This is a genomic window from Bacillus sp. ISL-77 (assembly GCF_018613105.1).
Window position 1 is genome coordinate 1 of sequence record NZ_JAGGQY010000058.1, and the last position, 57,671, is coordinate 57,671.

The 57,671-nt window shown below is 38.3% G+C and carries 54 protein-coding genes, 2 rRNA genes, 2 pseudogenes and 1 other annotated feature (1 of these 59 running past the window's edge); of the genes and pseudogenes, 37 read left to right on the plus strand and 21 right to left on the minus strand.

What is annotated here, in order from left to right; all coding sequences use genetic code 11:
* The 3 genes from J7E77_RS22790 to J7E77_RS22800 form a co-directional block, all read left to right on the plus strand.
* Window positions 1-98, plus strand: a 23S ribosomal RNA gene (locus J7E77_RS22790); the annotation flags it as partial.
* A gap of 75 nt (window positions 99-173) precedes the next feature.
* Window positions 174-290, plus strand: a 5S ribosomal RNA gene (rrf, locus tag J7E77_RS22795).
* A gap of 356 nt (window positions 291-646) precedes the next feature.
* Window positions 647-2,113 carry a spore germination protein gene (locus J7E77_RS22800; RefSeq protein WP_214717127.1) on the plus strand — a complete coding sequence of 489 codons (1,467 nt, stop codon included), beginning with the start codon at window positions 647-649 and terminating at the stop codon, window positions 2,111-2,113.
* A gap of 59 nt (window positions 2,114-2,172) precedes the next feature.
* Here J7E77_RS22800 and J7E77_RS22805 read toward each other — a convergent pair whose 3' ends face one another.
* The 3 genes from J7E77_RS22805 to J7E77_RS22815 all read right to left on the minus strand — a co-directional run bounded on the left by J7E77_RS22805 (window position 2,173) and on the right by J7E77_RS22815 (window position 4,667).
* Window positions 2,173-2,937, minus strand: coding sequence for a sulfite exporter TauE/SafE family protein (locus tag J7E77_RS22805; protein ID WP_214717128.1), 765 nt, complete (start codon window positions 2,935-2,937; stop codon window positions 2,173-2,175).
* A gap of 133 nt (window positions 2,938-3,070) precedes the next feature.
* A complete protein-coding gene (locus J7E77_RS22810) occupies window positions 3,071-3,361 on the minus strand; it encodes a hypothetical protein (RefSeq protein WP_374103002.1) in 291 nt (96 codons plus the stop codon).
* 61 nt (window positions 3,362-3,422) lie between these two features.
* Window positions 3,423-4,667 carry an MFS transporter gene (locus J7E77_RS22815; RefSeq protein ID WP_214717130.1) on the minus strand — a complete coding sequence of 415 codons (1,245 nt, stop codon included), beginning with the start codon at window positions 4,665-4,667 and terminating at the stop codon, window positions 3,423-3,425.
* Window positions 4,668-4,840: 173 nt separating this feature from the next.
* On the opposite strand from J7E77_RS22815, the gene J7E77_RS22820 reads away from it, so the two are divergent.
* The 5 genes from J7E77_RS22820 to cysC are packed head-to-tail and all read left to right on the plus strand — an operon-like array spanning window position 4,841 to window position 8,716.
* Window positions 4,841-5,602, plus strand: coding sequence for a phosphosulfolactate synthase (locus J7E77_RS22820; protein WP_214717131.1), 762 nt, complete (start codon window positions 4,841-4,843; stop codon window positions 5,600-5,602).
* A complete protein-coding gene (locus J7E77_RS22825; RefSeq protein WP_214717132.1) occupies window positions 5,593-6,138 on the plus strand; it encodes a histidine phosphatase family protein in 546 nt (181 codons plus the stop codon). The genes J7E77_RS22820 and J7E77_RS22825 overlap by 10 nt, the downstream gene beginning before the upstream one ends.
* Before the next feature lie 28 nt (window positions 6,139-6,166).
* Window positions 6,167-6,868, plus strand: coding sequence for a phosphoadenylyl-sulfate reductase (locus tag J7E77_RS22830; protein WP_285290683.1), 702 nt, complete (start codon window positions 6,167-6,169; stop codon window positions 6,866-6,868).
* A gap of 43 nt (window positions 6,869-6,911) precedes the next feature.
* Window positions 6,912-8,081, plus strand: coding sequence for a sulfate adenylyltransferase (gene sat, locus J7E77_RS22835; RefSeq protein WP_214717134.1), 1,170 nt, complete (start codon window positions 6,912-6,914; stop codon window positions 8,079-8,081).
* A 35-nt stretch (window positions 8,082-8,116) separates the two neighbouring features.
* On the plus strand, window positions 8,117-8,716 hold the full coding sequence (cysC, locus tag J7E77_RS22840; protein ID WP_214717135.1) for an adenylyl-sulfate kinase: 600 nt from the start codon (window positions 8,117-8,119) through the stop codon (window positions 8,714-8,716).
* Window positions 8,717-8,724: 8 nt separating this feature from the next.
* Here cysC and J7E77_RS22845 read toward each other — a convergent pair whose 3' ends face one another.
* Window positions 8,725-9,342, minus strand: a complete 618-nt coding sequence (locus J7E77_RS22845; protein WP_214717136.1) for a YitT family protein — start codon at window positions 9,340-9,342, stop codon at window positions 8,725-8,727.
* Window positions 9,343-9,606: 264 nt separating this feature from the next.
* Here J7E77_RS22845 and J7E77_RS22850 point away from each other — a divergent pair, with 264 nt between their 5' ends.
* A complete protein-coding gene (locus J7E77_RS22850; protein WP_214717137.1) occupies window positions 9,607-10,629 on the plus strand; it encodes a DUF3231 family protein in 1,023 nt (340 codons plus the stop codon).
* A 52-nt stretch (window positions 10,630-10,681) separates the two neighbouring features.
* Here J7E77_RS22850 and J7E77_RS22855 read toward each other — a convergent pair whose 3' ends face one another.
* On the minus strand, window positions 10,682-10,912 hold the full coding sequence (locus tag J7E77_RS22855) for a hypothetical protein (protein ID WP_214717138.1): 231 nt from the start codon (window positions 10,910-10,912) through the stop codon (window positions 10,682-10,684).
* A gap of 180 nt (window positions 10,913-11,092) precedes the next feature.
* Between J7E77_RS22855 and J7E77_RS22860 the strand changes: the two genes are divergently transcribed.
* On the plus strand, window positions 11,093-11,944 hold the full coding sequence (locus J7E77_RS22860) for a DUF2935 domain-containing protein (RefSeq protein WP_214717139.1): 852 nt from the start codon (window positions 11,093-11,095) through the stop codon (window positions 11,942-11,944).
* Window positions 11,945-12,082: 138 nt separating this feature from the next.
* Here the strand turns inward: J7E77_RS22860 and J7E77_RS22865 are convergent, their stop codons facing one another.
* The gene (locus J7E77_RS22865; protein WP_214717140.1) at window positions 12,083-13,288 is read right to left on the minus strand and encodes an MFS transporter; all 1,206 of its coding nucleotides are present in this window, start codon (window positions 13,286-13,288) and stop codon (window positions 12,083-12,085) included.
* Window positions 13,289-13,655: 367 nt separating this feature from the next.
* Here J7E77_RS22865 and nirB (J7E77_RS22870) point away from each other — a divergent pair, with 367 nt between their 5' ends.
* The 7 genes and pseudogenes from nirB (J7E77_RS22870) to J7E77_RS22900 all read left to right on the plus strand — a co-directional run.
* Window positions 13,656-16,031 (plus strand): nitrite reductase large subunit NirB, encoded by a 2,376-nt coding sequence (gene nirB, locus J7E77_RS22870; protein WP_214717141.1) that lies wholly within the window; start codon window positions 13,656-13,658, stop codon window positions 16,029-16,031.
* Between the two features lie 56 nt (window positions 16,032-16,087).
* Window positions 16,088-18,235: an assimilatory nitrate reductase catalytic subunit NasC gene (gene nasC / locus J7E77_RS22875; protein WP_214717142.1), complete on the plus strand. Its 2,148-nt coding sequence runs from the start codon at window positions 16,088-16,090 to the stop codon at window positions 18,233-18,235.
* Between the two features lie 93 nt (window positions 18,236-18,328).
* Window positions 18,329-20,743 carry a nitrite reductase large subunit NirB gene (gene nirB / locus J7E77_RS22880; protein ID WP_214717143.1) on the plus strand — a complete coding sequence of 805 codons (2,415 nt, stop codon included), beginning with the start codon at window positions 18,329-18,331 and terminating at the stop codon, window positions 20,741-20,743.
* A gap of 30 nt (window positions 20,744-20,773) precedes the next feature.
* The gene (gene nirD, locus J7E77_RS22885; RefSeq protein ID WP_214717144.1) at window positions 20,774-21,097 is read left to right on the plus strand and encodes a nitrite reductase small subunit NirD; all 324 of its coding nucleotides are present in this window, start codon (window positions 20,774-20,776) and stop codon (window positions 21,095-21,097) included.
* A 21-nt stretch (window positions 21,098-21,118) separates the two neighbouring features.
* A complete protein-coding gene (cobA, locus tag J7E77_RS22890) occupies window positions 21,119-21,895 on the plus strand; it encodes a uroporphyrinogen-III C-methyltransferase (RefSeq protein WP_214717145.1) in 777 nt (258 codons plus the stop codon).
* A 240-nt stretch (window positions 21,896-22,135) separates the two neighbouring features.
* The gene (locus tag J7E77_RS22895; RefSeq protein ID WP_214717146.1) at window positions 22,136-23,377 is read left to right on the plus strand and encodes an ATP-binding protein; all 1,242 of its coding nucleotides are present in this window, start codon (window positions 22,136-22,138) and stop codon (window positions 23,375-23,377) included.
* A gap of 132 nt (window positions 23,378-23,509) precedes the next feature.
* Window positions 23,510-24,895 (plus strand): annotated as a pseudogene (locus tag J7E77_RS22900) (MDR family MFS transporter); the annotation flags it as partial.
* A 68-nt stretch (window positions 24,896-24,963) separates the two neighbouring features.
* Here the strand turns inward: J7E77_RS22900 and J7E77_RS22905 are convergent.
* Window positions 24,964-25,476 carry a gamma carbonic anhydrase family protein gene (locus tag J7E77_RS22905; RefSeq protein WP_214717148.1) on the minus strand — a complete coding sequence of 171 codons (513 nt, stop codon included), beginning with the start codon at window positions 25,474-25,476 and terminating at the stop codon, window positions 24,964-24,966.
* A gap of 324 nt (window positions 25,477-25,800) precedes the next feature.
* On the opposite strand from J7E77_RS22905, the gene pruA reads away from it, so the two are divergent.
* The 10 genes and pseudogenes from pruA (at window position 25,801) to J7E77_RS22955 (ending at window position 39,770) form a co-directional block, all read left to right on the plus strand.
* On the plus strand, window positions 25,801-27,345 hold the full coding sequence (pruA, locus tag J7E77_RS22910) for an L-glutamate gamma-semialdehyde dehydrogenase (RefSeq protein ID WP_214717149.1): 1,545 nt from the start codon (window positions 25,801-25,803) through the stop codon (window positions 27,343-27,345).
* Between the two features lie 72 nt (window positions 27,346-27,417).
* A complete protein-coding gene (locus J7E77_RS22915; RefSeq protein WP_214717150.1) occupies window positions 27,418-28,623 on the plus strand; it encodes an ornithine--oxo-acid transaminase in 1,206 nt (401 codons plus the stop codon).
* A gap of 75 nt (window positions 28,624-28,698) precedes the next feature.
* Complete coding sequence (locus J7E77_RS22920; RefSeq protein WP_214717181.1) at window positions 28,699-29,964, plus strand: Glu/Leu/Phe/Val family dehydrogenase; 1,266 nt, start codon at window positions 28,699-28,701, stop codon at window positions 29,962-29,964.
* A gap of 106 nt (window positions 29,965-30,070) precedes the next feature.
* Entirely contained in the window at window positions 30,071-30,328 is a 258-nt protein-coding gene (locus tag J7E77_RS22925) for a biotin/lipoyl attachment domain-containing protein (RefSeq protein WP_214717151.1), read from the plus strand.
* 122 nt (window positions 30,329-30,450) lie between these two features.
* The gene (locus tag J7E77_RS22930) at window positions 30,451-31,821 is read left to right on the plus strand and encodes a sigma-54 interaction domain-containing protein (protein ID WP_214717152.1); all 1,371 of its coding nucleotides are present in this window, start codon (window positions 30,451-30,453) and stop codon (window positions 31,819-31,821) included.
* Between the two features lie 536 nt (window positions 31,822-32,357).
* Window positions 32,358-33,626 (plus strand): annotated as a pseudogene (brnQ, locus tag J7E77_RS22935) (branched-chain amino acid transport system II carrier protein); the annotation flags it as partial.
* Window positions 33,627-33,687: 61 nt separating this feature from the next.
* Window positions 33,688-35,310, plus strand: a complete 1,623-nt coding sequence (locus J7E77_RS22940) for an amidohydrolase (protein WP_214717153.1) — start codon at window positions 33,688-33,690, stop codon at window positions 35,308-35,310.
* A 150-nt stretch (window positions 35,311-35,460) separates the two neighbouring features.
* Entirely contained in the window at window positions 35,461-37,059 is a 1,599-nt protein-coding gene (locus J7E77_RS22945; RefSeq protein WP_214717154.1) for an amidohydrolase, read from the plus strand.
* Window positions 37,060-37,182: 123 nt separating this feature from the next.
* Window positions 37,183-37,429 (plus strand) — a binding site (T-box leader).
* Between the two features lie 90 nt (window positions 37,430-37,519).
* Complete coding sequence (gene ilvA, locus J7E77_RS22950; RefSeq protein WP_214717155.1) at window positions 37,520-38,785, plus strand: threonine ammonia-lyase IlvA; 1,266 nt, start codon at window positions 37,520-37,522, stop codon at window positions 38,783-38,785.
* A 265-nt stretch (window positions 38,786-39,050) separates the two neighbouring features.
* A complete protein-coding gene (locus tag J7E77_RS22955) occupies window positions 39,051-39,770 on the plus strand; it encodes a YebC/PmpR family DNA-binding transcriptional regulator (RefSeq protein WP_214717156.1) in 720 nt (239 codons plus the stop codon).
* 75 nt (window positions 39,771-39,845) lie between these two features.
* Here J7E77_RS22955 and J7E77_RS22960 read toward each other — a convergent pair whose 3' ends face one another.
* Window positions 39,846-40,757: a DMT family transporter gene (locus J7E77_RS22960; protein ID WP_214717157.1), complete on the minus strand. Its 912-nt coding sequence runs from the start codon at window positions 40,755-40,757 to the stop codon at window positions 39,846-39,848.
* A 183-nt stretch (window positions 40,758-40,940) separates the two neighbouring features.
* Here J7E77_RS22960 and J7E77_RS22965 point away from each other — a divergent pair, with 183 nt between their 5' ends.
* Together J7E77_RS22965 and J7E77_RS22970 are read left to right on the plus strand one after the other, a co-directional pair.
* Window positions 40,941-41,327 carry a DUF1992 domain-containing protein gene (locus J7E77_RS22965; protein ID WP_214717158.1) on the plus strand — a complete coding sequence of 129 codons (387 nt, stop codon included), beginning with the start codon at window positions 40,941-40,943 and terminating at the stop codon, window positions 41,325-41,327.
* A gap of 103 nt (window positions 41,328-41,430) precedes the next feature.
* Complete coding sequence (locus J7E77_RS22970) at window positions 41,431-41,946, plus strand: YbaK/EbsC family protein (RefSeq protein WP_214717159.1); 516 nt, start codon at window positions 41,431-41,433, stop codon at window positions 41,944-41,946.
* Window positions 41,947-42,042: 96 nt separating this feature from the next.
* Here J7E77_RS22970 and J7E77_RS22975 read toward each other — a convergent pair whose 3' ends face one another.
* Complete coding sequence (locus J7E77_RS22975; RefSeq protein WP_214717160.1) at window positions 42,043-42,471, minus strand: VOC family protein; 429 nt, start codon at window positions 42,469-42,471, stop codon at window positions 42,043-42,045.
* 177 nt (window positions 42,472-42,648) lie between these two features.
* On the opposite strand from J7E77_RS22975, the gene J7E77_RS22980 reads away from it, so the two are divergent.
* The gene (locus J7E77_RS22980; protein WP_214717183.1) at window positions 42,649-42,978 is read left to right on the plus strand and encodes a hypothetical protein; all 330 of its coding nucleotides are present in this window, start codon (window positions 42,649-42,651) and stop codon (window positions 42,976-42,978) included.
* A 7-nt stretch (window positions 42,979-42,985) separates the two neighbouring features.
* Here the strand turns inward: J7E77_RS22980 and J7E77_RS22985 are convergent, their stop codons facing one another.
* The 3 genes from J7E77_RS22985 to J7E77_RS22995 form a co-directional block, all read right to left on the minus strand.
* A complete protein-coding gene (locus J7E77_RS22985; RefSeq protein ID WP_214717161.1) occupies window positions 42,986-43,468 on the minus strand; it encodes an alpha/beta hydrolase fold domain-containing protein in 483 nt (160 codons plus the stop codon).
* A 58-nt stretch (window positions 43,469-43,526) separates the two neighbouring features.
* Complete coding sequence (locus J7E77_RS22990; RefSeq protein WP_214717162.1) at window positions 43,527-43,670, minus strand: hypothetical protein; 144 nt, start codon at window positions 43,668-43,670, stop codon at window positions 43,527-43,529.
* A gap of 186 nt (window positions 43,671-43,856) precedes the next feature.
* Window positions 43,857-44,249, minus strand: coding sequence for a hypothetical protein (locus tag J7E77_RS22995; protein WP_179195849.1), 393 nt, complete (start codon window positions 44,247-44,249; stop codon window positions 43,857-43,859).
* Between the two features lie 247 nt (window positions 44,250-44,496).
* Between J7E77_RS22995 and J7E77_RS23000 the strand changes: the two genes are divergently transcribed.
* Entirely contained in the window at window positions 44,497-44,889 is a 393-nt protein-coding gene (locus J7E77_RS23000; RefSeq protein WP_142292176.1) for an SET domain-containing protein, read from the plus strand.
* A 252-nt stretch (window positions 44,890-45,141) separates the two neighbouring features.
* Window positions 45,142-45,486, plus strand: coding sequence for a c-type cytochrome (locus J7E77_RS23005; protein WP_214717163.1), 345 nt, complete (start codon window positions 45,142-45,144; stop codon window positions 45,484-45,486).
* Window positions 45,487-45,614: 128 nt separating this feature from the next.
* Here the strand turns inward: J7E77_RS23005 and yyaC are convergent, their stop codons facing one another.
* Window positions 45,615-46,214 (minus strand): spore protease YyaC, encoded by a 600-nt coding sequence (gene yyaC / locus J7E77_RS23010; RefSeq protein WP_214717164.1) that lies wholly within the window; start codon window positions 46,212-46,214, stop codon window positions 45,615-45,617.
* A 175-nt stretch (window positions 46,215-46,389) separates the two neighbouring features.
* Here yyaC and J7E77_RS23015 point away from each other — a divergent pair, with 175 nt between their 5' ends.
* Entirely contained in the window at window positions 46,390-46,827 is a 438-nt protein-coding gene (locus J7E77_RS23015) for a GNAT family N-acetyltransferase (protein WP_214717165.1), read from the plus strand.
* Window positions 46,828-46,954: 127 nt separating this feature from the next.
* Window positions 46,955-47,179, plus strand: coding sequence for a BRCT domain-containing protein (locus J7E77_RS23020; RefSeq protein WP_214717166.1), 225 nt, complete (start codon window positions 46,955-46,957; stop codon window positions 47,177-47,179).
* Between the two features lie 48 nt (window positions 47,180-47,227).
* Here J7E77_RS23020 and J7E77_RS23025 read toward each other — a convergent pair whose 3' ends face one another.
* From J7E77_RS23025 to treP, 5 genes are all read right to left on the minus strand, one after another.
* Window positions 47,228-47,845, minus strand: coding sequence for an RraA family protein (locus J7E77_RS23025; protein WP_214717167.1), 618 nt, complete (start codon window positions 47,843-47,845; stop codon window positions 47,228-47,230).
* Window positions 47,846-48,075: 230 nt separating this feature from the next.
* Window positions 48,076-48,753 carry an SOS response-associated peptidase gene (locus tag J7E77_RS23030; protein ID WP_214717168.1) on the minus strand — a complete coding sequence of 226 codons (678 nt, stop codon included), beginning with the start codon at window positions 48,751-48,753 and terminating at the stop codon, window positions 48,076-48,078.
* 140 nt (window positions 48,754-48,893) lie between these two features.
* A complete protein-coding gene (treR, locus tag J7E77_RS23035; RefSeq protein ID WP_214717169.1) occupies window positions 48,894-49,607 on the minus strand; it encodes a trehalose operon repressor in 714 nt (237 codons plus the stop codon).
* 14 nt (window positions 49,608-49,621) lie between these two features.
* Entirely contained in the window at window positions 49,622-51,289 is a 1,668-nt protein-coding gene (gene treC / locus J7E77_RS23040) for an alpha,alpha-phosphotrehalase (protein WP_214717170.1), read from the minus strand.
* A gap of 85 nt (window positions 51,290-51,374) precedes the next feature.
* Window positions 51,375-52,799, minus strand: a complete 1,425-nt coding sequence (gene treP / locus J7E77_RS23045) for a PTS system trehalose-specific EIIBC component (protein ID WP_214717171.1) — start codon at window positions 52,797-52,799, stop codon at window positions 51,375-51,377.
* A gap of 418 nt (window positions 52,800-53,217) precedes the next feature.
* On the opposite strand from treP, the gene J7E77_RS23050 reads away from it, so the two are divergent.
* Together J7E77_RS23050 and J7E77_RS23055 are read left to right on the plus strand one after the other, a co-directional pair.
* Entirely contained in the window at window positions 53,218-53,790 is a 573-nt protein-coding gene (locus tag J7E77_RS23050; RefSeq protein ID WP_214717172.1) for a GNAT family N-acetyltransferase, read from the plus strand.
* A 75-nt stretch (window positions 53,791-53,865) separates the two neighbouring features.
* Window positions 53,866-54,276 (plus strand): VOC family protein, encoded by a 411-nt coding sequence (locus J7E77_RS23055; protein ID WP_214717173.1) that lies wholly within the window; start codon window positions 53,866-53,868, stop codon window positions 54,274-54,276.
* A 45-nt stretch (window positions 54,277-54,321) separates the two neighbouring features.
* On the opposite strand, the gene J7E77_RS23060 is transcribed toward J7E77_RS23055, so the two are convergent.
* Together J7E77_RS23060 and J7E77_RS23065 are read right to left on the minus strand one after the other, a co-directional pair.
* A complete protein-coding gene (locus tag J7E77_RS23060) occupies window positions 54,322-55,512 on the minus strand; it encodes a M14 family metallopeptidase (RefSeq protein ID WP_214717174.1) in 1,191 nt (396 codons plus the stop codon).
* Window positions 55,513-55,634: 122 nt separating this feature from the next.
* Window positions 55,635-56,030, minus strand: a complete 396-nt coding sequence (locus J7E77_RS23065; RefSeq protein ID WP_251027087.1) for a thiol-disulfide oxidoreductase DCC family protein — start codon at window positions 56,028-56,030, stop codon at window positions 55,635-55,637.
* Window positions 56,031-56,346: 316 nt separating this feature from the next.
* On the opposite strand from J7E77_RS23065, the gene J7E77_RS23070 reads away from it, so the two are divergent.
* The gene (locus tag J7E77_RS23070) at window positions 56,347-56,988 is read left to right on the plus strand and encodes a phosphatase PAP2 family protein (protein ID WP_214717175.1); all 642 of its coding nucleotides are present in this window, start codon (window positions 56,347-56,349) and stop codon (window positions 56,986-56,988) included.
* A gap of 83 nt (window positions 56,989-57,071) precedes the next feature.
* Here J7E77_RS23070 and J7E77_RS23075 read toward each other — a convergent pair whose 3' ends face one another.
* On the minus strand, window positions 57,072-57,671 hold the 3' portion of the coding sequence (locus J7E77_RS23075; RefSeq protein WP_214717176.1) for a DUF2642 domain-containing protein. It continues 78 nt past the right edge of the window; 600 of the gene's 678 nt are visible here — the last part of the coding sequence; the start codon falls outside the window, past its right edge; it ends in the stop codon at window positions 57,072-57,074.

Consider the following 57,671-nt stretch of genomic DNA (forward strand, 5'->3'; position numbering starts at 1 on the left):
AGTAAGAACCCTGAAAGATGATCAGGTTGATAGGTCAGAGGTGGAAGCGTGGTAACATGTGGAGCTGACTGATACTAATCGTTCGAGGACTTAACCAATTTTTAAGGCACACTCGTTTTACAAACTTCTTCTGCATTATCTAGTTTTGAGGGAATGATACCTCAACCAAATAGTCTGGCAGCAATGGCGAGAAGGTCACACCCGTTCCCATACCGAACACGGAAGTTAAGCTTCTCAGCGCCGATGGTAGTTGGGACACGCGTCCCTGTGAGAGTAGGACGTTGCCAGGCAAATCAAGGACAACCTGAAAAGGTTGTCTTTTTTTGTGTTCCAGATAATTGGAGGGTGGTTCACTTATTTGTATTTATAGTGCCCAGGGAAGAGGAAAAAGAGCTTGAGCAGTAACTAAAGAAGGTCTTTAGTGCCCGAGGAGGAGGAAAAAAACCACCAACGGTAACTTAAGAGGGCTTTAAGTGCCCGAAGATAAGGAAAAAAGCCATGGGCGGTAACAAAAGAAAGTCTTTAAAAATCATATAAGTACCCGAACTCTCTAGTAAGACAGAGTTATTTAATAATATTGAAAAGAGTATATTAACCTCAAACATGTTGCAAAATACCAATAATGAAAATTTAGGAGTTGGCACGTTTGGGAAAAAAGGGGACACAAATTCCGGTTAAGGAAAAGTTTGAAGATAATATTGAATACCTAATAAAAGAATTACGGATTGGAAAAAGCTTTGATGTGATTCACCGGCCGTTGGAATACGGAGGACTCCGGTTCGGGATGTTTTTGATAGATGGGTTTGCTTCAGCTAATCTCTTACTTTTAATAATGAAGGAGATGGAGAAACGGAAACCAGAGGACTTTGGAAATAATCCCATTGATAAGCTTTTTAAAACCTTTATTCCTCATGTAGAGGTGAATACATCAGATGATTTAGAGGAAGTTATAGCCCAAATTCTTGCAGGACAAACTGCAGTAGTCGTTGAAGGCGGTAAACAAGTAATCCTGATTGATTCACGTGAATATCCAATCCGTTCTCCTCAGGAACCGGATATTGAACGGGTTGTACGTGGACCCCGTGATGGCTTTGTTGAAACGATTGTATTTAACTTAGCTTTAATTCGCAGGCGTGTACGGGATCGATCCCTTGTAATGGAATACGTCCAAGTAGGAAAGCGATCTAAAACAGATATTGCATTAGTATACATAGATAGCATTGTTGACCCGGATAATGTAAAAATGTTAAGGAATGAACTTGAAAAAATATCCATAGATGGGATTCCTATGGCGGAAAAAACGATTGAAGAATTTGTATTTGGCCGAAATTATAATCCATATCCATTAGTTCGATACACAGAAAGATCTGATACAAGTGCCGTTCATTTAATGGAAGGCCATGTATTAATAGTGGTGGATGGGTCACCAAGTGTTATGATTTGTCCATCCACCTACTGGCATCACCTGCAGCATGCTGAGGAATATCGTCAAAAGCCGGTAATTGGGATTTTTTTACGATGGGCACGATTTATCGCTGTGTTATCCTCCTTATTTCTCTTACCACTTTGGTACACTTATGCGACCAATGAACAATTACTCTCAGATCGATGGAAGTTTATCGGTGTAGAAGATCAAGGGGAGATTGGTTTAATCTGGCAATTTCTCATTGCTGAAGTCGGAATTGAAATTTTGCGAATGGCAGCTATTCATACACCCAATGCCCTCGCAACTGCGTTAGGTATCGTTTCTGCAATAATCATTGGAGATGTAGCTGTAGAGGTAGGGATTTTTACTCATGAGGTCGTCCTATATGTGGCAGTTGCTGCCATTGGAACGTTTGCCACACCAAGTTATGAGTTAAGTCTTGCCAATCGAATTTTTCGGGTTTTCTTTTTAATTATGGTTGCTTTATTTAAAGTTCCCGGGTTGATCATAGGGATCACGTTATGGATTATGCTCCTTGTTGTAACTAAGAGCATGAATACACCATTTTTGTATCCGTTTATTCCATTTAATCCACGAGATTTTCGGATTATGCTCTCTCGGACGCCAATTCCGCTTAATAATACAAGGGCTGCAATCCTAAGGCCACAAGATAGAACAAGGCAATAAAAATAAAGTCTATCAAATTTGATAGACTTTTTAGCTGTTACAGAAGTTAATTGCTTATATTAAATTAGTTTAAACCCACTTATCAAAATCATCACTGCCATAATAGTTCTTAGAGGTTTTGCGGGTAATTTAGAGGATAAGGTGCTTCCTAATATGACACCAGGGATCGACCCCATTAAAAGGTTAAACACTAATAGATAATCAACATTGCCGATTCCTGCGTGCATAATCCCTGCAGCGGAGACTAATAAAAAGGCATGAGCGATATCGGTTCCGACCAATTCTGGAGTTCTCAATCTGTACAAGTAAATCATAGCTAATGCAAACAATGAACCAGATCCTATCGATGTCAAGCCTACAATAAAACCTAATATAGCACCAATCAGAATGGTTAAGCCCCGTTTTTCATGGATCGGCTTCTTTTGAAAATGATTCCATTCTAATTTATTTTTCATAAATGTTTTAAACAAGGTAGTCAATGCTACCAATATTAAAACGTAACCCAATGCGTGCTTAATCACCACTTCTTGGTTATGAAAAAAAGAATCAAATAAATGGAGAACTCCTACTGCACAGATCGCACTTGGAATACTCCCAATCGCTAGATACTTTACTAACTTGAAATTTATCGTCTTCTGCCTCCAATGTTGAATTGAACCAAAAAGTTTAGTTATGGAGTTATAAACAAGATCAGTACCTACCGCAATCGAAGGGCTGATACCTAATAAAATTAAAATTGGTGTCAACAAAGCGGCCCCTCCAACACCTGTTAATCCGACCATAAAGCCGATTAAAAGACCCATTACAATAATCCCCATGCTCATTACACGCACACCCCGAATATCTAATCTAATCTAATGTTGATTTATAACATTAAAATATGAAAGAGTTAGACACCTGTGACATGGATGGTATGCCCAAAAAAAAGTGGACCCAGCTTGGAGTCCACCTAAATCATTATTTATCTTTTTCTTCTTCATTCAAATTTATTTTTTTACATCCGACATATAAACAAGAGAAAATATCTAATCCGGGTCGAGCCTTAGCTAATCCTTTTATATAAGGTGTGACTAAATCCTTAAAATCCGCTCCGACTTCTATCTCTTCTAAAATTCCATAAACATAAAGCTTTTTTTCATCAAATAGAAGAGCCACGTTTCCTACTGCTTTGTTATTTCCATCCACCACATTTAATACCTGAAACTGCGGTGTGATTACCTCAGGAGAAAAATAAATTTGCAATGACATCTACTCCTTTTTATCTAGCTCCATTGTCAAGTAAACTCTCCTAAACGGACCTTTTTCAATTTTATGTGAAAGATAATTTTTCAAACAATGAATCACTTTCTTCTGAAGGTTCCTTTTTAGCAACATGGATGAGCATCATGGAAAGCAATCCACATAACAATGTTAAACCTGCTGTAGTTAAGAACATCCCTGAACGGGACCATTCCATTAATGCCCCAAAAATAGGTGGACCAATGGCAACACCTAAAAATCTAACGGATCCATATAGGGAGGTAACGAATCCACGCCGGTCTGCCGGTACGGAACCAGTAATAAAGCTATTGATACAAGGAAGAACGAGACCAGTTCCAATACTGCTTATGACTAAGACAGCAAAAAATGGAAGTAAATTTGTAAAGAAGACCAATGATGCAAAGGAAGCAGTCATTAATAAACAGCCGATGACGATTAATCTTTTCATTACCTTCATTTTTTTTCCAATATTACTGCCTGTAAAATAGGAGGTTGTTGTCATAAATAAAAGGGGGATCGCTAAAATGGCACCTTTTAGTAAACCATCAATCTGATGATCTTTCTCGAGAATATCGGATATATAAAACAAAATCCCAAATAGTGTAAAAAGACAGGAGGCACCTGTGAAATATGCTGCAAATAACCAGCGTCCTTCTGTTTTAAATACTGATACAAGACCCTTCACATATTTTCCCAAAGGAGGAGGTTCTTTTTCTGCTTTTTTTTCCTTGATAAAAAAGATGGTGAAGAGAACTGACATCGCACAAAAAATTGGGAAGGCAAAAAATGCCGCATACCAAAACAGAAGGGCTAGGAGCGAACCGATAATTGGACTTATTACCTTTCCGAATCCATTCGACGCTTCCACTAACCCTAAAACTTTACTTTGTTCTCCACCCTTAAATAAATCGCCTGCCAATGCCATGGCAATGGGAGCCGTACCAGCAGCACCCATTCCTTGCAAAATCCTCCCTGCTATAATCCATGTATAGGAATTGGAGAACCAGGCAGCTGCAGCGCCAGCTAAAAGGCCTCCGCTGCCATATAAAATTAGTGCTGGGATAATAATCGCTTTACGTGAAAATCGGTCAGATAAATACCCTAATACAGGTATAGATATTGCCGCTGCAATCGAAAATACAGAGATAATTAAGCTAGTCTGAAATTGAGTAATATTTAGTTCTGATTTCATTTTTGGAAGAATTGGGATTAACATTGAGTTTCCTAACACCAAAATAAGTGGGATTGAACCGATTGCAGTAATCGTCAAGCCTTTATGCTTTTGCTTTGGCAATGAATGTACACCCCTAACTGTAACTGTGAAATTAAGCCCTATTATTGTTTGGAATGAGCCAAGAGTTTATACAATGGCAATTGCCTATTTAATAGGGAAAAAAGCCCATTATATACACATTCACCCATTTTTCGAATAATCTATCCTAGAAAAATAGAGGAGGCGCATTCCCTATGAGTTTTTTAACCATTCCTGAAAGGACATCAGGAATCAGGTCATACGGTCTAACTTCTGTGATCGATACGGGGACCCCGATGGGAGAATTAAAGAATATCTTAGCTGATTATGGCAGCTTTATTGATATAGCTAAGATCGGAATTGGTTCAGCTTATGTAACGCCAAACATAAAGGAAAAGGTTCAGCTTTACAAGGAATATCATATTAGGACTTATTGTGGCGGTACATTATTTGAAAAAAGCTTTTACCAAAAAAAAATTCCTGAATATTTATCCTTTTTACAGGATTTAGGGATTGAATGGCTTGAAATATCTAATGGGACACTAGATATCCCGGTAAATGAACGCCTCCGTTTAATTTCACAATTAAAAAATGACTTTCATATCATTTCTGAAGTTGGTTCCAAGGATCCTAATCAGGAAATGTCTATTTCTGGATGGAAGGAAGAAATATCGCTCTTCTTAGAAGCCGGATGTGAATATGTGATTACAGAAGGGAGGGAATCTGGGACATCAGGTATTTATGAAAAATGTGGTGATCTTAAGTCCGATTTAATTCAAGAGTTGGTCAGAGATGTTGACAGTAAAAAAATCATCTTTGAAGCACCATCGGCAAAACATCAAATGTATTTTATTAAAGAAATTGGACCGAATGTCAATTTAGGAAATGTGAAAATACGAGATGTTCTAATATTAGAAGCGCAACGCTGTGGTCTAAGAAGTGAAACATTTTTTTTGGAGGGAAATGAATGCAAATAACGCTAATCAGACATCTTCCCACAGAATGGAATAAAAAAACCTGGCTGCAAGGCAGGAGAGATATAGAACTATCCCCATTAACAGATGAATTATATTTAGGAATAGCAGAGAATACGCAGCGGCTAAAAAAATTAGCACCATTTGAACTTGTTTTGGCCAGCACCCTGAAACGAACTCATCAAACAGCTCAGCTATATGGCCACGCATGCCAAACAGAAGGTTTATTAGATGAATTAGATTTTGGTCCATTTGAAGGGCGTCCAAAGGAAGAACTTTTCGAGAAATATCGTGAGCTTTGGATTAATAATCCAAAAGAGCTCGTTTTAGGAGAAAGTATTAAGAATTTAGAAGAAAGGGTTGTTTTGTTCATCGAGAAATATAAGAAGTTGTCCAATATTTTAGTGTTTGGCCATGGATCGTGGATTAGGGCAATGATTTCATATTCGCAGTTTGGCGATGTTAATCACATGAATAAAATAATTGTCGAAAACAATGCCTGTATTACACTAGCATTGAATTCCAATCTTCGAGGATAGAAAGTCGAGGTGACCTTAATTGTCTGATCTGTTGACGTATGAAAATTGGGATGAAAAAAAGGTAGGTACCCTTTTGGACCATCCTCGCGATTTTCTAGATATTTTAAAATGGGCATACCAAAATTATGGAGAGAGAATTGTCTATTCGTGCAGCTTTGGCGCAGAGGGAATTGTCTTAATCGATTTAATTCATAAAGTAAATAAAAATGCGAAAATTATTTTCATCGATACCGGCATCCACTTTCCAGAAACTTATCAATTAATTGAGGAAGTTAGGAACAGCTACCCATCGCTGCAGATCGATCTTATTAAACCAAGGATATCGTTAGATGAACAAACCAAATGGTATGGAGACGAATTGTGGCAGAGTAACCCCAATCTGTGCTGTCATTTAAGAAAGGTGGTTCCTCTTAAGGAAGCATTACGGGATGTTGAAGCATGGATCTCAGGTCTAAGGCGAGATCAATCCCTCACAAGGAGTAACACCCAATATATAAATAAGGATGAAAAATTTAAGAAAATAAAAATTTGCCCCCTTATTCACTGGTCATGGGAAGACATTATGACTTATATCCATCTAAATCATTTACCATACAATCCCTTACACGATAAAGGTTACCCAAGTATTGGCTGTGCTCCCTGTACAAAGCCTGTCGTAGATTCAAGAGACTCTCGTTCCGGACGGTGGGCTGGTCAATCGAAAACTGAATGCGGACTCCATGAAACATAAATAGGCCACAAAGGCAAATTCAAGAGATTAGGGAGGGAGTAATATGAGTGAAAGTGTCCCCCATGGGGGTGAATTGGTAAATAGAATTAACCTAAATACTCCAATTGATTACACTCGTAACTATATAGAATTAGGTAATTTAGAATTAAGTGATTTAGAGTTAATTGCAAATGGTGCCTATAGTCCGCTTACTGGGTTTATGGGTATATCTGACTATAATTCAGTAGTTAGTAATATGAGGCTGATCAATGGACTTCCGTGGTCGTTACCGATTACATTAGCTATCAACAAAGATAAAGCGAAGGAACTTAAAACCGGTGAGATGATCAATCTAATCCACAATGGCACTGTGTATGGTGTAATGGATGTGAAGGAATTATTTATCCCTGATAAAAAGTTTGAAGCTGAGATGGTATACAGAACAACTGATATTCATCACCCAGGGGTTAAAAGGCTGTTAGAACGACCGGAGATCTATCTCGGAGGTCCCATTACCCTGATAAAAAGACCTGAGAAAAGTAAGTTTGAAAGCTATTATTTGGACCCCATCCAAACAAGGAAGCAGTTTAGGAGATTAGGTTGGAATACGGTAGTTGGTTTCCAAACTAGAAATCCCGTGCACCGGGCCCATGAATATATTCAAAAAACAGCATTAGAGACTGTCGATGGGCTTTTCTTAAATCCGTTGATAGGTGAGACCAAATCGGATGATATTCCCGGTGAAATCCGTATGAAAAGCTATCAAGTCTTAATCGAAAATTATTACCCGAAAGATCGGGTGTTCCTTTCTGTTTTTCCTGCCGCGATGAGATATGCTGGACCTAGGGAAGCAATTTTTCATGCTATCGTCCGGAAAAATTTTGGATGTACTCATTTTATAGTAGGGAGAGATCATGCCGGAGTAGGAAACTATTATGGAACATATGATGCCCAAAAAATATTTAGTCACTTCACTGACGAAGAACTTGGCATTAAACCGCTCTTTTTTGAACATAGCTTTTATTGTAAAAAATGCGAAAACATGGCCTCTGAAAAAACATGCCCACATGATTCACAGCAACACGTAATTTTATCAGGCACAAAGGTTAGAGGTATGTTAAAAAACGGGGAACAGCCGCCAAAGGAATTTAGCCGGCCAGAAGTGGTCGAAATTCTAATCCAAGGAATGAAAGAAGCCTACCTAGATGAAACCCGCCGTTTGGAGACCCCTTAAGGCGAACTATTTTTAGAAAATAAAGGGGTGATGAAATGGGAAATAGTAAGAATATTATTTGGCATCAGTCAACGGTAAAAAAAACAGATCGCTACCTATTAAATGGGCATAAAAGCTGTGTATTGTGGTTTACAGGTTTATCTGGATCAGGAAAATCTACCTTGGCTAATGCTGTGGATCATGCTTTGTATCGACAAAATATTAGGAGCTATGTTTTGGACGGTGATAATATTCGCCACGGGCTAAATAGTGATTTGAGTTTTGGGGTTGAGGACAGGAGAGAAAACATTCGGAGAATCGGGGAAGTGGCAAAACTGTTTGTTGACAGCGGCCTGATTGTTTCTTCTGCATTTATTTCTCCATTTCTTGATGATCGGCAGCTTGTTCGAAATATGTTTGATCCCCGCGAATATATTGAAATATTTTTGAATTGTCCTATCAATATCTGTGAAGACCGGGACCCAAAAGGGCTATATAAAAAAGCAAGAAAAGGAGAAATCCCTGACTTTACGGGAATATCCTCTCCGTATGAGGTGCCAAATGATCCAGAAATCATGATTGAAACTGATACAATGACACTTGATCAATCAGTTGAAAAAATTTTAGCCTATTTAAAGGAAGAGAAGATTCTTTAGGGATCTTCTTATCTTTTTCTCCAATTTGTCGTTAGGAATTTTATTTTTTGTAATTTTAATTCAAAAATAAAATCGATGATATTCGTCGAAAAGAATTGGCAAATAACCGCGAAAATAACAATTTTATAATCAATCACAAGGGCGGTTAATAAAAAAATCAAAAAGTTTATTCCCATCATTACTTTTCCGGGACTCCATTTCTTATAGGAAGCGATCATTAATGCTGGAATGACCATTCCACCGCTGGATGCCCCCGCTCGAATCAATAATCCTACACCAATACCAAAGAAAACACTTCCACATAGTATATCCACCATAATATGGATATGAAGATGTGGAACTAGGGCTGTTAGAAAAGTTACGGTCGTGGAAGTAATAGCAACCGAAAGAATCGTTCGAATGGTCCAGGTGTATCCAAAATACTTTAAAGCGAAAAGTAGAAAAACAATATTAGATAACCATAAAGAGAAACCAAGTGATAAATGAAACCAGTGATTTACCAAGATCGCAAGTCCTGCTGCCCCGCCGGAAGGGATGGAGTGAGGAAATAAAAACAAGGACATCGACATGCCCTGAAGGGTAGCCCCAAATAAAATGCAGAAATAGGTTAAATAAGTTCTTTTCATAGTTTAAAGAAATAAACCATATCAATTGTATTTTTCAATTCCACATAAATACCTCCTCAGGACTATCACTCCTTGTCCATTTTATGAGAAGAAAAAAAGGAATATGTAGAATGTTTTTTCAACGTGATAATATCAAGATAAGAGAAGCGCCTGTTCAATTGGTCGAGGTGTTCTTTTCTTTGGTATTAACTATGTAATTACATATAACTTTTCATAATAGGAAAAGATGGTAATAGGTATTTTCCGTATGGAGGTAAAATATTAATGGATAAAGAAAAACAATTAAAGCTGACCACAGGAGAGATGGCTCAATTGTGGGCGCAATACATGAATGATAGTGGAAGTAAATGTGTGCTGACGCATTTTTTAGAAAAAGCTGAGGATGAAGAGATTAGACCTGTTATAGAATTTGCATTAAATCTTTCAAAAAATCATTTACAAAAATTAACGTCTATTTTTGTAGAGGAAAACTTTGTAGTTCCGAATGGCTTTAAGGTTGATGAGCATGTTAATTTAGCCTCTTCTAAACTATTCTCTGATAGTTTTGTGTTAGAGTTTATTAATCAGATGGCAAAAATTGGACTTACCAATTATGCTGCCAGTGTTGCATCATCTATAAGAGATGACATTACAGATTATTATATGGAATGCACGACAGAGACAATGCAATTATATAAGTTGTCAAAGGATTTATTATTGTTAAAAGGACTATTTGTAAAGACCCCTTATATGCAGGAGATGGATCATGTTGAATATGTAAAAAGGCAAGGATTTATGTTAGATGTGTTTGGGGAAAAAAGACCGTTAATCGTAGCTGAAATCAGTAATCTTTACGCTAACCTTCAAAGAAATGCATTAGGAGCTGCCACGCTAGCTGGCTTTAGTCAGGTTGCAAAAGATAAAGAAGTGAAACAATTCTTTCTTAGAGGAATAAAAATTGCAAATAAACATATCAAATTATTTGCTTCAAAATTGGAGGAAAGTTATCTGCCCGTCCCCAAGACATTGGCATCAGAAGTAACAAGCAGTACGGATCAAACGTTTTCTGATCAGCTCATGATGTTTTTTACATCAGGTTTGATTGCCTTGAGTATTGGTTTCTATGGGACAGGAGTTGCTCAAAGTCCTCGGATGGATTTAGGTGTCATGTATAACCGATTATCTTTAGAAGTTCAATTGTTTTCTGAGGATGGTTCAAATATCCTGATCGATAACGAGTGGCTAGAACAGCCACCAATGGCATTAGATCGAGACGAATTAGCACAAAAAAAAGATCCAACTGACTAGGATTATAACTTAAATAGGGCCTGACTGCAGTACCATGATTAGGCCCTTCGAATTACTTAATACTTTTTCTTGTGTAATAGGCAAATAAAAAACATATTATCGGAAGCAAAGCAACTAGTCTAAACCAATTTTCTGCACCAAAGAAATAAAGGGATGGCAGTACTAAAGCAATTCCACTCATTAATAAGGCTTTCCATGATTTTTTTGATAATCCCCATAGTAGTATCAACACTGAAACTCCAATTAATAACCAAAAAACAAAACCCACCCAATAGAAACCCATATAATCCCCCTTAAATTCTCGTTTCTACATATAATAATATGTATGTTAACTTCTTTTCTTTTGTTATTATATTATTCTTATTTTAGAAAGGGGAACCTTTTGAACCTCTTATTTGGGTATATTTATATGAATTTATTAATAAGAATAGAACGAATGAAGTACTTACTGGGGGGTTTCTGAATGAATGGGTATGAAAACTTACAACATCCTGATACAGGTGTTACATCTGGAATGTTTGTTGAGCGATCGTTAAATGAAATACGTTTTTGGTCTAGGATCATGAAAGAGCATTCTTTATTTCTTCGATTAGGTTTTAGAGCAGAGGATACTCAACTAATCCAAGAGGCTAATCAATTTTACCAATTGTTTGAACGAATCGAACAAACTGCACATTCCTCTACCAATCAAGCAGACCCTGAACAAATAAGAAGATTTAATTCGGAAGTACAACAAGCTGCAACCAGCATTTTTGCATTTAAACGAAAAGTACTAGGTTTAATACTTACATGTAAATTGCCGGGGGCAAATAATTTTCCACTGTTAGTTGATCATACAAGTAGAGAAGCTAATTATTTTAGAAAACGATTAGTGGAATTAAACGAAGGTAAATTAAAACCCCTTCCAGATGCCATCATAAAAGAAAATGTCTTCTTCCTAAGAATTATGGCAGACCATGCTAAATTTATTGGTCATCTACTGGATCCATCCGAAAGGAAGTTAATTGATATAGCCCAAAATTTCAGCAATGACTTTGATCAATTGATGTATCAAGCAAGAGACTTAGAATCTATGAAGCCACAATCTCAAACCGTTCCTCTTTTAGATCAATTCCTGGATCAGAATCGTGTGTCAGTCTCATCTCTACGGGACTTCAAGAAAACGGCACGTGATTTAATTGAGCAATGTAAAATAAAGAGTATCATCCATCCACTATTAGCAGACCATGTTTTTCGTGAGGCTGATAGATTTCTTGAAATAATAGATATGTTTGATGCGCATCTTACAAGCGGTAACCCACAACCTAGAGTTTAGAAGATTGGAGAATGCATACACAAAGAAGCAGTTAAATTGAAGAAGGCTATTCTAGGACCAAGTTAGGTTCAAGAATAGCCTTCTTCAGGTTCTGCTTCTTTTTCTTACTATTTAGTAGCTGTCCATAAAAAATTATCTCTAATTTTTAATTGAGGCTTCCTTTGGCGACCAGGTTTTTCGCCATGACATTTGTGCAATAAGCAGCACAATTAATGCAGCGATTCCAACTCCTGTATAAACCATAAATCCTGTTCCGTACGTTCCGGTAATTTCCTTAAGTGATCCAAGTATATTGGGTACAAAAAATCCGCCAACCCCGCCAGCTGCTCCGACAATCCCGGTAATCATCCCAATTTCTTCTTGGAAGCGCTGTGGAACCAATTGAAAGACTGCACCATTTCCCATTCCAAGGCAGAGCATTCCGAAAAACAATAAGGTTGTCACAATAGCCAAAGATGGAAGCTGACTCACGCCGAACATACTGAGAGCTACCCCGATAAATAAAAAGGTCAGAAGACGTACGCCGCCGACTTTATCTGCTATGAAACCCCCAACTGGCCGGAAAAAGCTTCCTGCTGCCACACAAAGTGTGACAAAATCTCCTGCTCGTACTTTGGATAAATCGTATTGATCCACAAAAAAGATGCTTAAGAAACTGGACAAACCGACAAATCCTCCGAAGGTGACACTATAAAGCAAACAAAAAAACCATGTGTCTTTTTGTTTAAATACTTTCAAATATTCAACCACCGGTTTTGCTGCTGGTTGTGAAGGTGCATCTTTCGCAAGAAGAATATACAAGATAAAAACAATCAAAAGAGGAATAATAGCTAATCCCATTACATTATGCCAGCCAATATTTTCTGCAAGACGCGGGCCGAATAATGTAGCAAAAAGTGTTCCGCTATTCCCAGCACCTGCAATCCCCATTGCTAGTCCTTGTAAATGCGGCGGGTACCACCGGCTTGCCATTGGTATGGCTGCCGCAAAACTTGCACCTGCAACACCAAGAAGAATCCCTATCAAGTAAAGTTCGGTTAGCGTCTGTCCGAATAACCAACCCCATGCTAGTGGGATGATGGTGACGAGCATCCCGCTTATTGCTGTTTTTCGCGGACCAATACGATCCGTCATAACTCCAAGGATGAGCCGGAAAAACGATCCGCTTAGGATTGGAACAGCAACGATGAAACCCTTTTGAGCGGGAGATAGTCCAAAATCCTTTGTTATATAAACCCCTAGTGCCCCCAAAATCACCCAAATCATGAAACTAACATCAAAATATAAAAATGACGCTGCTAATGATGGCGTATGCCCGCTTTTTTTTAGATCTGATAACCTCATAATGTTGTTCTCCCTTCTATTTGTATCATAGTTAACTACCAAAATACATTTTTACTTTTATTACCATTCAAAACAGCTATCTTTTGAAAACATGACCCTTACTAGTAAAACCAAGAATGAAAATAAACCGATATTGTTTTTCATCACTTTCCCTCCTTAACATTGTTGGTATTTGTGTTTCCCTTGCTTTGTTAAACAATAACGTATTCAAACAGGAGATGTCTCATAGCGTGTAAGGAACTCTAACATAAAACTTATTGTGTTAGAAAATGTTACACACTGAATTTCTTTTGATGAGTTTTATGGAATAATAGGGGATATTTATGGTTGCAGTTACCCAAATATCGAACTTACGGAGGCTTTTAGAATGGATAAGCAAAAACTCGTACTGATAGGAAATGGAATGGCGGGGGTGCGGTGCATTGAGGAGATTTTAAAGCATTCACCTTATTCCTTTGAGATTACTATTTTCGGAAGCGAACCACACCCTAACTATAATCGGATCCAATTATCGGCCGTCTTGCAGGGTGGTACATCGTTTAAAGATATTACAATCAATGATCGTGATTGGTATAACCAACAGAACATCAAACTGTTTACTGGAGAAACGGTGATAAAAATTGATACGGAAAAACAACTTGTTAAGACGGATAAAAATCAGGAGGTTCCTTATGACCGACTAATAATCGCAACAGGTTCTGTTCCATTTCAGCTGCCGCTGCCAGGTGTTGATAAAGAAGGAGTCATCACATTTCGAACCATGGAAGATTGTCAGAAAATGATTGAAACAGCGAAGCATTATAAAAAAGCGGTAGTGATTGGCGGTGGAGTCTTAGGTTTAGAAGCTGCCAAAGGTCTGCTCAATCTTGATATGGAAGTAACCGTGGTGCATAATTGCCTAAATTTAATGGAAAGACAACTGGATGAAACCGCAGCGAAACTGTTGGAAACAGAGTTAGAAAAGCAAGGATTTCATTTTCTTTTTGAAAAAGAAACAAAGGAGATTTTGGGAAGCAAGCGCGTGGAAGGAGTGTCATTTAAGGACGGTACCGAAGCAGAAGCTGATTTGGTTGTAATGGCAGTAGGGGTACGACCCAATATACAGTTAGCAAAGGAAAGCGGCATAGAAACAAACCGAGCAATCCTCGTTAATGATTACATGGAAACGAATATACCGAACATTTATGCTGTCGGTGAATGTGTGGAACATCGAGGAATCGTATATGGGTTGGTTAAACCTCTTTATGACCAAGGGAAAGTCTTAGCCCAGCGTATCTGCGGTTTGGAATGTAAAGGGTACGAAGGAACTGTTCTTTCGACCCAATTAAAAATATCGGGTGTGGATGTGTTTTCGGTCGGTCAGTTTATGAATGATGAAAGTCTTAAATCGATTGAAATTTATGATGAGTTAGATGGTGTTTATAAGAAGCTTGTTTTTGAAGATTCTAAAATGGTTGGCGCCGTTTTATTTGGTGATACAAGTGATCGTACAAGATTGCTAGATATGATCTTGAAAAAACAAGATGTGTCGGACGTGGAGAAAGTTACCCTGTTTCAAGCGTCAAGTGGAGGGGGAGATACTGTCGCCTCTATGGCACATAGTGAAATAATCTGCAATTGTAACGGAGTGCCAAAAGGGGCGATTATTGAAGCGGTTCTAAAAAATGGATTAACAACCGTGGACGAAATAAAAAAGTGTACTAAAGCTTCGGGCTCTTGCGGGGGCTGTAAACCATTGGTAACTGATCTTCTCACCTATATTCAAAGCGATGAATTTGATGAGGTCATTGAACAAAAATCGATGTGCCCCTGTACATCATTAACAGAGGATGAAGTGGTTTATGAGATGCAATTGCAAAGCTGCACTACGGTACAAGAAGTAATGGAGGTGCTTGATTGGGAAAGTAAGGAAGGATGTACTACCTGTCGTCCTGCCTTAGCCTATTATTTAGGAATGATCTATCCGGAGTATGAGAGCCGACAAGAATCACTTTTTGTATCCGAACAAATGAATGCAATTGTTCAACAGGATGGTACTTACACCGTTGTCCCACAGATGTATGGCGGAAAAACGACAGCAGAACAACTGCGAACGATTGCCGATGTTGCGGAGAAATATAGCATCTCAAATGTAGCTGTAACTAGTGAACAAAGAATTCATTTGATGGGGGTGAAGAAAGAGGACCTAGCTAGTGTGTGGGCTGATTTAAACATGGCAGTTAGTTCAACGTATGGAAATATGGTTCAAAATATTAAAACAAGTATCGGCGAACATATTTGCCGTTGTGACAAGCAATCATCGATTCAACTGGCTGTCAGCCTCGAAAAAAAATTGGAATTTCTCACCACACCCTACCGTGTGAAAATGGGCATATCAGCTTGTATGCATAATGGTGCAGGTTCGACTACGAAAGATATCGGAGTGATTGGAACAGGTCTTGGCTGGGAAATTTATGTCGGTGGCAGCAGTGGACGTAATGTACGAGCAGGAGAGTTATTATGCCTTGAATCATTGAATCATGATGTGATTGAAATTATTTGTGCCTTTATTCAATATTACCGTGAAACGGCCAATTTCCTTGAACGTACATGGCAATGGATCGAAAGAGTTGGTTTAGTGCATGTGCGCGAAATTCTGTTTGACTTAGAACATCGCCAGCAATTATTGCTGCGGTTAGAGAAAGATCGTTTCTTACGCAAAAAACTTTTAGTAAAAAGTTCCAGATCATCAACAGTCCTGTAAGGAACGTTCGTTAAAGTTAACTATTACGAAAAAAAGTGAGTAAAGGGTGAGCTATTTTGACGGAAGCATTTTTAAAGTATTTTCGTACAAAGGAACACGAAGTAAAATCAGAAAAAAAATACGAGTCTCAATGTCCATACTGCAGTATGCAATGTAAAATGCAATTGATTGAACAATCGATTGTTACGAGAAAAAAATATATAACCATTGGTAAAGAGAATCCAACCTCGGAGGGGCGTTTATGTATTAAAGGCATGAACGCACATCAACATGCTTTTCATAAGGACCGTTTGAAATATCCGTTATTAAAAGTAAATGGAGAATTTGTTCGTGTTTCCTGGGAGACGGCCATGAATAAAATTAAAGAAAACTTTACTAAAATCCAGGCAGAATCTGGACTGAATGCCTTAGCAGTTTATGGGAGCGCGTCGATCACAAATGAAGAAGCTTACTTATTGGGTAAATTTGCCCGAGTTGCATTAAAAACAAAATACATTGATTATAATGGACGTCTTTGTATGTCTGCAGCTGCTTCAGCGGCGAGTCAAACCTTTGGGTTGGACCGAGGATTCACGAACAGCTTGGCAGAAATTCCATCGACTCGTTGCATTATATTAGCAGGGACGAATATTGCTGAATGTCAGCCAACGATTATGCCCTATTTTGAAAGAGCGAAAGAAAATGGTGCGTATATTATCGCAATCGACCCTCGTGAAACAGCAACAACGAAAATAGCAGACTTGCATTTAAAACCTAAACCGGGAACAGATGCTGTGTTAGCTAATGGGTTATTGAAAGTTATCATTGAAGAAAATTATGTTGATAAGGACTTTATTCAAGAACGTGTGAACGGATTTGAAGAAGTTAGAGAGTATGTATTATCCCTTAATTTAGAAGAAATTGAAGAGATAACCGGCGTTCCGATTGAACTCATTCGCAAAGCGGCCGTAAGGTTTGGTAAAGAAGAAACAGGAATGATATTTACAGCGAGAGGGGTAGAACAGCACACAAATGGCTCGATGACTGTCCGTAATTTCCTAAATATTCTGGTATCAACTGGGAAAATTGGCAAACCGGGCTGCGGTTATGGTGCGATTACAGGACAGGGAAATGGCCAAGGAGCGAGAGAGCATGGCCAAAAAGCTGACCAGCTTCCTGGATATCGTTCGATTGAGAACGAAGAACATCGAGAATATGTGGCCAGTGTTTGGGGTGTTGACAAGGATGATTTACCACGTAAAGGTGTTTCGGCCTATGAAATGATCGAGAAAATCCACGAAGGGGAAATTCAAGGGTTGTTTCTGATGTGTTCCAATCCGATTGTCTCCAATCCAAATGCCCACTTCGTCAAAGAGGCAATTAAAAAATTAAAATTCTTTGTCGCGGTGGATCTGTTTGTTTCAGAAACAGCGAGATTAGCAGATTTAATATTGCCAGCTTCTTCTTATCTAGAAGATGAAGGAACGATGACGAATATAGAAGGACGGGTAACATTACGGGAAGCAAGCTATCCTTGTCCGGGAGAAGTGAAGCATGATTGGCAAATCATTTGTGAAATTGCCCGTGTGCTTGGAAAAGAAAAGTATTTTTCCTTTTCATCTGCAGAGGAAATTTTTTCCGAATTAAGAATGGCAAGCCGTGGGGGTAATGCGGATTATTTTGGAATGACATATGAACGTCTTAGGAAGGAAGGCGGAATATTATGGCCCTGCGCAGCTACTGACCATGGTGGGACGAAAAGAGTGTTTGAGACATCCTTTGCCCATTCAGATGGAAAGGCAGCGATGGTGGTTGTTCCGAACATCCCTGAGGTTCCAAAAGAACAATTATCTGAAGAGTTTCCACTCTATTTAACAACAGGAAGAGTCATGTCACATTACTTAACAGGAGTGCAAACAAGAAAAAGTCCAGCCTTAGCGGCAAGGAATGTAGAACCATTTATGGAAATTCACCCTGCAACCGCATTAAAATTTCAGATCCAAGACCAAACATTAGTGAAAATCGAATCGAGAAGAGGAAGTGTTGTGGTTAGAAGCAAATGGTCGGAAACGATTCGTCATGATACTATTTTTGTTCCCTTCCACTGGGCCGACTCACAAAATATTAATTTCCTCGTTTCAAAAGAATTGGATCCTACCTGTAAAATGCCTGGATTCAAAGTGAGTGTTGTAAAGGTGAGTCCAGTTAAGGATTTCCTAAATTAAAAATTTCTATGTTAGAAGACCTTACACGTTAAGTTAGTTATCGAGATGGCTGTGCTATAGTTTAAGAAACATTCTAAGGGGAGGAAACATAACGTGAATAAGAAAAAGTTGGTTCTTGTAGGGAATGGAATGGCTGGAGTTAAAGCGATTGAAGAGATTTTAAAACTAACCAAGGAATTATTTGAGATTACCATTTTCGGAAGCGAACCACATCCGAATTATAATAGAATACTGCTTTCAAAGGTTTTACAAGGTGATACAAAGGTTAAAGACATTACGCTTAATGACTGGGATTGGTACACAGAAAACAACATTCAGTTGTATACAAGTGAAACAGTGATCAAAGTAGATGCTAGGAAGAAAGTTGTTGTAACCGACTTAGGAAGAATCGAACCGTATGATGAATTGATTTTAGCGTCAGGGTCACTCCCATTTATCCTTCCGATTCCCGGAGCTGAAAAGATCGGTGTGACTGCTTTTCGGGATATAAGGGATACTGAAGTGATGCTTGAAGCCTCGAGGAAGTATAAAAAAGCGGCCGTAATTGGCGGCGGATTACTCGGGCTCGAAGCAGCCAGAGGACTTTTAAACCTAGGAATGGATGTTTCTGTTATACATCTCGCCCCTTATTTGATGGAAAGACAATTAGATCCACAGGCAGGGAAACTATTACAGTCGGAATTAGAAAAACAAGGTATGAAGTTTTTATTAGAAAAACAAACGCAAGAAATTGTTGGAGATGACCGCGTAGAAGGTTTAAGGTTTGGCGATGGAACGGTCCTTGATGCAGACTTAGTCGTGATGGCAGTTGGTATTAAGCCAAATATCGAATTAGCCAAAGTAAGTGGTATTGCTGTTAATCGGGGAATTGTCGTGAATGATTACCTGCAAACAAACGTTCCTAATATTTACTCTGTAGGGGAATGTGCCGAGCACAACGGATCGGTATACGGTCTTGTAGCACCATTGTTTGAACAAGGAAAAGTATTAGCTCATCACCTCTGCGGTGTAAAGACCAATGGCTATCATGGTTCCGTTTTGTCCACTCAACTGAAGGTTTCTGGGGTCGAGGTGTTCTCTGCCGGAGATTTTATGGAAGGTGAAGGAAAGGAAGCAATTAAAGTCTTTGATGGAAATGACAGCATTTATAAAAAGATCGTGTTACAAGACAATAAAATTGTTGGCGCCGTGCTGTTTGGTGATAGCAGTGATGGAAATCGCCTTTTTTCGATGATTCAAAAGCAAGCAGATGTCTCCTTTACCACGAAGGTATCACTTTTACAGCCACTTAATGATGATTTCGGGAGCAGTTTAGTAACTTCCATGAGTGAGGAGGACATTATTTGCGGATGTAATGGTGTAACCAAAGGAACGATTATCCAGGCGATACAGAATCAGGGTTGTTCATCCGTTGATGAAATCAAAGCTTGTACAAGTGCTTCTCGGTCTTGCGGGGGATGTAAGCCGCTTGTTGCTGAAGTGTTACAACATACACTTGGGTCAGAGTATGACGGTACTTTGCAGAAAGAAGCGATTTGCAGCTGCACTCATTTTTCGAGAGATGAAATAGTGGAAGAGATTAAAACCAAAGGTTTGACCCATATCAAAGAAGTGATGAATGTTCTTGGGTGGAGTACTGAGGAAGGTTGTTCAAAATGCCGCCCTGCTTTGAATTATTATTTAGGGATGGTCAATCCGATTGAATATACGGACGAAAGAGAGTCCCGGTTTGTCAATGAGCGGATGCATGCAAATATTCAAAAGGATGGAACATATTCTGTTGTTCCGCGAATGTACGGTGGAGTAACGAATTCACAAGACTTACGACGGATTGCTGACGTGGTAGATAAATATGAAATACCATTAGTAAAACTAACAGGAGGACAACGGATTGACTTACTCGGGGTAAAAAAGGAAGACTTGCCTAAAGTATGGACTGATTTGGATATGCCTTCAGGATTTGCCTACGGAAAATCACTACGTACAGTGAAAACATGTGTCGGTGAACAGTTCTGCCGTTTTGGAACCCAAGATTCCATGGGTCTGGGAATCGACCTCGAGAAGAAATTTGAAGGACTACAAACACCTCATAAAGTGAAAATGGCCGTTTCTGCTTGCCCGAGAAGCTGTGCGGAGTCAGGGTTTAAAGATATTGGGTTTATTGGGATTGACGGCGGTTGGGAACTTTATGTCGGTGGGAACGGCGGAACCCATGTACGCGGTGGAGATTTACTATACACAGTGAAAACATCAGAAGAGGCGATGGAAATTACCGGTGCGTACCTTCAATATTACCGTGAAACAGCCAACTATTTAGAACGTACTTCTGCTTGGATTGAACGTGTTGGTTTGACCCATGTTCGTACGGTTCTCGATGATAAGGCAAAACGTCAAGAATTAAATAAACGGATGGATGATGCATTATCTGTTATTAAGGATCCATGGAAGACGATAACAGAGGATGAAAAAGTAAGAAAAGAATTGTTTGAAAATGTTGTTATGTCGTAAGAACTTACATTTAAAGGAGGACATCGTCCAATGACAAAGAAAAGCGTAGAAATGGTATCAATCGGTTCTGTACGGGATCTTCCAGAACGATTAGGAAAGACTGTTTGTGTCGGGGATAAAGAAGTGGCTGTATTTAAATTATTAAATGGTAGCGTGCGTGCCGTTGAAAATCGCTGTCCACATAAAGGCGGGGTTTTGAGCGAAGGTATGGTAAGCGGTGAATTTGTTTTCTGTCCCATGCATGATTGGAAAATATGTTTGGATAATGGGAAGGTGCAAGAGCCGGATACAGGCTGTGTGAAAACCTATAAAACCAGAATAGAAGGGGAAGAAGTATTTCTCTTAATCGATTAGTTCAGTAAAATGGAGGTCTTTATGATTCAAACAAAGGGGAAAGTCTATATTGTTGGAGCAGGTCCTGGTGATCCTGATTTAATTACGGTTAAAGCAGCGAAATGTCTTGAGCAGGCAGACGTTATTCTTTATGATCGGTTAGTCAATCCGGTGTTGCTGAAATACGGTAAGACCGACGCTGAGTTCATCTATTGCGGAAAAGAGCCGGGAAACCATTGTGTTTCCCAAGATTCCATCCATCAAATATTAGTAGATAAGGCCTTGGCTGGTAAAACGGTTGTTCGATTAAAGGGAGGAGACCCATTTATTTTTGGCCGAGGCGGTGAAGAAGCAGAAGTGCTTGTTCAAAATGGGCTCGAATTTGAAATTGTACCTGGGATTACTTCTGGTATTGCTGCCCCGGCTTATGCGGGAATTCCTGTCACTCACCGTGAATGGAGTCAATCGTTTGCTATGATTACAGGTCACTGTTTGAGTGGCAAACCTAAAAACATTCGTTGGGACCATCTAGCCCATGGTGTCGATACTCTTGCCATTTATATGGGTGTCAAACATCTTCCTTTTATATGCAGCCAACTTATATCCTGTGGAAAGGATTCTCAAACACCTATAGCTGTAATTGAACAAGGGACAACAGGAAATCAACGGACAGTTGTCGGTACACTTGAGACGATTGTTGAAGTTGTAAATGAAAATGGAATTACGAATCCAGCCATGATTGTCATCGGAGAAGTTGTCAAACTATCGGAGAAACTATCCTGGTTACCGGAAAGGGTCAAAGAAGAGATGCTAATATAAAACAATAATTGTGTTTTAAGAGTTTATATGAATAGTATAGACTCTTTTTTTTGTCATTATTTTTAATTTTACAATTAATAAAAATTCAATATCCGTGGAACTTAACAAATTTGCCATTGAAATTTGATGGCTTTTTTTTCTTTTTCTCTCCATAATAATAATTAATTGATTTTTATGAAGGATTAAATATAATTATGTAGAATTGCATAACTAAATATACCTAATTAAGAGGGCGGAATAATGAATAAATCGGGTCAAATTATCCTGGTGCTGATTTCGGTTTTATATAGCAGTTACCAAAAGATTTACGATCATCATCCTTTTTTTTCGATAGACTTTTTTCTTTTTACCCTTATTGCATGGGGAGTGGGTTGGCAATATGATAAAGCACGCTATTATGAAAAAAAAGCACGTGCTAGTGAGGAGAGCTATAAGAAGTTAATAGATTCATTGCCTGCACCCGTCTATATTACGAGTAATCATAGGTTTTTATATGTAAATAAGTCTGCCATGAAAATGATTGGTGCTACCAAACTAGAAGATGTAATGGGGAAATCCATTTTTGAATTTATTATTCCAGACTATAAAAGTCGTTTGCTTGAACGTTTTAAACAAATAAAGAAAGAAAAGCAGCCCGTAAACACCATCGAATACAAAGCAAAGCGTTTGGATGGGACATCCTTTTTCTTTGAAGTATCTTCCTTGTTTATCGTTTTTGGGGGAAAAGATGCAGTGTTGTCCATTGGCAAGGATATTACTGAAAAAATGGAAGAAACAGAACGTCTACTTCAAAAGTCTGAAAAATTGGCATTATTAGGCCAAATGGCCGCAGGTATAGCCCATGAAATACGAAATCCACTCACATCTATAAAAGGTTTTATCCAACTCTTAAGGACCAGCACTAGGAAAGAGGAATACTTTGATATTCTGTTAACAGAGCTTGACCGGATTAATGATATCGTCGGGGAGTTCCTCGTGCTTGCCAAACCGACAGCTGCCGTTTATATGACACGGGATATAAAGATGTTATTAAAGGATGTTGTCACCTTAATTAACAACCAGTCTCTTTTAAATAATGTTCAAATCTTTGTGGATTTTGACAATGATTTGCCGTTGATTAGCTGCGAAGAAAATCAACTAAAACAAGTTTTTCTAAACCTACTTAAGAATGCGATTGAAGCAATGCCTAAAGGCGGAAATATTAATGTATACGTTATGAAAAAAGAAGATGGGAAAATTTCGGTACAAATCATTGATCAGGGGGTTGGGATTCCGGAGGAACGGATCTCTACTCTAGGGGAACCATTTTATACCACGAAGGAAAAGGGAACAGGTCTTGGCCTAATGACTTGCTACAAAATTATCGAAGGCCATAATGGGGAACTAAACATTTACAGTAAAATTAACGAAGGAACCACCATTGAAATAATTTTACCAACAATTACTCAGCCATTATTGAAGATGGAAGTGAGCCATTCATAACGAATGGCTTATTCTATTTACTTGAAAAAATGATAAAATATCATAATAGAGTTAGATGAAAGAGATTAGGAGAGGAATTGTGGGTTCGTTACAATCTAAACAAATGCTTAGAGAAGTTCTTTTTTTAACTATTTTGTTATGTTCATCAAAAGTATAAGGAATTTTAATTTAACTGTGTCGGAGGAATGTATGAAAAAGAATAGGTATGTGTTTTGGGGTCTTGTAATATCTACCCTAATATCAGCACTTGATGCAAATATTATGCAAACGGCAAGTCCCACCATAGTGAAACAGCTTGGAGGGATGGAGCTGTTTGCTTGGATATTTGTTGTCTATATGTTAGCAAGTACGGTTACGGTCCCGCTTTACGGGAAATTATCTGATATGTATGGTCGGAAAAAGCTGTTAATTATCGCTGTTTCAATATTTACCCTAGGTTCGATTCTCTGTGGAATGGCCAATTCCATTAGTATCCTGATTATTTTTAGAGGTGTCCAAGGAATAGGGGCAGGCGGGATGATCCCACTCTCCATGATCATCGTAGGTGATTTGTTTACGATAGAAAACCGCGGGAAAATTCAAGCGGTCTTTAGCAGCATATGGGCAATTTCATCCATCGTTGGACCTGTATTGGGTTCCTTCTTTGTCGAAGCACTAACGTGGAGATGGATCTTCTTTATCAATATTCCCATTGGAATTGCAACGGTTCTTTGTATGATTCCTTATAAGGAAAAAATCGAATTTAAAAAGACCCATATCGACTACAAAGGTTTCTTCTTATTTGGGATTTCGATTACGCTATTATTGTTATCTACGAATGTAAAAAATTCTATTTGGTACATTATCCTTGGAATTATCGGTTTGATTGTCTTCATATTGGTGGAGAGGAAAGAAGCACATCCGTTCTTGCCAGTATCATTGTTTAAAAACAAAGGAATCCTAATGACTAACCTTTTCATGTTATTTTACTGTCTGTCCTTTTTTGGAACATCCAACTTTATTCCATTGTATCTTCAAGAAGGAAATGATATGAGTATTTATAAAAGTGGACTAATTCTTCTCAGTATTGCGGTGGGCTGGATGTTTGGCAGTACCCCGGCAGGGAAGTGGATTATACGCTATGGATATAAAAGCTTATTTATCATCGGAAGCTTCATCACAACTGCTTCAGGCTTAGCATTATACCTATTCATCACTGATTTATCTTATATTGGTCTGTTTCTAATCTTAACTATCCAGGGCGTTTCATTTGGCTTATTATTTGCGGTTGGAACGATCGCTTCCCAAGAATTTGCTGAATCCCATATCAAAGGCATGTCCACTTCGCTGCAAATGTTTCTAAAAAACATTGGGACATCAATCGGAGTCACCATCATGGGACTCATAATCAATCAGGCTGCAAGCATCGTTATTGGAATGAAAAACGTATTTCTTTATGCCCTTTGTTTGAGCTTAATTACGATTGTACTCAGCTTTGTCATTCCTGCTAAAACAACTGCTTTAAGTGAGAGTAAATAGTTTTACACTTCATGGTGCCTGACACCCAGCAATTTTTGGTGTCAGGCACCTCTTTTTTATTCTTAGGTTTATTTAAGTATTTCCCTAAACTCTTTTCCCCTTTGAACATAGTGCTCGCTGGACATTTGTAACAAGTCCAGGTCCTTCTGAGTAATTTCGCGGACCACCCTTCCTGGAGAACCCAACACGAGTGAGCGAGGGGGAATTTTAATACCTCCAGATAGCAGCGTATTGGCTCCTATAATACAATCCTCGCCAACTTCTACATTGTCTAAAAGCGTTGAACCCATTCCAATAATACATCGCTTACCAACCTTACAGCCATGCAAAATAACATTATGGCCAATTGTCACATCATCAGCAATTTCGACAGGAAATCCTTCGAATAAATGAATCGTTGAATTGTCTTGAATACTGCAGCGTTCACCGATGATAATTGGCCCGTCATCTCCACGTAATACCGCATTAAACCAGACAGATGAATCCTTACCAATTCTTACATCACCGATTAAATAAGCGCCAGGTGCAACAAATACTGATTCATGAACATCTGGGGAAATACCTTTGTAAGGAATAAACATAATAATCTCTCCTTATAAAAAACTGAATTATCTTTCTATTAATCTAAATATATCATGAAATCAAAGACAAGATGTCTAATATGTATTTATTCATTTCCAATTGAACTCTTTTTGCTCATTCGATTAAAACAATTTGTATGCACCTATTTAAGTATTGATTTTTTAAAACGCAAATTTTTTTTGCTATTTTCAATTAATTATATATTTTGCGCAAAATATTTTTGCACTAATTGAACCGAAAATCCTTTATTTATGCAAAATTAATGTTGGCGCGGAACTTGCATAGTAATTAACTGTAACAAACAAACAAGGGGGAACAAACAATTGAAATCGTATAAACATGAACCATTTACAAACTTTGAAGATGAAAAAAATAAACTAGCTTTTCAAGATGCTCTTGCCTACGTTCAATCGCAGTTAGGAAAGGATTATCCAGTTGTAATTGGAGGGGAATCAATTACAACAGAAGAAAAAATTATCTCTATTAATCCAGCAAATACAGAAGAAATCATTGGTAGAGTTTCCATGGCTGATCAAGAGTTAGCAGAAAGAGCTATGCATGCTGCATTAACCACATTTGAAACATGGAAAACATGGAAGCCTGAACATCGTGCCAATATTTTATTCAAGGCAGCTGCAATTATGCGCCGCCGGAAACATGAGTTTTCTGCTTATCTTGTCAAGGAAGCCGGAAAGCCATGGAAAGAAGCAGATGCCGATACAGCAGAAGCAATTGACTTCATCGAATATTATGGCCGTCAAATGCTGAGATTGAAAGAGGGCTCACCAGTACAAAGCCGTGACGGAGAATACAATCAATATAATTATATTCCACTAGGTGTGGGGATTATCATTTCACCTTTTAACTTCCCATTAGCGATTATGGCAGGAACAACAATCGCAGCCATCGTATCTGGGAATACAGTTCTTCTAAAGCCAGCTAACTCTACACCAGTGGTTGCTGCAAAATTCGTTGAGTTAATGGAGGAAGCTGGACTTCCAAAAGGCGTTTTAAACTTTGTGCCAGGAAGTGGCGCTCAAATTGGTGATTACCTTGTTGATCATCCAAAAACTCGCTTCGTATCCTTTACCGGTTCTCGCGAAGTTGGCTGCCGCATTAATGAACGTGCTGCCAAGGTTCATCCAGGACAAAAATGGATCAAACGTGTTATTGCTGAAATGGGTGGTAAGGATACCGTGGTAGTAGATAATGATTCGGATTTAGATTTAGCAGCAGCAAGTATTGTCTATTCTGCTTTCGGATTTTCAGGTCAAAAATGTTCGGCAGGATCTCGTGCAGTTATTCATCAGGATGTCTATGATGTCGTACTTGAGAAGGTGGTTGCTTTAACAAAAACACTAACTCTTGGCAACCCTGAAGATGCAAATTCTTATATGGGACCTGTTATTGATGACAGATCCTTCAAAAAAATCATGAATTATATTGAAGTTGGCAAGCAAGAAGGCAAGCTTATGACTGGCGGAGAAGGCGATGATTCTAAGGGTTATTTCATTCAGCCTACAATTTTCGCTGATTTAGATGAAAATGCACGCATCATGCAGGAAGAAATCTTTGGTCCAGTTTTAGGTATTAGTAAAGCCCGTGATTTTGATCATTTGATGACCATTGCTAATAACACGGACTATGGTTTAACAGGGGCACTAATTTCGAATAATCGTGAGCATATTGAACGGGCACGTGAAGAATTCCACGTGGGGAATCTTTATTTTAACAGAACTTGTACGGGTGCGATTGTTGGTTATCAACCGTTTGGCGGATTTAATATGTCGGGTACAGATTCCAAAGCAGGCGGTCCTGAATATTTATTGCTTCACATGCAGGCTAAAACAACATCTGAAACGCTATAAAAACTACAGCTTAGATGCCTCGATAGGTGGATTTTATTCAACCTGTCGAGGAAATTTGAAGGAGGAACTATAATGACAGTAACTGAGACAACTAAAACAAATCAAATCATTGAACAAACAGATAAATTTGGTGCAAATAACTATCATCCACTGCCAATCGTTATTGCAAAGGCAGAAGGAGTTTGGGTGGAAAGTCCAGAAGGTAATCGTTACATGGATATGCTAAGCGCTTATTCTGCTGTTAACCAAGGACATCGTCATCCAAAAATTATTCAAGCATTGAAAGACCAAGCCGATAAAGTAACGCTTACATCCCGTGCTTTTCATAATGATCAACTTGGTCCATGGTACGAGAAAATTTGTCAGTTAACCAATAAAAATATGGCACTCCCAATGAATACTGGAGCAGAAGCTGTTGAAACGGCACTAAAAGCAGCACGTCGCTGGGGTTATGATGTAAAAGGGATTGCTGAAAATCAAGCAGAAATTATTGCCTGCGTAGGGAATTTCCACGGCCGTACAATGGGTGCCGTTTCCTTATCATCTGATCCGGAATATAAGCGTGGTTTTGGTCCGATGCTGCCTGGAATCAATTTAATTCCTTACGGTGACCTCGAAGCATTGAAAGCAGCGATCACACCAAACACAGCAGCATTTTTAATCGAGCCAATTCAAGGTGAAGCAGGAATTATTTTACCACCAGAAGGATTTTTGAAAGCGGCATTTGATTTATGTAAAGAAAACAAAGTATTATTCATTGCTGATGAGATTCAAGTAGGCTTGGCACGTACTGGAAAAATGTTTGCATGTGATTGGGAAGATGTGAACCCTGACATGTTGATCCTAGGTAAAGCACTAGGCGGCGGTGTGTTCCCAATATCTTGTGTTGTTGCTAATTCTGATGTATTAGGCGTATTCAATCCAGGTTCCCACGGTTCAACGTTTGGTGGAAATCCACTTGCTTGCGCAGTATCGCTTGCAGCCTTGGATGTAATTGAAGAAGAAAAACTAGCCGAACGTTCGCTTGAATTAGGTAAATACTTCTTTGAACAATTACAATCTATCGATAATCCAAAAATTAAAACAATAAGAGGCCGAGGATTATTTATCGGAGTTGAACTTACTGAAGCGGCAAGACCTTATTGTGAGCAGTTAAAAGAAACAGGCTTATTATGTAAAGAAACACATGACACTGTTATTCGTTTTGCACCACCGCTTACTATTACTAAAGAAGAAATCGATTGGGCTTTTGAAAAAATCAAAACAGTTTTAAGTTAATTTTTAAATTAACAAGCTAATAATCTATTATACGACGGGGTGTCAGTCATGTCTGTTAAAGCGATAGTAACTGAAATGGAAAAGGAACAACAAAAAGAACAAGAATCATTAAATTTATTCAATTCAACCCAAACGATTATTCAACAAGCATTATCAAAATTGGGCTATAATAGCGAAATGTATGAATTATTAAAAGAACCGATTAGATTGTTAACAGTCCGCATTCCTGTAAAAATGGATGATGGTTCTGTCAAAATTTTTACGGGCTATCGCTCCCAGCATAATGATGCGGTCGGCCCAACTAAAGGCGGCGTCCGTTTCCATCCTGAAGTGGATGAAGAAGAAGTAAAAGCGTTGTCCATTTGGATGAGCTTAAAGTGTGGAATCACGAATCTTCCATATGGCGGCGGTAAAGGCGGAATCATTTGTGATCCGCGAAATATGTCCTTTAGAGAGCTTGAAGGTTTAAGCCGCGGCTATGTTCGTGCGGTCAGCCAAATCGTGGGACCTTCAAAAGACATTCCAGCACCAGATGTTTATACGAATTCACAAATTATGGCATGGATGATGGATGAGTACAGCCGTTTACGTGAATTTGATTCACCAGGATTTATTACCGGGAAACCAATCGTCCTTGGAGGTTCTCAAGGTCGTGAAACAGCGACTGCCCGTGGTGTAACAATCTGTATTGAAGAAGCAGTCAAGAAAATAGGGAAACAGTTGCAAGGAGCCCGTGTAGTCATTCAAGGCTTTGGGAATGCCGGAAGTTATTTGGCCAAATTTATGCATGATGCAGGGGCTAAAGTTGTGGCTGTATCCGATGTGTATGGCGCTATATACGATCCAAACGGACTTGATATTAATTACTTGCTTGATCGAAGGGATAGCTTCGGCACATTCTCGCAACTATTTAAAAATACGATCACAAACCAAGAGCTACTTGAATTAGAGTGTGATATTCTTGTGCCGGCAGCTATCTCGAACCAAATCACAGCCAAAAATGCTGCCAACATTAAAGCAGCGATTGTTGTGGAAGCAGCGAATGGGCCAACAACACTTGAGGCAACAAAGATTCTTACAGAGCGTGGTATTATCCTTGTTCCTGACATCCTTGCAAGCGCAGGCGGGGTAACTGTTTCTTATTTTGAATGGGTGCAAAATAATCAAGGTTATTATTGGACCGAGGAAGAAGTAGAAGAAAAGCTTAAGAAGGTAATGGTTAGCTCGTTTGATAATATCTATCAAACTTCTAAAACACATCAAGTAGACATGCGTTTAGCAGCTTATATGGTTGGAATAAAGAAAGTTGCTGAGGCCTCTCGTTTCAGAGGATGGGTATAAAAGGAGTAGAGTAATCTTTAAATGATTGAAATCTCCCTACAAGGATGGACGGAAAAATCTCTATCTGTTCTATGACTGTACGAAATTAAAAAAGGAGTGACAAAAATTGTCAGTAGTGGTGGAAGAAGTTATTTTCAGTCCGTGTTCTGGGATCGTGGAAACTGTTTTAACAGAGGAAAACGACCATGTATATGAGTGGGAAAAACTGTTATTAATTAAATCCCAGAACGGTAGAATTGAAGAGATTTCGATCGGGATCAGCGGGTATATCACATCTTTACCTATTAAGAAGGGCCAAGAAGTTAATACTCAAACAGTCCTAGCAACCATCCAAGATGATTTGTTAATTACAGGATCTGATTAAGAAAATCGATATACTTTTAAAAAACTCTTTCCGTTCATTTGGAAAGAGTTTTTGCATGAGTGCCGCCTAATGGTAAAATATTGTATATATAATGATTAAGCCTTGGGATAGGAGGTTGAATTTTGAATATTAATTTGAAGGATTTTCAGCAATTAACAGATTATGACAATGTTTTAGTTGTAGATGAAAATGGGATTATTATCTTTAATGATTTAGCGGATTTAAATGTACTAAAAGAAATCGGCCTTAGACCTGAAGAATTTATGGGAAAGCATATAACCTCCTCTTATATGAACCTTTCGCATGAAAATAGTACCATTATGAACGTTTTAAAAAATGGAAAAGCGGTATGCAATGTAAAACAAGAACTAATCATGAAAAATGGAAATCTTTTTGTTACGATAAATTCTACCTATCCAATCAAAGATAATGAAAAAATAATCGGGGCAATTGAATTCTCAAAACACTTTTATACAAAAGAAAACATCCAATCCTTGGACAAATTTGCAAGTCATAAGGTTTATCGAAGAAACAATACCATCTACACCATTGATAATATCATTAGTGTAAATCCAAAGATGGAAGCAATTAAAAATAAAATTAAAAAAATTGCTATGACAAACTCAACTGTATTGATCAACGGTAAAACAGGCACAGGAAAAGAAATGATTGCACAGTCGATCCATAATTTGAGCGATCGTTATGGAGGACCATTTATTTCACTAAACTGTGGTGCGGTTCCGCCGAACCTATTAGAAAGTACTTTGTTTGGCACGGTAAAAGGGAGTTTTACTGGTGCTATCGCTATGCCAGGATTATTCGAACAAGCTGAAGGCGGCACATTGTTTTTAGATGAGATTAATTCCTTAGATTTTTATCTTCAAGTAAAACTTCTTAAAGCTATTGAAGAAAAGGTTATTAGAAGAATAGGTGGAGATAAAAATATTAGTGTCGATATTCGAGTGATTTCAGCAACGAATGAGGACCCAGATGTTTTAGTTGCAGAAAAACGGTTAAGAGAGGATCTTTTTTATCGATTGGGAGTTGTCCAGATTGATTTACCCACCTTAGCGGAGCGAAAAGAAGATATAGAAAAGCTGCTCGAATATTATATCGATTTTTATAACAATAATATGAATATTTATATTGAAGGGTGTCAGCCTGAGGTTATTGAATGTTTTAATCGGTATCCTTGGCCGGGGAATATAAGAGAATTAAAAAATGCGGTTGAAACGGCATATAATAATGTTTCTACCAATCATATCACGTTAGAAGATATTCCAAAAAGAATGAGGGAATATAACCAATCTCCTCCAAGTGATCAAATGGATAATAAGATCGAATCCTTAAAAGAAGCGGTAGAAAAATTTGAAAAGGAGCTAATAATGAAAGAACTAAGCAGCAAGAATGGAAAATTAACAGAAACGGCCAAACAATTGGGTCTATCGAAACAACTATTAAAATATAAAATCGAAAAGTACCAACTAGGATAAACGGTCATGTGATATCAATGAAAAACAAAATGGGACGGCCACGGATTGTATAAAATCTGTGGCTGTTTTTTTGATTCAAATGAAAAACTAGTTACTTGTCGCTAAAAATACTTTACGAATAAGTAAAAATTTTTACACTAAAAAGAAAGATCCTTGATCTTTTATTTATGGTAAAAATATTTTTACGAAATAAAAAAATTTTTACAATTATCGTTTCTCAGTTTGATTTATACCGAAAAACTTTCAAGAAAAGTGTAATAATTATTAATATTTCTTTAAAAATTTATTGTCGTTAATAGAGGATTTATAAGGTTTATTCGAAAGCTTCACAAAATTGTCAATTGGTTTTTAAAAAATTGGCACAATAATTGCATTATATTAAATAACGTGCATTTTTTTATAAATTCTAAATATTCACAAGGGATTGCACGATTGGTTAAATTCTAACCATTGTAAAGGATTTCAGTAATTAAAGGAGTGCATCGTATGAAAACAAACAAGATTTACCGTGACAGTCTCATTTTTGGTTTTGCCTTTTTCGCCGTATTTTTCGGGCTGGGAATTTAATTTTCCCGCCATCGATCGGGTTTGTTTCCGGGACAGATTGGCCAACTGCTCTAGCAGGTTTTGTTCTTACTGGAATTATCCTGCCCTTACTTGGACTTATTGCTGTTTTAAATGCTGAAGGGAAATTTGAAGTCTTAACCAACCCAATTAGTCCATGGTTTTATAAAGTTTACAATATTCTGTGTATGTTAGGTGTTGCCATGGTCGTTTCCGTCCCTCGAACGGCTGCTACCACTCATGAAATAGGCGTTCATACACTATTTCCGCATTTTCCTGCGGTTGGAACAATGATTATCTTCTTTGCCCTTAATTATTATTTTGCCAATGACCGATCAAATCTTATCGATAAAGTTGGAAAAGTGCTGACACCTGGCTTATTAGTTATTTTATTATTCATCATCTTTAAAGGTACATTCGATCCAGTTGCAGCACCGATTGATACAAAACTTCCAAACTCATTTTCTAATGCTTTTACTGGTGCCTATCAGACGGGTGACCTTTTTACTGGTCTACTTTGTGCCTCAGTATTTATCGGAGCTGTTGTTAACAGAGGGTATAAGGACTCTGCCAACGTTAGGAAAGTTGCGATTAATGGTACGATCATCGCAGGTGTGGGTCTAATAATTGTTTACGGTGGCTTACTTTATATTGGTGCTACAGGTGCAGGTCTATTCCCGAAAGATATTGAGAGTACTGCTCTTTTAACGGGACTTGTTCATCGTTTACTAGGAGATTATGGAACGATTTTCTTGGCTGTTGCTGTTGCCTTAGCCTGCCTTACAACGGCGATTGGGATTACGGCGTCGATTGCCGATTTCCTCAGTCAATTGACCAAAAATAAAGTAAGCTATCGTATTTGGGTGCTAGTCATTTGTATTTGTGGAGTTTCAGTAGGCCTGCTTGGGGTCGAAAAAATTATTAACTTCGCGCTTCCACTTTTCTTGGGACTCTATCCAGTATCGATTGTAATAGTATTCCTTGGCGTCTTCCGTAAATATATCCCAAATGCAGGGGCATACAAGGGGGCGGTCTTGTTAACAGTTTTAGTTAGCTTATTTGAAATGTTAGGAGCCTATGGATTAAATATAAAGCTTGCTAATGATTTGATATCAATGATCCCGTTAAGCAGCAAGGGGTTCGCATGGCTTCTACCAGCAATCATCGGATTTATTGGAGGAGCACTGCTTCATAGGGCAGCTGCTCGAAAAAATGACATAGGAATGGATTTAAGTGCGTAACTGATAAATTATACAATCAATGTAACTTGCTAGATTTTCAGAAAGGGAGTAAGAGAAATCGATGACTATCAATAAAAAGACTGAGTGTACCTATATTAATGGAAAGATTTTTACAGCTAATCCTGATAAACCGCATGCAACCGCGATGATCGTTCGTGATGGTAAGGTAGCATGGATGGGCAGCCAAACTGATTTAGAAAAAATTGAAGGTGAATGTGTCGATCTCCAGGGCCGAAGAGTGCTGCCAGGCTTAATCGATGCTCATCTACACCCATTGTACCTTGCTAATGCATCCAAGCATATAGCTTGTACGCCTCCGCTTATTCATTCCATTGAAGATTTAATTAAAGAGGTTAGAAGTTTGCGAGGTGCTCAAGGGAAGGATAAATGGGTTGAAGGCTGGGGATATGATGAAGGAAAGTTGCTGGAAAGACGTTCACCCACACGCTGGGATTTAGATCAAGCTGCAGCAGACGTTCCTATTATTATTACACGCACGTGTGCACATATTGTCGTAGTAAACAGCAAGGCTTTGGAATTAGCAGGAATTACAAGGGATACACCTGAAGTGCCAGGTGGTCAGATTGACCGAGATGAAGACGGTGAACCAACTGGCATTTTACGCGAAAATGCCAAGGACCTTGTCACTCGGATTATGCCTGTGAAAACACTCGAAGAGAACGCTGAAATACTTGCCGAGTTAAGTAATGTGCTGCTCTCCCATGGAATTACAGCGATCACCGATGCAATGGGCAGAACGGAACCAACTGATTATTTGGAAATGTATAATGATGCAGTCAAAAAAGGACTAAAGCAACGGACAGTACTCTACTATATTTGGGAAGATTTAAAGAAACAACCAATTTTTGAAACCTATAAAACTTGCAATGAAAACCAAATCCATATTGGCGGGGTTAAGTTATTCTCAGATGGCAGTGTATCCGGCCAAACCGCATGGGTGAATCCACCTTTCTTAGGTGAGGGAAAGAATTATGGGATTCAAATGACCACCGCTGAAGAATTATTGGCGGCAGCAGAGGCAGCAGAACAAAATAATGTTCAGCTGGTTGTCCATGCCATGGGTGAGCAGGCAATTGATTTAATTGTTGACACATTTTATGGTAAACAAGGCTGGCTAAAAGATGCCCCTTCGATCAGGATTGAACACGCGGCGATGCCCAGTCCGCAAGCCTTAAAGCGTGCAGCCGAAACAGGAATTGCGTTTGTTACCCAGCCAATCTTCTTGTTTGCAGAAATTGAAAGCTACCATAATAACCTTGGTGCCGATCGAACAAAGAAGACCTATCCTGTAAAGTCAATGCTAGAAGCAGGAATCAAGGTTGCCTTTTCATCTGATGCACCTGCGACCGCATGGGCCGATCCGGTTAGTCCGTTTGTAGGAATTAAAGCTGCTGTTACACGCCTGGCGTATGATGGGACGGACACGGGGCAAGAACAAAAAGTAGATTTAGAGACAGCTATCATTCTTTATACTAGGGCCGCTCAAGAAATTACCCGCATTCCGAAGGTTGGACAGCTGGCACTAGGATATCATGCCGATTTTATTATACTTGACCAAGATATCTTTGAAATGAGCCCTGAGAAGATTGATGAAATACAGGTAGTGGAGACATTTATGGGCGGAAAATCCGTTTATCAAAAAGGGGCAGCATCTTTATATTAATAGGGTTCGATTTGGTCGTAATTTCCAGATTCTATCTCTAAAGAAGATTGAATCTGGCTTACCTCCTTTTTTAATTCCATAACATATTAGTTTTACACATTTTTTTCAATATGGTAAAACTGAAATATAATGAAGGAAAGGGAGAATATTATGACAAAGTCAATTTTTACAAATGGGACAATCTATACTTTGGACGCGAATCAACCAGTAGTGGAATCTGTTGTCGTTGAGAATGGTAGAATCATAGATATAGGGTCTCACCACGAAATGATCCTACAATGGGGAAGAAATGGGTCAAACATTATTGATTTACAGGGGAAAATGGTTACGCCCGGATTGACTGATAGCCACCTGCATCTTTCTGGTGTGGCGTTCAACTTTTTAGACCTTGATTTAACCGGTGTAAAATCAAAAAGCGAAATGCTTGATAAAATTAGGGAAAAGGCAAATACCGTTGCGCCTGGAAAGTGGCTTGTCGGAATGGGCTGGGATGAAAATCTCTTTACAGAAGGAACTATTCCTACCATAGATGAGTTAGACGTTGTTGCACCGCACTGTCCTGTTTATCTAAAACGGATTTGTCACCATGCATTTTTAGTGAATAGCAAGGCACTTGAAATGAGTCAGTATTATCCGGAGATTCATATTCCAACTGGCGGAACAGTTGTACTTGATCCGATTACCAAAAAGCCGACAGGGATGCTGCTCGAATCGGCTTCCCAGCTGATAACAAAATACATACCGGAACGAACCTATCAAGAGTTAAAGAATGGCTTACAGCAAGCGATGCAATTTGCGGTGAAGAAGGGGCTAACAAGTGTACATACCAATGATCCTGCTTATTTAGGCGGTTTGGATTCCACGTATAAAATGTATGATGAATTAATTAACCAGGAAGGCCAAGGTTTACGCTGTAATCTGCTCATTGATTACCCCTATCTTAATCAATTGAAAGAAAGAGGAATGTATGCAGGCTATGGAAATGACAAACTACAAATAGGAGCGATAAAAATTTTTGCTGATGGAGCATTTGGGAGAAGAACGGCGCTCCTATCAGAGCCCTATCACGATAACCCGAGTCAGTTTGGAGATGCCATGTATGACCAAGAAACCCTTTATCAAGTGGTTAAAGAGGTACGAGAACAGGCCATGCCACTAGCTGTCCATACGATTGGCGACAAGGCGTTAGAAAATGTTCTAGATATACTGGATCAATTTCCAAAAGTGGACTACCGTGATCGGATTATTCACACATCCCTGGTTCGGAATGATCTAATTCGGCGTTTAGTAGATATGAGCCGGATTGCTGATATTCAACCAAGGTTCGTGGTAGGTGATTATCCATGGGTGAAAGAAAGAGTAGGCGAAAAGAGGGAGCCATATTTATATGCATGGAAAACGTTACTTGAATCGGGCGTTTTGTGTGCCGGCGGTTCCGATGCACCCGTGGAACCTATAGACCCTCTGCTTGGTATTCATGCTGCGGTTACCCGTAGAACTCCTGGCGATCTTCATAAAGGCTGGAATGCCAAAGAGAAACTCTCAATGCTTGAAGCCGTTAAGCTTTTTACAATTGGGGGTGCATTCGCTACCAATGAAGAAAATCTTAAAGGGACGATTTCAAAAGGTAAGCTAGCGGATCTAACGGTTTATTCTAATAATTTATTTACAATGGAGAATCCTGACGAACTATTCCAAACTGAGATTGATATGACAATAATCGCCGGCGAAATAAAATTTGAAAATTAAGGTAATGAAATAGGTAAAAAGCAGCTAAAAGCAATGTAAGCGCTTTATAATTGACAAAATAATTAAAATAGTCAAAAAATATTGACAGGTTATTTTTTCAGTGGTACCCTTATAAAAATTGAAGATGAATCAATGATGAGAAGAGTAGATTAAGCCCTTGTTCTACAGAGAGTCGACAGTTGCTGAAAGTCGATGTCAGGACGTATTCGAAGATCATCTCGGAGATGTGTAGCTGAAACTGTTAAGTAAGCTAGACCGGAAATTCCGCCGTTACAATGGAACACGTACTTAGAATGGTACGTTGATCGAGAGCCGCAGTGTTTGTTTGTTGCGGAAGTAGGGTGGTATCGCGAGTTAACTCGTCCCTATACTATGGGGGCGAGTTTTTTGTGTTTAAAAAATGTATTTATTCTTATTAAAATTTCTTTATGGATGCAAAAAATTAGGAGGGAAAAGGAAGATGAATCAACAAGTTGATAAGAAAGTGTTTAATGTGGAGGATATTATTATTGCCAGCCATACCATTAAGGATGTTATTTCGCCAACTCCCCTGCAATACAATCACTTGTTGTCAGAACGATACGGCTGCCATGTCTACTTAAAACGAGAGGATTTACAAAGCGTTCGTTCCTTTAAAATCCGCGGGGCATATAATCGTATTAAGAAACTTAATGAAGATGAGTTAAAGAATGGAATTATCTGTGCAAGTGCAGGAAACCATGCGCAGGGGGTTGCTTATTCTTGTCATCTCTTAAATATTCATGGGAAAATCTTTATGCCAAGTACAACACCAAAGCAAAAGGTAAAACAAGTTAAATTTTGGGGTAAAGATGATGTTGAGATTGTTTTGGTTGGGGATACCTTTGACGATGCTTATGAAAAAGCAAGGGAATGCAGTCAAGAGGAAAATCGGACATTTATTCATCCCTTTGATGATCCCGATGTGATTGCTGGACAAGGGACGGTTGCCGTTGAACTGCTTAATGATTGCCCTGAAAAAATTGACTATCTGTTTGCCGCAATTGGCGGAGGAGGGCTTTTGTCTGGGGTTGGCACGTATTTAAGGCACTATTCTCCAGAAACGCAATTAATTGGTGTGGAGCCACAAGGTGCACCAGGCATGAAGGAATCATTTTTAAAAGGGGAAGTGACAACCTTAAAAGAAATTGACCCGTTTGTGGATGGTGCAGCTGTGAAGACGGTGGGATCAATGACCTTTAGCATCTGCAAAGAAATCGTTGATGATATTCTTGTTGTTCCGGAAGGAAAGGTTTGCACGACATTATTATCGTTATACAATGAAAATGCCATCGTTGTGGAGCCGACTGGAGCCCTTTCTGTAGCAGCCTTGGATATGTATGCAGATGAAATTAAGGGCAAAACGGTGGTCTGTATCGTAAGTGGCGGTAACAATGATATTGGTCGGATGCAGGAAATCAAAGAGCGCTCAAAAATTTATGAAGGACTGCAACATTATTTTATTGTCCAATTCCCGCAACGCCCTGGTGCGTTACGTGAGTTTTTGGATGATGTCCTTGGACCAAACGATGATATTAGCCATTTTGAATATACGAAAAAGAATAATCGAGAAACAGGTCCAGCCTTGGTTGGAATTGAACTCAAGGATAAAGAAGATTACTCCCCGTTGATTGAACGAATCAAAGCGAAGGGATTTTTATATCGCGAGGTCAATAAAGATAGTACTCTGTTTCAAATGCTGGTTTAATCATCTAATGCTAATAAGAGGTCGAAACTCATTGGTTTCGACCTCTTTTTTTCATTTAATCTATACTAAACGCAATTTCTTAACTGAATTTAAGTAATAGACTCTTAACAAATGATGCAATTAATGTATAATATTATTTGTCAATGATAGAATCAATCAAATAAGTAATGAACACTTAATTATTATATGGAACATGTCTTGAAGTAGATCTAGTTTCATATTAATAATTTTGTGTAGATTCAAAAGCGGAAAGAGAGTGTTCATAATGGGACGTAAGTGGAACAATATTAAAGAAAAGAAAGCTTCAAAGGATGCAAATACAAGTCGTATTTATGCGAAATTTGGGGTTGAAATCTATGTAGCTGCTAGACAGGGTGAACCAAATCCTGAATCGAATCAAGCTTTAAAATTTGTTTTAGAGCGTGCAAAAACATACAATGTACCCAAACACATTATTGACCGAGCAATTGAAAAAGCTAAAGGCGGTTCTGAGGAAAGCTATTCTGAACTTCGATATGAAGGCTTCGGTCCAAACGGGTCGATGGTTATTGTTGATGCACTGACAAACAACGTGAACCGCACGGCTTCCGATGTACGTGCTGCATTTGGTAAAAACGGCGGAAACATGGGAGTAAGTGGATCAGTTGCATATATGTTTGATGCGACCGCTGTTATCGGCGTCGAAGGAAAATCGGCGGACGATGTACTTGAATTGTTGATGGAAGCAGATGTTGATGTACGAGACATCATTGAAGAAGATGAGTCGGTGATTGTTTATGCTGAGCCAGAACAATTCCATGCCGTACAGGAAGCATTCAAAAATGCGGGGATTACTGATTTTACTGTGGCTGAAATAACGATGCTTGCGCAAAATGAGATTGCCCTTCCTGAAGACGCACAAGCTAAATTCGAGAAAATGATTGATGTATTAGAAGACCTAGAAGACGTTCAACAAGTGTACCATAACGTTGATTTAGGTGAGTAAATATGAAAGCAGGCCTTTGTAGGTCTGCTTCTTTTATTTATTTAGTGGTGTCAGGCACCATTTTTATAGCTATGATTACCGTTTAACAGCAGATAAAATAAATATAGTTGAAATAATTGAAATTGACCCAATCCATTCGGCGGGCCCGAAAGATACTTGGAGCCAGGCTACGGCTAAAAAGGCCGCTGACAATGGCTCGACACAAGCAAGAAGACTTGCTTCAGAAGCACGAATGTATTTCAGACTTTCCATAAAACAAAAAAAGGCGATTAATGTTCCGAAAATAATCACAAAAACTACAGCTAGAAAGGACGTTAAACTCCAATGGCCTTGAAACTTCCATGGAGGATGAATCAAGCTAAAGCCAATCCCACCGATCATCATTCCCCAGCCAACAGTAAGAAGCGACCCCCATTTATTCAACAAACTTCCAGGATAGAGTGTATAAAAAGCGAGTGCAAAAGCAGATAGAATTCCCCATGTAAAGGCAGAGGATGAAATAGAGAGTGAATGGATATTACCCTTCGTCACAAGTAGAAAGGTTCCGAAGATGGCTAATCCAATCGCAATTACTTCATGTATTTTGGGTAATTCCTTTGCACGAAAACTTAAATAACAGACAATGATCACTGGTGCCAGGTACTGCAAAACGGTTGCCGTTGCTGCATTTCCTTGTTCGATGGCAGCGAAATATGTATATTGAACGCCAAACATGCCAATAACACCAAAGATTACTAGGCGGAAGATATCCTGTCTATCTTTCCAAATGGTCCAGATATTCTGTTTCCCCACCGTATGAGAAAAAAATAACAAACCAAAACCTGAAAAAATCAGCCTGTTAACAACTAGCCAGTTGGTACTAAATCCTTGTTGATGAAATAAGTATTGAGCGACAGTTCCTGAAACACCCCAAAATGTCGCCGCAATCAGCACTAAAAAAATGCCTTTTATCCTTGGGGAGGACATTACTGCTACTTGCGAATTCATTTGATCCCTCCATTATGAAACAATACTAATATCTTAATTTTTTAAATATAACAATGATTATAACACTTCTTAGGAAACTAGTTTAAAAAACTTATGGAAAAATCAATTTTAATCGAAGGATTATGGGAGGGAAGTAGCGAATAAAGAAAATATATGTAAGAAGTTGAGAGGAGAAGAGAATTTATGGTCTATAAGAAAGCTGGTCATGCAGATTTGATGGATCAAATAGTAAGTGATTCCCAATTAGATAAGGAAATCAAAAAGCACCCACGATTCGGCAAACCCATTCCATCCCTTCTATTTTCTGGGGATGTCTATTCCAATTTCTTCAACACAGCTAGCGATGCTGGTTATCTCCCACCATTTGTAATTTTACAAAAGGAAATCAGACATGAGATTTCTAAAGCCATAACATTAAAAGAACTAGAATCCGCTGAATTTGAAATAATGAGCTTGATAGATGCCATTAATGAAAGAATCCTGAAATATAACTCGATTTGTCCTTCAAAGATGAAAAAAGGAAAAATTGATTTTGACAATATTGAAAATCAATATAAAATTTGGGAATAAAAATATAAACATTACCAAACTTACTGGTACAAGACGTCTTTTCGCTTTATCCCTTTAAAGTATGATATTATTCTAATAATACGTTAGGGAAAGGATGTATAAGATGTCATTGGAAAGTGTGAAGGCCCATTTTAAACAATGGGAGCGAGATGGAGATGTAATGGAATTTGATACCTCGAGTGCCACAGTGGAACAGGCTGCCGAGACAATAGGAGTCGCTCCCGCTCGCATTGCGAAAACCTTATCCTTTAGGGGGAGCGAGGAAAAAGCTATTTTAATTGTTGCTGCAGGTGATGCAAAAATTGATAATAAGAAGTTTCGTCATCAATTCGGATTCAAAGCAAGGATGCTCTCACCAGATGAAGTTCTCGAACAAACTGGTCATGCCATTGGCGGTGTTTGTCCGTTTGGGCTGAATAATGAGCTTGAAGTCTATTTGGATGTATCAATGCAGCGCTTCGAGACAGTTTTCCCCGCTTGTGGCAGCACGAACTCTGCAATCGAATTAACGAAAGATGAATTATATCAGTATTCATTTGCTAAAGAATGGATTGATGTTTGCAAAGGGTGGGGACAAGACGAAGAGCAAGCAAAAGTAAGTCAGCAAATCGAGGCTTAACGGTAACCTTAGGGGGCGTATGATGCCCTCATAAAAAATTCAAAATAAACAAAAGTGGACCGGGCAAATTTGCCCGGTCTTCCTTATTAAACCCAATTACATTACGCTTTCGCCATTATCGTAATTAAATTGCCATTCAATTCCAAACTTATCTTTTAGGGAGCCGTAGCATTTGCTCCAGAATGTCTCTTGAAGCTCCATGACTACCGTGCCGCCTTCTTGAAGTTTGTTAAAATAAGATTTAATTTTATCCAAGTCCTTATTTACAATAGCAAGACTTATGTTGTTACCTGCTACAAAAGGCATTCCAGGAAAAACATCAGAGAACATGACGTTGCTTCCATCAATGTACAGTCGTGTGTGCATAACCAAGTTTTTTCCTTCTTCTGGAAGTTGATATTCTGGGTTCGGAGGGGCTTCCCCGAAAGTCATAATTTGAGGTTTTTCTGTACCAAAAACCTCCGCGTAAAACTCTGCTGCCTCACGACAGTTTCCATTAAAATTAAGATAAACATCAACAGACATTTGCGATAACCCCTTTGTAATAAATTTCAATGGTAATTGTACAATTAACTGGAACAATATCAAATTCTTTGGAGGACCTATCTTCAATCAGACTACTATAAATAATTTTTAAACCGCGGGAATACAATTTACAAAAATCATATTTTGAATTTTTCAGTTGAAAGAAGGTATTGGGTGATGAAATTCAAAATACATCGATGTAATTGTCGAAAACTTTGGTCTGTTCAAACCAGAAAAACAAAGTTTACCGCATGCTCCGTTCTTTTAGATGGAAGTTGGAGTACAGAATTAAAGCCCGAAAGGAAATATAACCCCAAGGGATTTGTTACGACACATGGAAAACAAGATATCATAGTAAACCCATCAACAGAAGTCGTTGAGAAATTTGAAAAAATAGCAAAACTGATTTATGACAAAAAAAATGTTAATTTCAACGTCAACGAAGGGGAATCTTTATTTTTTGCCGAAGATGGAACTTGTTATATTCTTAAAAAGTTAATGAATTGAAGGAAAATTAATACTCCAAATGCTTTTGAACAAAATCCCCAATTTCGTCAATCGCCTGTTGACCTTCTGGAATATCAAACGTTTGAAAAACATGCCACATTTCATCCCATACTTTAAAAGTAACTTCGACACCCGCTGCCCGGGCACGATCTAAAAGTCGGGCCGAATCACTTAAGAGGATTTCATCATTTCCAACGTGAACTAACATGGAAGGGAGGCCCGACAAATCAGCATAAATTGGTGAAACAAGTGGATGTCGAGGATCCATATCCCGAATAAATAAGGCTGGTATAGCACGGGAGGCATCAGGTGATAGCCAAGGATCAGCATCCGCCCTTGTTTCCATTGATTCTCCTGTGCCTTCCATATCTGTCCATGGAGACAGGAGCACCGCTAAGGCAGGCAAGGCTTCATCCTCATCTTTTACTCGGGCAGCAGTTGCTCTCGATAACTTCGATGCTAGATAACGATGGGTGTTGCAGCTTCCCATTATGTATGCGCCACCATGAAGATAAAGGAAACTCGGTCTTCCACAGCATTAGGTGCGGTTACCCATTCAGCAGGAATTTCCTCAATGATTTTTTTTCGACGTTGATATCTGGTGCAAGAGGGGTTAAGGCGGATAATGCTTCTAATCCGAGTCTAGCTGTTTCAATATCAGTTCCTGCTGTTTGGCTTGCTTTTGCAGTCATTAAATATTGTCTTACTAGTAAACTTTCTTGACTTGTTATGACGTTATACCCCTTTCAAAATAAAATGGAAGCGTGTACATATATGTATTTCTCTATAGATTCTATAATTCCTCCATAATTTCACAACGATTTTATGAACAAAGACCCCTGCATCAAAAGGGTAGATGCGGGGGCCTTAATCATATCTTATCTTGGTGTGATTGGTTTCACTGAAATAGCAGGGGAGCTAGTCGAAATTATGCAGCCCTCTAAATGATCGGGATTTAATAAGCCTAGGTTAAGAGCGGCTTTGATTTTTACATCATCTGGTTTTTTCACCACTTGGATGAGCTCATTCATCTGTAATTCTTCTAATCTTTTAATGGTTTCAACCTCGTCATATTTTTCTGTTTTTCGTATTTGCCGTTGAAGCTTATAGCCGCTTATGGTAATTTCGCCTTTATGATTAGATCCTACTAGATTATTAAAGTAATTTTGAAAGGCATCCTTTAATTCATTCATTTCCATTTCTATTTCTTTTTTCTGTTTATTCAGCTCGTAATACTTTACCAACATTTCTCCTGTAATCAAGTTCCCCATGTCCCCGCCTCCTGTTGCGAACGTATATTCCTATTTTATGTTTTCCTCTTCAAAAAAATGACCTATTCACCTAAAGCTGTGAAGAATATCTTTTGACAGTTTTTTGATGATTGTAGTTTTATCTGTCTTGGTGTCAGGCACCAGCGAAAAATGTGTGGAAAGAAAAAACATTTGCTTTCTTCTGTAGATAATGGCAAGCTATATTATGATTAAAAACTTTAATGGAAAGTACAAATAGGTGATTAAGATGATTGAGATTAAGACTTCGAAGCTTAGTGATGGGGAATTAAATAGAGGGGTATTTGCGACTCGTGATATTGCAAAAGGTGAGCTGATCCATGAAGCACCCGTTATTCCTTATCCTAATGAGGAGCATGTTCATATAGAGAAAACACTGCTTGCTGATTATGCATTTGAATATGGGATTAACCACACCGCACTTCTTTTAGGATACGGGATGTTGTTTAACCATTCATATGAGCCCAATGCTACATATGAAATTAACTTCCCGAATCACACGTTTGATTTTTACGCGTACAAGGATATCAAAGCAGGGGAAGAAATCCTTATTAACTATAATGGTGAAGAGGATAATAATGATCCACTTTGGTTTAATAAAGATGAATCCGAAAGTGAATAAATGAAAAAAGGATAGATAAAGGCAGGTTATCTGCTTTATCTGTCCTTTTTTCTTTGCAAAAAAAATCATTCAGTTAAAAGGTCTTAATGTTTGAACAAGTGTTAACTTAACCATAGTATTTATGAAGGAATAATCATAGGACTTTAGAAATAAGATGTCATAGGGCATGTTTATTTTTACCTATGAGATTGCCAGTAGGCATCTATTTCCAATATGAAGGCATTCCGAGGAAACCAAAAAAGGGGTGGAAGCTTGAAAACGATTTTTGGTTTGGGATTATTTATAATGATTGGTTTATTGAGCGCCTGTAATGATGATGACACATCAAAAGAACCGTCTAGTAAACCAGCAAGTGAAACTGCTAGCACGGTTGCAGGGGATGACATCTTTCAAAAAAGCTGTATTACCTGCCATAGTTCAGGTGACATTACTGGTGGTCAAGTAAAACTGGATTCAACGAAAATTCATGCCGATTTTCAAAAGAAAGAGGATCTTTATAGTTTTGTAGAAAAGAAGATGCCTAAGTCCGCTCCAGGTTCATTATCAAAAGAACAATATGATGCCGTTGTCAATTATTTATGGGATCAAAAGGAATAGTAAATGAAGGAAGATAATAGTCCGGAGGAATCTCCGGGCCTTTTTTTCATTCCCTCTTGAAGTGGTTTGTTTCAATTAATTGAAATATCTGATACTATAAGTATCAGTATATAAATCGACCTTATCCATTACCAGCAATTATGCAAAACTGGATGGAGCGAAGGATATTTATAATATTGCCTCACAGCTAGTGATATCCCTTTGGCAATATTTGTTGCCATAGTGTAAATAAGATGCAGATTCGTGGAAAGGAGTGAGCATTCCAATCGCGGATCATTTTCCAGGACAACCCCCATAATGCTGCAATCTCCCATCGGAGGAAGTTTTTTTCCTAACCCCGCCCCAGGCAACAATGAACCGTCACGAACAACAATAGTGTTAACGATTCTTTCAGACCCTAGAACACTATCAATGGCAATGACAAAACTATTTTGGGGCAGGGTTAGCCGAGAAACCTGTGGGATAAGTGTTTTTGCATCTAAAGGAGATTCAAGGTTTCCGAATACTGTTAAGTGTTTGGGGTATAGATTATGTAGTAAGGTACCAACAAATGGACCTAGACTGTCACCACTTATGACATTTGAACCAATCCCTATTACGTAAATATGTTCTGTGCCTTCCGGAATGAGAGAATGTAAGCTGTCTCGAATGAATAGTGGTGCTAGCCTATCATTGAAAGTAATAATTCTTTCAGACAAAGCGTGCCTTACGTCTAAAGAAGTGTTCATGTCTATTTACCCCCAAGCAAAATTATTCTACAGAGTTGAACAAACGACCAAATATCGTGTTCAATAATAATGTTTTAATATTCTGCATTTACTTAAGATAATCCTTCTGTAATATTGTGAATTTCACTCAATCTCGTAGATTAGTAAATTGTTCTTAACTAGGAGGAATTAAAAAATGATTATCCAAAAAGCAACTATTAATGATCTCGAATCATTGACGGTATTGTTTGATTTATATCGGGTATTTTATGAGCAAACGTCCGACTTGGAGGGGGCACGAGAGTTTTTAAAAGCAAGAATAATGAACGACGAATCCGTTGTGTTTATGGCTGTTGATGGGGAAATTCCCGTTGGTTTTGTTCAGTTATATCCATCCTTTTCTTCTGTTAGCATGGGGCGATCATGGGTATTAAATGATTTGTATGTGAAGGAACAATTCCGTGGCAGAGGTGCAGGGGAGAAATTAATACATATCGCGATTCAGTTTGTAAAGGAAACAGGAGCAAAAGGAGTTATGCTAGAGACAGGCAAGGAAAACATTACTGCCCAAAGACTTTATGAAAAAATTGGTTTTGAAAGGGAATCGAATTATTTTTATTATTTCTCTATATGAAAAATAAGGTAGGTGTTTGTTATCTCCAAGTGTTACTAATATTCGTTATTTTTTCGAATTTCGTTCATTTTATGAAGCATGTAATCTGCTAATCTGAGAGTAAAGTAATGTAAGGAGATGATCATTCATGAAAAATTTAGCCGATGCAAATGATGTTTTGAGCGGAAAAGTGTATATGGTCGAAATGAAAGATGGGGAAATCAGTTCCTTTCGAATAATGGGCGAAACATCCACCCACTATATTTTCTCTTATTCCACTAACGAAACGGTAGAGGTTTTTGAAAAAGCAAAAAGTGAAGTCATCGGCATTTTTGAGGTTCGGGAATGGTGGGACACGAAAGGGAGCGAATAAGATAATAGCTAACCCCAATTCCGCATGGAAAAGGGGTTAGCTATTTTTTTACCGATTAATGAGTTCATCTAAATGTTTCATAATAACCTCACGATTACCAGCTATACGTTCTTCTCTAATCTGATCGTTTTTTAATTTTTTGAGGGACTTTTCCAATACAGCTTGTTCGACCATTTGTGGAATGACCACGACGCCGTCCGCGTCCCCAACAATGATATCGCCTGGATGTACTGTCATTCCGCCGCATGAAATCGGGATATTAATCTCTCCAACTCCTGCTTTACCACTTGCTGCAACGGTAGTGCCCCTCGAGAAGACGGGGAATTTCAAGCCCTTGATTCCAACAATATCACGAATGACACCATCAACTACGATTCCACCGACTCCAAGTGTTTGAGCCATGCCAACAACAAAATCACCAGCAATGGCACGATATGGATCTCCTTTAGCATCAATAACTAAAATATCCCCTGGTTTTGACGCTCGGATTGCCTTTAGGACGGCAAGATTATCACCGACAGGAATCTTCACTGTTAATGCTCTTCCAGCAAGCTTATATTCTTCTTTTAGAGGTTTAATCGAAGGGTGGAGGTTATTTAAGCCATCCATCGCATCGGATATACAGGTTGTAGGAAGGTCATAGAATTTTTTTACCAGTTGGTCCATAGGAAAACTCCTCTCATTTTTTAATCTTCTTACCGTCATTATAGCTCGGGTAGCTACACTTTGCCCATTTTTTTCCACAAAAAAAAGAAAGTGGCCGATTACCACTTTCTAAAGAAGGAAAACTTTTATGGGTTAATACATGATATGTAGAACCTTGGACGTGCATGTAGTAAACATGTCCATATGGAAAAAATATTTTTAATAATTTAAGCCTATTTTTTTAAAAAGGACTAACAAATTTTTTGAATAAGCTCAACGTTGTTATTTCTCGGTGAGTTTACTAAGGAGGATACTTCGTAAGTCTCCATTAAGTTTTCATCAAAGGGGATAAGTAGTTTACTTAAATCATTAGTATTGGAGATGGATGGATCCAGCCATGTTTTTTCATCGTCTGGCTTCAAAATAACGGGCATCCGATCATGAATATCTTTCATTAGTTCATTGGGTTCGGTTGTTATCACGGAACAAGTATAGAGCGTTTTTCCTTCAGGTGATTTCCAAGACTCCCAAATGCCTGCCATGGCAAACAGATCATCGGATTTTAGTTTAATTCGCATCGGGGTTTTGCTTTTATCCTCATGTCGTTTCCATTCATAAAAACTATCGGCGATAACTAGGCAACGCTTCTTTTTGAAGGCTGCTCGGAAGCTTGGCTTTTCCGATAATGTTTCGGCTCGGGCATTAATCATCTTATGGCCAATGGATGCATCCTTTGCCCATGGCGGAACTAAGCCCCATTTTAAAAATCCCATCCGATTTGACTTGCCGTCGTTAATCACGGCAAGTACGGCTTGAGATGGAGCAATATTATAACTCGGAGCATAATTTTCTTCTTCAAGAAAAGATATAATATCGAAACGATCAATGATTTCCTCGAACGTAGCTGTTAACGTGAATCGGCCGCACATACTATTTTCACCTCACGAATTTGTTACGTCTATTGTAACAAAGATCATGGACAAAATCCTTTTTATACGAAACTCTAAATATGACGTGGAGTAAAAAAAAAGGAGACCCCTGAAAATGATTGGAGGTCTCCTTGCTGGAATCAATGGGATCTGCGAGCAAAATCTACAAACCGAAATTTATCAGGCCGATGCCTTGATTCCGTAAATTGAAAGAGGGTGGCATCATCTAAATAAACATAGTTTTTTATGACGACTACATTGCGAAAGCCTTCAAGGTCTAATAAGGAGCGATCCTCGAGTGAAGGTTCTTCTACGACAATTTCTTTTTTGGCAAAGCTAATGGTCAGGTTTAATTGATTTTCAATATATTGGTAAATGGAATCCGCACAAATTTCTTCTGTTAGGGAAGGAACATGCATTTTAGATAAAAAATCTTTATCTAAAATGATTTTCTCTCCGCCCATTTCCCTTGTACGAACTACCTTCCATACCAGGTCCTTACTTCCCAGCTGTAGCTGCTGCCTGACAAAACCATCGGGCTTGATTAACGAGAGCTCGTTCACAATCGTTTTTGGTTTACTGCCCATTTTATTTGCCAGTTCTTTAAAACTAACCAGCCCCGAAACAGGAAAATCAAATTTGCTGATGTCGATCACGATCGAACCTTTTCCTCTAACTTTTTGGATATAGCCATTTTGCGAAAGCAAATTTAACGCCTTTCTAATCGTTTCTCTCGATGTATCGAATTGATCTTTTAATTCGTTCTCAGAGGGAAGAAGCGTTTGTGGAGGAATTTCTCCACTTTTTATTTGCTCGACAATAATGTTGTAGATCGTTAGGTACTTGTTCGTCATTAGGACATCTCCGTTCATCTTTTCAGGTAATACACAACCGACTCATATGGCCGCAAGGAGATTTCCGGGCCAATTGGTGTCGAATCCTCATAATTAGAGAGTAACATCTCACTATCATACTCATCAAGATGTAAATCAGTAGGGAGAACGAATGCTTTCTCTTTATCGTAAAAATTGTTGATCACTAGTAATTTTTCAGAGCCAATTGTCCTTACATATGCAAATATAGCATCATCTTCATTAGAAATAGGGAGATATTTTCCATCTGTAATCACATCATACTTTTTTCGTAATTGTATAAGTTTTTGATAGTGGAAAAAGATAGAGTCTGAATCTTTTAGTGCCTGCTCCGCATTGATTTCCTGGAAATTACTTGCCGTTTGAATCCAAGGAGTCCCGCTTGTGAAGCCTGCATTTTCATTTGCATTCCATTGGACTGGCGTTCTTGAATTGTCACGGGATTTTTGTTTTAGGATATCAATAATCTCATGTTGGTCCATACCCTCATTTTTCTTGATGTTAAAAATATTTAAGGACTCTACATCTCGATATTCATCGATGGAGTTGAAGTTAGGATTGGTCATCCCAAATTCTTCGCCCTGATAAATATAAGGGGTTCCCTGCATCATATGAAGGGTGGTGGCCAGCATTTTAGCCGATTCTTTATGATATTTTTGATCATCGCCGAAACGGGACACGACTCGTGGCTGGTCATGATTACACCAGAAGAGGGCATTCCAGCCGCCGCCTTGATTCATTCCAACCTGCCAATTAGATAAAATCTGTTTTAAAGTATGAAAATCAAAGTCCGCTTTCGTCCATTTATCACCATGGGGATAGTCGACTTTTAAATGATGGAAGCTAAATGTCATGTTTAATTCTTCTTGGGTTGGGTTCGTGTATTTAATGCAGTTATCAATTGATGTAGATGACATTTCACCGACCGTCATAATATCATATTTTGAAAAAACTTGTTCGTTCATTTCATGTAAAAATTCATGGATTCTTGGTCCATCGGTATAAAATTTCCGGCCGTCGCTGTCATCCTGTGGGAAATTCTGGTCTTTGGAAATTAAATTGATAACATCGAGACGGAAGCCATCGACACCTTTTTTTAACCAAAAGTGCATCATTTCGTATAGGGCTGCACGCAGCTTTTCATTTTCCCAGTTTAAATCTGCTTGGGTCACATCGAATAAATGTAAGTAATACTGTTCGGTGGTCTCATCATATTCCCATGCTGAACCACCAAATTTTGATTCCCAGTTCGTAGGAGCCTTGCCGTTCTTGCCATCTTTCCAGATATAGAAGTCACGATATGGATTGTCTCTAGTGGACCGTGCTTGTTTAAACCATTCATGTTCTGTTGATGTGTGATTAATGACAATATCCATGATGATTTTTAAGCCGCGTTTGTGTGCTTCTGCTAGTAACCTGTCAAAGTCATCCATCGTTCCATAATCTTCATGAATTGCGTAGTAATCGCTGATATCATAACCATTATCTCTTTGAGGAGATTTATAGATGGGAGTAAGCCAAAGGACTTCTACACCGAGTTCTTTTAGATAGTCTAATTTTTCAATAATGCCTTGAATATCTCCAGTTCCATTTCCAGTCGTATCATGAAAGCTTTTTGGATAGATTTGATAGACGACTGCTTTTTTCCACCATTCATTTGACATTTCAAACACCTGCCTATTTTAGATTAAGTAATTTAATGGAGAAAAGGAGGGAGCATGTCTCCCTCCTAAATATGTGATTTAGCTTTTATTTTTTAAAAGAAAATTTATTCATGCGTGTTTTAGCAAAAATAATTGTTAGTAGGAATGGAACGACAATGGCTACAACCATTGAAATGGCAAACATCGTCATGTGCTGACCTTGGATGGAAAGGAAGCCTGGTAAACCACCGACACCGATTGAGTTAGCCATTACGTGGCTACCAACGGAGACAACGCCTGCAATCATGGAACCAATCATCGCAGCAAGGAATGGGAAGCCATACTTTAAGTTAATCCCGAACATTGCTGGCTCTGTTACTCCAAGGTAACAAGAGATGGCTGCTGGAATCGATACTTGTTTTTCTTCTTCATTTTTACGATTGATAAAAATCATCGCAAGTACAGCTGAACCTTGGGCAATATTAGATAGTGCAATCATTGGCCATAGGTTTGTTCCGCCAAGTTCACTCATTAATTGTAAGTCAATCGCATTCGTCATGTGGTGCAACCCTGTAATAACAAGTGGTGCATATGCGAACCCGAAGATTGCCGCAAATACCCAGCCAAATGCAGAGGTTAAGCTTGAATACACTACATGAGAAATTCCAGAACCGATGCTCCAGCCGATAGGGCCTAAAACAGTATGAGCGATTAAAACAGTAGGAATTAACGCTAAGAATGGAACGACAATCATGGAAATGGAATTTGGAACAATTTTACGTAATCTAGTTTCTAAGAAAGCAAGCACTAATCCAGCTAAAATTGCAGGAATTACTTGTGCTTGGTAACCAATCATTTCAATTTTTGCAAAACCGAAATCCCAGACAGGAATATCCTTTGCACCTGCTACAGCATAGGCATTAAGCAATTGCGGAGATACTAGTGTAATACCAAGGACGATACCTAGGATTTGTGAACCACCCATTTTTTTCGTAACCGACCAGGTAATTCCGACTGGAAGGAAGTGGAATACTGCTTCACCAATCAACCATAGGAAGGAGTGAACACCTGCCCAGAACTGTGAAACCTCGATGATGGACTTTGTTCCATTCTCAAGTAATTTGATATCACCGATGATGTTTCTAAAGCCGAGGATTAAACCTCCGACAACTAGAGCAGGAATTAATGGGGTAAAGATTTCGGCTAGGTGGGCCATCATTCGTTGCAACCAGTTCATATTCTGTTTGGCTGCTTCTTTTGCTTCTTCTTTAGAAGTTCCATCCACATCAGCAATTTTTACAAATTCATTATAAAAGCTAGATACTTCATTCCCAATGATGACTTGGAATTGTCCGGCTTGGGTAAATGTACCTTTTACAAGCTTAATGGACTCGATTTCTTTAATATCCGCTTTGCTTGGATCGTTTAAAACGAACCGCATTCTTGTAACACAATGGGTAACGGCTGCAATGTTTTCTTTACCGCCAATGTGTTTTAATAGATCATTTGAAGGATCTGTGTACTTCGTCATTTGTCTTTCCCCCTGTTTGAATGGGCATGTCCCCATTTTATATCCTCTATTTTTTTATCACTCTATATACAGTCAATGTGTACGTTTTCATAAACGATTGTTGCTTGTATATACAAGTTATGATTACGATTTCATTCTAGCTTGTATATACATGTATGTCAACTAGGAAAATTTTTGTTTTTTAAAATTGCAGAAACTTTTACACTTTAAAGTAATAATGATTGAAAGAAAATTTTGAAAATGGTAATATAAAGATGTTTAAATTCTTCTGAGTTTAGACCTCCTAATTAAGGACTTGGCCTAGACCACCAAGTTCTCATTTGGACCTTTGATTTTATTTCAAAGGTCCTTTTTTTTATAAAAATCTTCCTTACTGGGTATTTTGGTAATAAAAGAAAAATGTAGGAGGCAAACTGCCTTGGAATTTCAAACAATAAATCAATGGGATGAAAAACTTTGGAAACAGGTGAGTCCTATTTACCATCAAGCTTTCGATGGGAAAGGAGCGAAGCCGGAGAAGATCATTCGGAATATGTTTCAGAAACAGCTTTGTTTCCTACATATAGGGGTTGAAGAAGTTCAAATAGTGGCGATGGCAATGACCGGGAAGTTGGAAGGAACGCAGGCCCTGCTAATTGATTATTTGGCTGTCCACCACAAATGGCAGCATCGTGGGATAGGCATGAAAATGATGAAGTATATTCAAGAATGGTCAATGACCAAAGGAAATATGAAAAGTCTGTTGATTGAAGTTGAATCCGAAGAAACGCCTGAGACACTTTCAAGGAATCGTTTTTGGAAAAAGTGCGGTTTTACCTTAACTGATTACATACATGATTACAAATGGGTGCCCGAATCTTACCGAGCTATGTTTTTGAATATGGTGCCTGACACCAACTTGCCTGAAAAGGGTGAGGAACTGTTTAAGTTAATTGAAAAGTTTCATAAGGCATCTTATCAGGGATCAGAAGTCGGGGGAAATAAAAATTAATTTTTAGGAAAAGCAGGTCTTGATGAGGTAAGTGTACTAAATAATATCGATGTTAATCAAAAGGGAGTGTTATAAATGAAGGGTCAAGCGACACCATACTTAATGTTCGATGGAAATGCAAAAGAGGCATTAGAGTACTACCGTGAAGTATTCGGCGGTGAAATATCAAATCTTCAAACCTATGGTGAGGCAGACTATCCGACACCGCCAGAGGCGCATGATCGTGTAATCCATGCTCAATTTAAAAAGGACGATCTTTTCCTAATGGCCTCAGACGCGTTTCCGGGGAATTCAGTCGTGGTAGGGAGTAATATTTCATTAACATTGGAATTCGAAAGCGAAGATGAAATCCGTGGGATATATGATACTCTTAGTCAAAAAGGAACGGTTTATATGGAGCTGCAAGATACTTTTTGGGGAGCAAAATATGCGAAGGTAAAAGATGCCTTTGGTGTGATTTGGGATCTTAATTATACAAAAGCCTAATTTTATCTAGAGGGAAAGGAGGCAGGAGTTTTTCGGCCTCCTTTTTTACATATAAAGTCCCGCCAAGAAAATTCCCAGTGATTTTTGATAGATCTCATCAAATTGTGACAATGGAAGTGGATTTATTCCTCGGCCGAGTTCAATCGTAAATCCTGGTCGCTTCCAATCTTGAATAAACCAATCCTTGCAACCGGCATAGCTCTCAATCGTTTTGATAGGCTCGTAACCACTTACTCGGCTAAATTCTTTCACAATGTCCTCTGATTCAGGAGGTTCAAGATTTTCAAACCCCCAGTAGATGACCTCACCTTGTGTATGAAAGGCTAGAACTCTTACAAAATCTCGTTTTTTTATTAGTTTCGCCATTGCCATTGCTTCAGGCTCTGATAAAGGTTTTTCTCCTACAAAATCTCTTGGTCCAGGCTCAGTCTGATTCCTTGCCTTTTCTAATTCCCATCTAGCCGGGAATTGGTCATTTAGGTCAACCCCTCGAATATTAGCTTTCCAGTCCGTAAAATCTGTACTGCCCTTATTGAAATCAACCACTCTTTTATTCCAATTTTCGATTTCTGGGGGGCCATGTAGAACGAGGTCTACTCCATCTGGATTTACCATTGGGACAATAGATAAAATGCTTTGTTGGTAAAGTGGAAACATGGGTAGCCCACGGATCAGATTATGATTTGTCAGAGCTAATAAATAATCATTTAAAAAGGTCATGATGATTGATGTGGTTATCCATTCATTGGCATGAAATGATCCATTATAATGAACTCTTTTTTCACCCGTTCCGATGACGATCTCTGGAATTTTTTTCCCAAGAACTGTCTTACCAATCACAGGTATCTGCATAAACGGATAAACCTCTAATAATCTCTTGATATCATTCATCAATTTGATGTAATCATAACTTTGGCCACTATCCACTAATCTCCAAGTGATCCTAGTTGGAACCTTAATGGTTTGACCTACATTTAGATTTTTTTCATCTAGGTTAGGATTAACCAAAGTAATAGCCTCTAGGGGAAGAGATCTGCGTTGACCAATACTCCATAAGGTATCGCCAGGGCGAATCTGATAATCCTGGGCAGCAAAGCCTGGTAATCGTACACGTTGGCCTTCAGAAAGATTATTATGATCGACATTTCTGTTCGAATCAATTATTAGCTGCAAATTTATATGAAACATCTGGCTGTAATGCCATAATGAATCTCCTTTTCTAACGACAACCTCCATAAATACCCTCCTGCAGTAAAAAATAGTATTAATAATATCTATGCTATAGGGAATAAAATATTAGTTAGAATTAGAGTTTCTGCCACCATTTACCAGTTACTGATGTATTAAACAATTCATCCTTAGTCCAAAAATCTCTGCTTCCATTTTGGCAAAGGGAGGATACAACTTTCTCTTTTTCCAAACCATTTATAACGATTCTTTGCAACTATGTCGTAAAGGAAATCCCTGAAAAGTGGAGGGAGGAAGCGGAAGATCGATAATATGCGCCAAGCCCCGCCTAATTTACTGCAAACACGAAGAGCAGCACTTGATTTTATATAGACCTTTTCCATTTCAATTAGGACGAAACTATTTAGGTCATAGTTTAAGCTATGCTTTTTTAATAATCTTTGGCCAGTCTCACCTTGGAGTGAGGCAAATTTAAAATAGCCCGAGGTGTCTCTTTTTATTATAAATTTCACACTGTTGTTACACAGATTGCAAACCCCATCAAACAAGATAATCCGATCCACCATTCCACCACCTTCACAACTAAGTTTGTGTTGTAATTTAGTTTAGCATAATTTCATCCTGATACAGTTTTGTAAGTACTTAGGAATTCGGAAAGCGTCCATTGGAGACGGACAGACTATTAGAAGTGTCCACGAATGGTGCCTGACACCAAAAATGACACCAAAGTAGTGACACTAAAAAAGGACTCCAAAAAAATTTGAGAGAAGTATGGAAATTTCATTTATTTTTACTGTATTTGTGGTACCATGGAGTGTGTTCGACTATTTCTGTATAGTAAACTAGAAAATTATGTTTTTATATATTAAGGGAGGAATAAGATTGAAAAATTTAATAAAAAAAGCTCCCAATTTACTATTTTTGCTTGTGATTCCTCTTCTAGCCAAAATTTATGAATTATTAAATTCCCGTTCACATAGAGCTGTCGATATTAGTACGTCAATTGACCAAGCGATCCCGTTTTTGTCGGTCTTTATCATTCCATATATCCTTTGGTATGCTTATATTTTTTGTTATTTAATCTACTTTTGTTTTAAGGACACAAAAGTATACCTTAAAACGTTAATTTTAATTGTTGTAGCAGAACTAATTTGTTTTGTTATTTATTTCTTTTTTCAAACCACAGTCCCAAGACCAACTATTGAAGGTAATAATATCTTTAATCATCTTGTTTTGTGGATTTATGCAAATGATCGTCCGTTTAATTGTTTTCCGAGTATCCATGTACTTACCACATTTGTTATAATGCTTGCTTCACTTCATATTAAAAACAAACATCTAATTAACAATGTTTGTATCCATGTTGTCGGGACTTTGATTATCATTTCAACCCTATTTGTTAAACAGCATGTCATATTTGATATGATTGGTTCGATGTTCCTTGTTACTTTCCTATACGGAATTGCGTTTGAATTATTGTCATTTACTCGAAAAACGGAAACTGCTTATGTTAAAGAAAAATAGTTTAATAAAAAGAGTGTCTCTAGACACTCTTTTTTTTGTTTTAAAAGCTTGTTTACAAATAAGCTATAGAAAAAATTAACCAGTTAAGTCATATGGATTGTTTTAATATGTTGAAGATTAATAAAGACTGGATCTTCTTTTGCACCGATTAATTCCACGAAATTATCCTTAATCCCTTTTACCTTTCCGATAACATTTTCATTCTCCCCGATATTAAAGACGATCAATTCTCCAGTTAGTTTTTCAATTTGAACCTCAAACGATCTGGCAAAGGTGATATTGCTAGGATTTACTGGAAGATTTGCGTTGCTTAGACCGTATGGACGTTGATTATTTGTGTATGGAATTAGCCATTTTAAATGGTTAAGAGATATAAACATGGTTTTGTATATTGGCGAGTAGAAAACAAAATAATTATTCATAATACTTATGATATAACCATGTAGTGCTTGATTGCTTGTTACATATATTTCTGTAAAAATACCTTTAGCAGCTGTCAGAGTTTTTCTTAGTGATATTTCTTCGTTATTATTATAAATAGGTGTGGGTTCGTCATTTAGTGTAATTTCATCAATTTCTTTAATTTCATCTTGTTTTAAATACCGCCAATTTTGGCAATGAATAACAGGGATGTAAAGGTAGTCATATCCATTAAAAACGACCCATAAATCGCTGCCTACATC

Bases quoted from the DNA above. Each gene is read 5' to 3' on its own strand.
- J7E77_RS22805 (WP_214717128.1), bottom strand. From the start codon at position 2,937: ATGAGCATGGGGATTATTGTAATGGGTCTTTTAATCGGCTTTATGGTC.
- J7E77_RS22810 (WP_374103002.1), bottom strand. From the start codon at position 3,361: ATGTCATTGCAAATTTATTTTTCTCCTGAGGTAATCACACCGCAGTTT.
- J7E77_RS22820 (WP_214717131.1), top strand. From the start codon at position 4,841: ATGAGTTTTTTAACCATTCCTGAAAGGACATCAGGAATCAGGTCATAC.
- J7E77_RS22825 (WP_214717132.1), top strand. From the start codon at position 5,593: ATGCAAATAACGCTAATCAGACATCTTCCCACAGAATGGAATAAAAAA.
- sat (WP_214717134.1), top strand. From the start codon at position 6,912: ATGAGTGAAAGTGTCCCCCATGGGGGTGAATTGGTAAATAGAATTAAC.
- cysC (WP_214717135.1), top strand. From the start codon at position 8,117: ATGGGAAATAGTAAGAATATTATTTGGCATCAGTCAACGGTAAAAAAA.
- J7E77_RS22845 (WP_214717136.1), bottom strand. From the start codon at position 9,342: ATGAAAAGAACTTATTTAACCTATTTCTGCATTTTATTTGGGGCTACC.
- J7E77_RS22850 (WP_214717137.1), top strand. From the start codon at position 9,607: ATGGATAAAGAAAAACAATTAAAGCTGACCACAGGAGAGATGGCTCAA.
- J7E77_RS22855 (WP_214717138.1), bottom strand. From the start codon at position 10,912: ATGGGTTTCTATTGGGTGGGTTTTGTTTTTTGGTTATTAATTGGAGTT.
- J7E77_RS22860 (WP_214717139.1), top strand. From the start codon at position 11,093: ATGAATGGGTATGAAAACTTACAACATCCTGATACAGGTGTTACATCT.
- J7E77_RS22865 (WP_214717140.1), bottom strand. From the start codon at position 13,288: ATGAGGTTATCAGATCTAAAAAAAAGCGGGCATACGCCATCATTAGCA.
- nirB (WP_214717141.1), top strand. From the start codon at position 13,656: ATGGATAAGCAAAAACTCGTACTGATAGGAAATGGAATGGCGGGGGTG.
- nirD (WP_214717144.1), top strand. From the start codon at position 20,774: ATGACAAAGAAAAGCGTAGAAATGGTATCAATCGGTTCTGTACGGGAT.
- cobA (WP_214717145.1), top strand. From the start codon at position 21,119: ATGATTCAAACAAAGGGGAAAGTCTATATTGTTGGAGCAGGTCCTGGT.
- J7E77_RS22895 (WP_214717146.1), top strand. From the start codon at position 22,136: ATGAATAAATCGGGTCAAATTATCCTGGTGCTGATTTCGGTTTTATAT.
- J7E77_RS22905 (WP_214717148.1), bottom strand. From the start codon at position 25,476: ATGTTTATTCCTTACAAAGGTATTTCCCCAGATGTTCATGAATCAGTA.
- J7E77_RS22915 (WP_214717150.1), top strand. From the start codon at position 27,418: ATGACAGTAACTGAGACAACTAAAACAAATCAAATCATTGAACAAACA.
- J7E77_RS22920 (WP_214717181.1), top strand. From the start codon at position 28,699: ATGGAAAAGGAACAACAAAAAGAACAAGAATCATTAAATTTATTCAAT.
- J7E77_RS22940 (WP_214717153.1), top strand. From the start codon at position 33,688: ATGACTATCAATAAAAAGACTGAGTGTACCTATATTAATGGAAAGATT.
- J7E77_RS22945 (WP_214717154.1), top strand. From the start codon at position 35,461: ATGACAAAGTCAATTTTTACAAATGGGACAATCTATACTTTGGACGCG.
- ilvA (WP_214717155.1), top strand. From the start codon at position 37,520: ATGAATCAACAAGTTGATAAGAAAGTGTTTAATGTGGAGGATATTATT.
- J7E77_RS22955 (WP_214717156.1), top strand. From the start codon at position 39,051: ATGGGACGTAAGTGGAACAATATTAAAGAAAAGAAAGCTTCAAAGGAT.
- J7E77_RS22960 (WP_214717157.1), bottom strand. From the start codon at position 40,757: ATGAATTCGCAAGTAGCAGTAATGTCCTCCCCAAGGATAAAAGGCATT.
- J7E77_RS22965 (WP_214717158.1), top strand. From the start codon at position 40,941: ATGGTCTATAAGAAAGCTGGTCATGCAGATTTGATGGATCAAATAGTA.
- J7E77_RS22970 (WP_214717159.1), top strand. From the start codon at position 41,431: ATGTCATTGGAAAGTGTGAAGGCCCATTTTAAACAATGGGAGCGAGAT.
- J7E77_RS22975 (WP_214717160.1), bottom strand. From the start codon at position 42,471: ATGTCTGTTGATGTTTATCTTAATTTTAATGGAAACTGTCGTGAGGCA.
- J7E77_RS22980 (WP_214717183.1), top strand. From the start codon at position 42,649: ATGAAATTCAAAATACATCGATGTAATTGTCGAAAACTTTGGTCTGTT.
- J7E77_RS22985 (WP_214717161.1), bottom strand. From the start codon at position 43,468: ATGGGAAGCTGCAACACCCATCGTTATCTAGCATCGAAGTTATCGAGA.
- J7E77_RS22990 (WP_214717162.1), bottom strand. From the start codon at position 43,670: ATGACTGCAAAAGCAAGCCAAACAGCAGGAACTGATATTGAAACAGCT.
- J7E77_RS22995 (WP_179195849.1), bottom strand. From the start codon at position 44,249: ATGGGGAACTTGATTACAGGAGAAATGTTGGTAAAGTATTACGAGCTG.
- J7E77_RS23000 (WP_142292176.1), top strand. From the start codon at position 44,497: ATGATTGAGATTAAGACTTCGAAGCTTAGTGATGGGGAATTAAATAGA.
- yyaC (WP_214717164.1), bottom strand. From the start codon at position 46,214: ATGAACACTTCTTTAGACGTAAGGCACGCTTTGTCTGAAAGAATTATT.
- J7E77_RS23015 (WP_214717165.1), top strand. From the start codon at position 46,390: ATGATTATCCAAAAAGCAACTATTAATGATCTCGAATCATTGACGGTA.
- J7E77_RS23020 (WP_214717166.1), top strand. From the start codon at position 46,955: ATGAAAAATTTAGCCGATGCAAATGATGTTTTGAGCGGAAAAGTGTAT.
- J7E77_RS23025 (WP_214717167.1), bottom strand. From the start codon at position 47,845: ATGGACCAACTGGTAAAAAAATTCTATGACCTTCCTACAACCTGTATA.
- J7E77_RS23030 (WP_214717168.1), bottom strand. From the start codon at position 48,753: ATGTGCGGCCGATTCACGTTAACAGCTACGTTCGAGGAAATCATTGAT.
- treR (WP_214717169.1), bottom strand. From the start codon at position 49,607: ATGACGAACAAGTACCTAACGATCTACAACATTATTGTCGAGCAAATA.
- treC (WP_214717170.1), bottom strand. From the start codon at position 51,289: ATGTCAAATGAATGGTGGAAAAAAGCAGTCGTCTATCAAATCTATCCA.
- treP (WP_214717171.1), bottom strand. From the start codon at position 52,799: ATGACGAAGTACACAGATCCTTCAAATGATCTATTAAAACACATTGGC.
- J7E77_RS23055 (WP_214717173.1), top strand. From the start codon at position 53,866: ATGAAGGGTCAAGCGACACCATACTTAATGTTCGATGGAAATGCAAAA.
- J7E77_RS23060 (WP_214717174.1), bottom strand. From the start codon at position 55,512: ATGGAGGTTGTCGTTAGAAAAGGAGATTCATTATGGCATTACAGCCAG.
- J7E77_RS23065 (WP_251027087.1), bottom strand. From the start codon at position 56,030: ATGGTGGATCGGATTATCTTGTTTGATGGGGTTTGCAATCTGTGTAAC.